The 57,671-nt window shown below is 49.6% G+C and carries 48 protein-coding genes and 1 pseudogene (2 of these 49 running past the window's edge); 21 read left to right on the top strand and 28 right to left on the bottom strand.

Annotated elements, in window-relative coordinates; all coding sequences use genetic code 11:
- Positions 1-601 (top strand): annotated as a pseudogene (locus tag J8Z28_RS20355) (IS91 family transposase); it begins 476 nt to the left of the window's first position.
- Positions 602-975: 374 nt separating this feature from the next.
- Entirely contained in the window at positions 976-1,407 is a 432-nt protein-coding gene (gene arr / locus J8Z28_RS20360) for an NAD(+)--rifampin ADP-ribosyltransferase (protein WP_077202317.1), read from the top strand.
- A 544-nt stretch (positions 1,408-1,951) separates the two neighbouring features.
- Here arr and J8Z28_RS20365 read toward each other — a convergent pair.
- From J8Z28_RS20365 to J8Z28_RS20500, 28 genes are all read right to left on the bottom strand, one after another.
- Complete coding sequence (locus tag J8Z28_RS20365; RefSeq protein ID WP_250660468.1) at positions 1,952-2,254, bottom strand: Gp49 family protein; 303 nt, start codon at positions 2,252-2,254, stop codon at positions 1,952-1,954.
- The gene (locus tag J8Z28_RS20370; RefSeq protein ID WP_250660469.1) at positions 2,247-3,113 is read right to left on the bottom strand and encodes an FAD-dependent thymidylate synthase; all 867 of its coding nucleotides are present in this window, start codon (positions 3,111-3,113) and stop codon (positions 2,247-2,249) included. The genes J8Z28_RS20365 and J8Z28_RS20370 overlap by 8 nt, the downstream gene beginning before the upstream one ends.
- 209 nt (positions 3,114-3,322) lie before the next feature.
- On the bottom strand, positions 3,323-3,733 hold the full coding sequence (locus tag J8Z28_RS20375; RefSeq protein WP_250660470.1) for a DUF3310 domain-containing protein: 411 nt from the start codon (positions 3,731-3,733) through the stop codon (positions 3,323-3,325).
- Positions 3,734-3,755: 22 nt separating this feature from the next.
- The gene (locus tag J8Z28_RS20380) at positions 3,756-4,367 is read right to left on the bottom strand and encodes a helix-turn-helix domain-containing protein (protein ID WP_250660471.1); all 612 of its coding nucleotides are present in this window, start codon (positions 4,365-4,367) and stop codon (positions 3,756-3,758) included.
- Between the two features lie 134 nt (positions 4,368-4,501).
- Positions 4,502-4,954 (bottom strand): hypothetical protein, encoded by a 453-nt coding sequence (locus J8Z28_RS20385; RefSeq protein WP_250660472.1) that lies wholly within the window; start codon positions 4,952-4,954, stop codon positions 4,502-4,504.
- The gene (locus J8Z28_RS20390; RefSeq protein WP_250660473.1) at positions 4,954-5,511 is read right to left on the bottom strand and encodes a 3'-5' exonuclease; all 558 of its coding nucleotides are present in this window, start codon (positions 5,509-5,511) and stop codon (positions 4,954-4,956) included. The genes J8Z28_RS20385 and J8Z28_RS20390 overlap by 1 nt, the downstream gene beginning before the upstream one ends.
- A 396-nt stretch (positions 5,512-5,907) precedes the next feature.
- Complete coding sequence (locus tag J8Z28_RS20395; RefSeq protein WP_250660474.1) at positions 5,908-6,615, bottom strand: hypothetical protein; 708 nt, start codon at positions 6,613-6,615, stop codon at positions 5,908-5,910.
- Between the two features lie 182 nt (positions 6,616-6,797).
- A complete protein-coding gene (locus tag J8Z28_RS20400; protein WP_250660475.1) occupies positions 6,798-7,220 on the bottom strand; it encodes a hypothetical protein in 423 nt (140 codons plus the stop codon).
- 1 nt (position 7,221) lies between these two features.
- Positions 7,222-7,614 carry a hypothetical protein gene (locus J8Z28_RS20405; protein ID WP_250660476.1) on the bottom strand — a complete coding sequence of 131 codons (393 nt, stop codon included), beginning with the start codon at positions 7,612-7,614 and terminating at the stop codon, positions 7,222-7,224.
- 40 nt (positions 7,615-7,654) lie between these two features.
- On the bottom strand, positions 7,655-9,034 hold the full coding sequence (locus J8Z28_RS20410; RefSeq protein ID WP_250660477.1) for an SNF2-related protein: 1,380 nt from the start codon (positions 9,032-9,034) through the stop codon (positions 7,655-7,657).
- Positions 9,021-10,049 (bottom strand): PD-(D/E)XK nuclease family protein, encoded by a 1,029-nt coding sequence (locus J8Z28_RS20415; RefSeq protein ID WP_250660478.1) that lies wholly within the window; start codon positions 10,047-10,049, stop codon positions 9,021-9,023. The genes J8Z28_RS20410 and J8Z28_RS20415 overlap by 14 nt, the downstream gene beginning before the upstream one ends.
- Positions 10,049-10,267 carry a hypothetical protein gene (locus tag J8Z28_RS20420; protein ID WP_250660479.1) on the bottom strand — a complete coding sequence of 73 codons (219 nt, stop codon included), beginning with the start codon at positions 10,265-10,267 and terminating at the stop codon, positions 10,049-10,051. The genes J8Z28_RS20415 and J8Z28_RS20420 overlap by 1 nt, the downstream gene beginning before the upstream one ends.
- Positions 10,264-12,921: a primase-helicase family protein gene (locus J8Z28_RS20425; protein ID WP_250660480.1), complete on the bottom strand. Its 2,658-nt coding sequence runs from the start codon at positions 12,919-12,921 to the stop codon at positions 10,264-10,266. Before J8Z28_RS20425 ends, J8Z28_RS20420 begins: the two co-directional genes overlap by 4 nt.
- A gap of 270 nt (positions 12,922-13,191) precedes the next feature.
- The gene (locus J8Z28_RS20430; RefSeq protein WP_250660481.1) at positions 13,192-14,085 is read right to left on the bottom strand and encodes a DUF932 domain-containing protein; all 894 of its coding nucleotides are present in this window, start codon (positions 14,083-14,085) and stop codon (positions 13,192-13,194) included.
- Between the two features lie 219 nt (positions 14,086-14,304).
- Positions 14,305-14,523, bottom strand: a complete 219-nt coding sequence (locus J8Z28_RS20435) for a hypothetical protein (RefSeq protein WP_250660482.1) — start codon at positions 14,521-14,523, stop codon at positions 14,305-14,307.
- 62 nt (positions 14,524-14,585) lie between these two features.
- Entirely contained in the window at positions 14,586-14,945 is a 360-nt protein-coding gene (locus J8Z28_RS20440) for a hypothetical protein (RefSeq protein WP_250660483.1), read from the bottom strand.
- A gap of 1 nt (position 14,946) precedes the next feature.
- Positions 14,947-15,672, bottom strand: a complete 726-nt coding sequence (locus J8Z28_RS20445; RefSeq protein ID WP_250660484.1) for a hypothetical protein — start codon at positions 15,670-15,672, stop codon at positions 14,947-14,949.
- A gap of 61 nt (positions 15,673-15,733) precedes the next feature.
- Positions 15,734-17,812, bottom strand: a complete 2,079-nt coding sequence (locus J8Z28_RS20450) for a DNA polymerase family A protein (RefSeq protein WP_250660485.1) — start codon at positions 17,810-17,812, stop codon at positions 15,734-15,736.
- Positions 17,809-18,453: an Nmad5 family putative nucleotide modification protein gene (locus tag J8Z28_RS20455; RefSeq protein ID WP_250660486.1), complete on the bottom strand. Its 645-nt coding sequence runs from the start codon at positions 18,451-18,453 to the stop codon at positions 17,809-17,811. Before J8Z28_RS20455 ends, J8Z28_RS20450 begins: the two co-directional genes overlap by 4 nt.
- A gap of 18 nt (positions 18,454-18,471) precedes the next feature.
- Positions 18,472-18,792 (bottom strand): hypothetical protein, encoded by a 321-nt coding sequence (locus tag J8Z28_RS20460; RefSeq protein WP_250660487.1) that lies wholly within the window; start codon positions 18,790-18,792, stop codon positions 18,472-18,474.
- Positions 18,789-19,409 carry a hypothetical protein gene (locus J8Z28_RS20465; RefSeq protein WP_250660488.1) on the bottom strand — a complete coding sequence of 207 codons (621 nt, stop codon included), beginning with the start codon at positions 19,407-19,409 and terminating at the stop codon, positions 18,789-18,791. Before J8Z28_RS20465 ends, J8Z28_RS20460 begins: the two co-directional genes overlap by 4 nt.
- Before the next feature lie 34 nt (positions 19,410-19,443).
- Positions 19,444-20,232, bottom strand: a complete 789-nt coding sequence (locus J8Z28_RS20470; protein ID WP_250660489.1) for a hypothetical protein — start codon at positions 20,230-20,232, stop codon at positions 19,444-19,446.
- A complete protein-coding gene (locus tag J8Z28_RS20475) occupies positions 20,229-20,516 on the bottom strand; it encodes a hypothetical protein (protein WP_250660490.1) in 288 nt (95 codons plus the stop codon). Before J8Z28_RS20475 ends, J8Z28_RS20470 begins: the two co-directional genes overlap by 4 nt.
- Positions 20,517-20,577: 61 nt before the next feature.
- A complete protein-coding gene (locus tag J8Z28_RS20480) occupies positions 20,578-21,129 on the bottom strand; it encodes a hypothetical protein (protein ID WP_250660491.1) in 552 nt (183 codons plus the stop codon).
- Positions 21,130-21,390: 261 nt separating this feature from the next.
- Positions 21,391-21,735 carry a hypothetical protein gene (locus J8Z28_RS20485; protein WP_250660492.1) on the bottom strand — a complete coding sequence of 115 codons (345 nt, stop codon included), beginning with the start codon at positions 21,733-21,735 and terminating at the stop codon, positions 21,391-21,393.
- Between the two features lie 718 nt (positions 21,736-22,453).
- A complete protein-coding gene (locus tag J8Z28_RS20490; protein ID WP_250660493.1) occupies positions 22,454-22,612 on the bottom strand; it encodes a hypothetical protein in 159 nt (52 codons plus the stop codon).
- 1,221 nt (positions 22,613-23,833) lie between these two features.
- Positions 23,834-24,253 (bottom strand): DnaJ-like cysteine-rich domain-containing protein, encoded by a 420-nt coding sequence (locus tag J8Z28_RS20495; RefSeq protein ID WP_250660494.1) that lies wholly within the window; start codon positions 24,251-24,253, stop codon positions 23,834-23,836.
- An 80-nt stretch (positions 24,254-24,333) separates the two neighbouring features.
- The gene (locus J8Z28_RS20500; protein ID WP_250660495.1) at positions 24,334-25,809 is read right to left on the bottom strand and encodes a hypothetical protein; all 1,476 of its coding nucleotides are present in this window, start codon (positions 25,807-25,809) and stop codon (positions 24,334-24,336) included.
- A 288-nt stretch (positions 25,810-26,097) separates the two neighbouring features.
- On the opposite strand from J8Z28_RS20500, the gene J8Z28_RS20505 reads away from it, so the two are divergent.
- The 19 genes from J8Z28_RS20505 to J8Z28_RS20595 all read left to right on the top strand — a co-directional run.
- On the top strand, positions 26,098-26,421 hold the full coding sequence (locus J8Z28_RS20505; RefSeq protein ID WP_250660496.1) for a hypothetical protein: 324 nt from the start codon (positions 26,098-26,100) through the stop codon (positions 26,419-26,421).
- Position 26,422: 1 nt separating this feature from the next.
- Positions 26,423-26,926 (top strand): hypothetical protein, encoded by a 504-nt coding sequence (locus tag J8Z28_RS20510; protein ID WP_250660497.1) that lies wholly within the window; start codon positions 26,423-26,425, stop codon positions 26,924-26,926.
- Positions 26,919-28,643 (top strand): phage terminase large subunit, encoded by a 1,725-nt coding sequence (gene terL / locus J8Z28_RS20515; protein WP_250660498.1) that lies wholly within the window; start codon positions 26,919-26,921, stop codon positions 28,641-28,643. The genes J8Z28_RS20510 and terL overlap by 8 nt, the downstream gene beginning before the upstream one ends.
- Positions 28,644-28,936: 293 nt before the next feature.
- Positions 28,937-31,075 (top strand): portal protein, encoded by a 2,139-nt coding sequence (locus J8Z28_RS20520; RefSeq protein WP_250660499.1) that lies wholly within the window; start codon positions 28,937-28,939, stop codon positions 31,073-31,075.
- A 2-nt stretch (positions 31,076-31,077) separates the two neighbouring features.
- The gene (locus J8Z28_RS20525) at positions 31,078-32,097 is read left to right on the top strand and encodes a hypothetical protein (protein WP_250660500.1); all 1,020 of its coding nucleotides are present in this window, start codon (positions 31,078-31,080) and stop codon (positions 32,095-32,097) included.
- A gap of 802 nt (positions 32,098-32,899) precedes the next feature.
- Entirely contained in the window at positions 32,900-34,039 is a 1,140-nt protein-coding gene (locus tag J8Z28_RS20530; RefSeq protein ID WP_250660501.1) for a N4-gp56 family major capsid protein, read from the top strand.
- Between the two features lie 54 nt (positions 34,040-34,093).
- The gene (locus tag J8Z28_RS20535; protein WP_250660502.1) at positions 34,094-34,438 is read left to right on the top strand and encodes a hypothetical protein; all 345 of its coding nucleotides are present in this window, start codon (positions 34,094-34,096) and stop codon (positions 34,436-34,438) included.
- A gap of 15 nt (positions 34,439-34,453) precedes the next feature.
- Positions 34,454-35,119: a phage adaptor protein gene (locus J8Z28_RS20540; protein ID WP_250660503.1), complete on the top strand. Its 666-nt coding sequence runs from the start codon at positions 34,454-34,456 to the stop codon at positions 35,117-35,119.
- Positions 35,119-35,733: a hypothetical protein gene (locus tag J8Z28_RS20545; protein ID WP_250660504.1), complete on the top strand. Its 615-nt coding sequence runs from the start codon at positions 35,119-35,121 to the stop codon at positions 35,731-35,733. The genes J8Z28_RS20540 and J8Z28_RS20545 overlap by 1 nt, the downstream gene beginning before the upstream one ends.
- The gene (locus J8Z28_RS20550) at positions 35,727-36,116 is read left to right on the top strand and encodes a hypothetical protein (protein WP_250660505.1); all 390 of its coding nucleotides are present in this window, start codon (positions 35,727-35,729) and stop codon (positions 36,114-36,116) included. The genes J8Z28_RS20545 and J8Z28_RS20550 overlap by 7 nt, the downstream gene beginning before the upstream one ends.
- Positions 36,116-36,715: a hypothetical protein gene (locus J8Z28_RS20555; RefSeq protein ID WP_250660506.1), complete on the top strand. Its 600-nt coding sequence runs from the start codon at positions 36,116-36,118 to the stop codon at positions 36,713-36,715. Before J8Z28_RS20550 ends, J8Z28_RS20555 begins: the two co-directional genes overlap by 1 nt.
- Position 36,716: 1 nt before the next feature.
- A complete protein-coding gene (locus tag J8Z28_RS20560) occupies positions 36,717-37,385 on the top strand; it encodes a hypothetical protein (protein ID WP_250660507.1) in 669 nt (222 codons plus the stop codon).
- 2 nt (positions 37,386-37,387) lie between these two features.
- The gene (locus J8Z28_RS20565) at positions 37,388-39,202 is read left to right on the top strand and encodes a hypothetical protein (protein WP_250660508.1); all 1,815 of its coding nucleotides are present in this window, start codon (positions 37,388-37,390) and stop codon (positions 39,200-39,202) included.
- A 71-nt stretch (positions 39,203-39,273) separates the two neighbouring features.
- Complete coding sequence (locus J8Z28_RS20570; RefSeq protein ID WP_250660509.1) at positions 39,274-46,062, top strand: hypothetical protein; 6,789 nt, start codon at positions 39,274-39,276, stop codon at positions 46,060-46,062.
- Positions 46,063-46,118: 56 nt separating this feature from the next.
- On the top strand, positions 46,119-46,496 hold the full coding sequence (locus tag J8Z28_RS20575) for a D-Ala-D-Ala carboxypeptidase family metallohydrolase (protein ID WP_250660510.1): 378 nt from the start codon (positions 46,119-46,121) through the stop codon (positions 46,494-46,496).
- Entirely contained in the window at positions 46,496-48,322 is a 1,827-nt protein-coding gene (locus J8Z28_RS20580; protein ID WP_250660511.1) for a hypothetical protein, read from the top strand. Before J8Z28_RS20575 ends, J8Z28_RS20580 begins: the two co-directional genes overlap by 1 nt.
- Complete coding sequence (locus tag J8Z28_RS20585; protein ID WP_250660512.1) at positions 48,322-50,256, top strand: phage tail tip fiber protein; 1,935 nt, start codon at positions 48,322-48,324, stop codon at positions 50,254-50,256. The genes J8Z28_RS20580 and J8Z28_RS20585 overlap by 1 nt, the downstream gene beginning before the upstream one ends.
- Before the next feature lie 12 nt (positions 50,257-50,268).
- Entirely contained in the window at positions 50,269-50,646 is a 378-nt protein-coding gene (locus J8Z28_RS20590) for a hypothetical protein (protein WP_250660513.1), read from the top strand.
- Positions 50,647-50,658: 12 nt separating this feature from the next.
- Positions 50,659-57,671, top strand: partial view of a tail fiber domain-containing protein gene (locus J8Z28_RS20595; RefSeq protein ID WP_250660514.1) — the 5' portion only. Its footprint extends 1,987 nt past the window's final position; 7,013 of the gene's 9,000 nt are visible here — the first part of the coding sequence; it begins with the start codon at positions 50,659-50,661; its stop codon lies beyond the right edge, outside the window.

Genomic DNA, 57,671 nt, shown 5'->3' on the forward strand with positions numbered 1-57,671 from the left:
AATCCCCGCAGGTAGCCTCAATCGACAATCGCAGTGGCAACCTATCACTAAAGGTTATCTCTATCCTGTTAAGGCTTTATCCACTGTGTTTCGAGGTAAAATGATAGCGGCACTCAAGGCACAATCCATAGCGCTACCGTCATTACCCGCCACTTGGTGCGTGTACAGCAAAGCCTGTGTCTACCCACATCAACTCTTGCACTATCTTGCACGTTATACCCGCAAAGGTGCCTTATCTGAATCACGATTAGTGAACTATAACGCCAGTCGTGTGCGCTTTCGTTACAAGGATTATCGTGACAACAATAAAACCAAATTCATGACCTTAAGTATGGATGAGTTCATTCGGCGCTATTTACAACATGTCCTGCCTAAAGGCTTTATGCGTATTCGCCATTATGGCTTTTTAGCCAATGCTTGTCGTAACAAGCGCATCCCCCTCATTCGAGCACAGTGCCGTGATTTAACCGATAAAATCGCCATGGATAACGTGGAAACCAAACTGCATTGGGTTTGCTCGCACTGCCATCAAGGGCAATTGATATTCGTCGCTATCGTGCTCCCCTTAACGCAACAGATAAGAGGATTGGATTCAAGTTAAACAATGATGACGTCAAACCATTTACGCAAATATTAGACTGAATGCCGCCTGATAGACTGGCGCTTGCGTGTGTAAAAAATACACTTGCAATTAACCAGAAAAGTAATGTAAATTAAGACCATTAATCGACTGAACGACAGTGACAATGGAATGCAATGATGAAGATAAATCGGATAACGTCATCAATCATCCTCAGGCTTAAAAAAGCAAATTCCATTAGCATAAATGATTCCAATACAGTGATTCACAAGTCGCCGTCCGTTCAACAAATGATTTATTTACACTCATGTGTAAATAAATACTAAAACGTTAGATTTCATGTTAGCTATAATTTCGCAATATTTAGTATAAAAACCATAACTAGGAAAAAAGATATGACTGAGAATGCCCAAAAAAATGCAAAACCTTTTTCTCAAACGTTTTTTCATGGAACCAAAGCAGATCTTAAATTGGGAGATCTTATAGAAACAGGGTTTAATTCAAATTTTGGACAAAATAATAAGGCTAAGTATATATTTTTGACAGCTACACTAGATGCTGCCATTTGGGGAGCAGAGCTTGCCCTAGGTAATGGTCGCGAAAGAATTTATTTGGTTGAGCCAACAGGTCCAATTGAAAATGATCCTGACCTAACGGATAGAAAGTTCCCAGGGAATCCAACTATGTCATATCGTTCAATCCATTCATTTAAAGTTGTAGGTGAAGTATCAAGCTGGCAGGGTCATTCAATAGAGCAAGTTAAAGCAATGAAAGATGGTTTAAATAAACTACATGAACAGGGCATTAACTCTTTAAATGAAATCTAACAAGTCGGTGCACATGACTGCTAACACGTCACTCGGTTTGCTCTGCCTTCGGCAGTTTAGCAAACTCTTCGTGCCTTAGTTTGCGCAGCATGTGACCTAGGCGTTAACAACGTCCGCAAATGGCACAGAGCCGTTGGTCGGCTCTAACTCATTTCTGTCCAAAAGTGAGTTTCAATCTTTGTTGTCACAATTTTTCTTTGGATAGGTACGTTGATTGGATCTAAGTTTTGATCTTTATTGTCATACATACCTTCTATTGACACGAAAGGCGGACTGGGAAGGCAAAAAAGTTTCAAACATTATTGTCTTCCGACAGTGGCAGGTCGTGGGAAGAGTAGAGCGATTTGGAGTGCTGAGGCTTATTCGGCCCATATAAAAAAGCCCCACTGGATAGCGGGGCTTTTTGTATCAACTATGATTTGTATAGAGTACGAGTAGTAATTAAGCCAAAAGGTGATCGGACAATGGCAAGAACATCACTTCTTGGCGCGCATAGTAGTGTTGCTGCTACAAGAAGTCAACAGTGAACATGTTGATTTTAAATCTATTTAACATAGCCACTGCCCATTGTTCTGTAGGCCTCGAGCTTGTATATCTCTTCGAAGCTATTGTCGAAAGATACTTTCTTGCCTATCTCTTCTCGCCAATTCTCAGGACTCATACAGGCTGATGGCGTACCTACAATGGTAAAGCCGTTGTCCATCAAAATCCCGCAGTACATGAATTTAGTGCCGCACAGTTCAACTGTTTCAAACTCTACTTTTTGTATCTTACTTAGTATGTGTTCCGAGCTAATGTAAGCGTCTTTACAGCCTAGCTCTCGCATCATTGCTTCTATCTCAGTCATTTACTACGTGCCCCTTAATAAGTTGGCGGTGTTGTATCCAGCCTTTAAAATTACCCGACCAGCGAACACCGTCGTTGTCTGTGTGTGTAACACCAATGCGCTTCGCTTTAGCGTTAGTAATCCGTTGGAACTTAGGAATCGGCGACGCTTGGTGCTCGAACGGCGACGCATGAACACGGCTACCCGACGTCAGTGATTCAAAGATTCGGTACGCTTTAGACATTGAAAGGTCAAGCGCTCGGTAGCTCACCTGCGCACAACATGAAACCGACAACGCTAGTTGGTCTTGCAATTCCAGCTCTTCGCGCATCGCGGCAGTGATGTACGGTAGATGCCATTCCTGATAACCCAAAGTAACAGGTCTACTGTTATTCATAGCCACGTCTAATTCAGCTGCAAGGCGATGAATCTCAGGTTGAGCATCAGTGTGATCCCGTAACCACAAGAAATTTGCCCATTCCGTCGATGTAACCAAAACCTTCATTGTTTGGAACGGTTCTAAGATACGATTGCAGACTTGCTTGTGTAGCCCGACTTTTTCCATCCCCCAATGTAACGTACATGCCGCTTTTGATGCAGCGTTCCAGAAACCGCGCGCTAATCGTCGTTTCATTCCCAGTAGTTGTCGGGTCGCTTGCATACCACGTCTGTTCTCGCCCCAATGTAAAGGCCGTGCAGGGTTGTCCCATACTTGCTGTCTCACTTTCTTTGCTGGTATCGCTCGGCTGCTTGCTGCGTTTCGTGAGAACACACGATGCGTCATAAGCTCCGCGTGGATGAAGCGCGGGTATTCCATTTCAACGGTCGTTATACGTACGCCGTCTGCGATTGAGTCTGCTATGATTGTTACGTTTATCATGATACTACTACTTACTTTATTAGTGTTACTGTTTAAGCCAAGCATTAAAATTCTCGACGTGCATCAGAAGACGACCGTCCTGTGCTCTACGCCAATGCTTCTCTTCAAATAATTGTCCGCGCTTTATCTTCGCTCTCAGTGCGGCAACGGAGTAGCCCGTCGCCTCAGCCATAGCGTTAAGCGTCACCCACTCAACTCTGAAGGTCATACTATGCCTTCAGTACAAACTTGGTTTCGGCGGTCGAAAACAGCTTATGCTTTTTGGCTTGCTCCGCTAGTAGAGTGTAATCACCAGTGGCAGCGGATAGAACAGCGACCAGTAACTCGAAATCATCGTTCTCGAATTGGTCACAAATAAGTGACAGCTTACGAATAAGCGTGTCTGCGTGATGAACACCGATTGTAACAGGGCGGTGAATCAACGCGTCGCGTATATAGTAGTTTCGTTTCTTTCGCTCAACGGTCGTGGCATCTTTAAGGCCATCGCGCCAAACGTATTTGAACACTGAGCCGAGCGCGAAGTCCAGTTCACGGATGAACTCGATAGCTTCGATCGTTCGGCTGTTGTAATGTGTTGCTTTTTCTGTGTTGTCTTGGTCGTTTTGTACTGCGTTCGACATTTGTATCCTGCGGCTTCCGCCACTATCTAAATTGTTTTCCCCCCTGACTAGGTAAGTAAACGCTAGATACTCGGTAGACGTGGTCTACACTGTCAACCAAGTAGCGCTTTCCGCCTTGCCAGAGCCTTTCTGTCAGCTCCCAGCCTTCCTCGGTTAATTCCAATTTGCCAAACACATTGCGCTCGCCTTCACCTTTAAAGTAGATGACGCTATCGCCGTTGGCTATCTTCCCTTTAGGGTTCACCAGTAGCATAGTTCCTCGTTCGAAAGGGTGGTCGTTGTAGTCTACTTCTACGAAGTAGCAACCACTTGCTTCGAGTATCGTGTTCACAAGAATTGACTTCTCAGTCGGCTTGCGTCCAGATAGGGTCGCCATTACTTTAATTGGTTTTGAAGGAACGGTGTCAGAGATAGCATTAGAAATGCCAAAATCATCTAACTCCATATCCGATAACGCAGCGAACTTTCTAAGAAAGTCTGTGTTCAACGGGATTGCACCGCGAATGTACTGACTAAATGCAGACTGATTCATGTCCATTGCTTGTGCAGCAGATGTTTGGCTCAGTTTGCTAGTCTGCTTAAGAGACTGCCAAGCTGCTTGTACTCGTTTGAGTACGTCTTCACCGTATTCCATACTCGTGCCTATGTTTATTGTAGTTGCTTATAATTAAATTATCAGGGTTACTGTTAAAAGTCAAAGCATTTGTGTTAACCCATGTTAATTTATGCACTATTATAAGCAGTGCAATCCGTGCCCCGCCCGTGTATCTACTCGGGGTTTGTTATTACACCTTGTGTTGTAACCTTTGAAATGTACTCAGCCATAGCGTCGTAGTTCATGGTTTCAGCACGTAGGGCAAAGTCGTCAGCGGTAATACCTTCTTCCCATTCTGTAGGGTCGGTCAGCACTACGCCGCAAACTTGTCGTTTATATTTGATTGACTCACAACCGACGATAACTACTGCTAGTTCGTTGGCTGCTAGGGCTTCTTTGAGCCAGAACAACTGCTGTTCAGACAGGTTCGGCTTAATCTTTGTTGTTCCACGCTTAGGTAACTGCTTGATGAACTTGTACTCCGCCCATAAAGGCTTAACACCGCTCTTTGAACGGTAGAAGGCGTCAGGGACACCCCCAGCAAAGTTGTCGTTTATCTTCCAGCTACGAAACAGCGCCGTTGGTAATCTCTTACCAACGTTCGATGTGTATTGAGATTCAATCATTACAGGGTTAGGCCAGTCTCGTCCAAGATGGCAAATAACGTTTTAGCCTGTGCTTCTGCGTCGCTTAACGCATGATGCGCGATTTCTGGTTTAACGCGCTCAACGTTCGGTGCTAAGGCTCTTAGGGTGCGGAAACACATGTCGCCTGAGTATAACCAAGGGATGGGCTTGTCAGCCATGTCGTACGCCGCGCGTAGAAGGGCATTGTCCATCATAGAACCATTACCCCAGACGCGGATTTGATCCATCATCGTGTCACCAGCCTGTTTGCTAATGAACCTCGACACGGCTGCCAATGCGGTTGTGATATGCGTGTGTGCGTAGTTTGCTTTAAACTCGTCACGCGCCTCCTGTGACTCCTGAAGCCACCACAGAACGGTATTGGCGTCAATATTCATCCCAAGTTTCTGACAACTCTCTAGGTTTACACGGGTATAGAACCCTTCGCCTATTTTGCGCGCGGCGAGGTTCATCGGTACGATACCGATAGACAGTATCGCAGCTTTTGGCTCTAGTCCCATTGTTTCGAGGTCAAGCATGAAGTCTTTATAAACCATGAGTTTTTTCCTTACTGAACGATCGTTCACCGTCATTGGGTGGCGAACTCTATCTGAATGATTTGTGAATGAAAAGGGTAAAATTACTAAATTATTGCTATTTAACGAACACTTAACAGTGCCTTAAGGGGCGGTTAGCGTTGATCGAACATTGTTCGAAAAGTTTACAACCATTTACATCTCACGCGTGCGATTTAATTTTCAACTTTAAATAGTTTATGTGCAATTTCGGCCTAAGTTTGTTGCCCGCTTGGAACAAATGCTCCAAAATTAGATAAAACTTTGAAACTCATACTTTTCGGGTACAGTCAAAAAATGTTCTCGCGGAAGGCACATTGCACACATAAAAAAAGCCGACCCAAGTGGGGGTCGGCGAAAGACTCATTTAAGCCTGAGTTAAGCTGCTTCAGCCGCAGGAGCTGCGAACAGACCGTCGTAGATTGCAACTGCTTGGTCATAAAGGTCGTCAGGTGCGTGAGCGACCAATGTAACGTCGTAGTTGAAATAGTTGCCTGAGTTGTTCGACTCAGATACTACGCCAAGCTGCCACACACAGCCAAAGCGAGGGTTGCCTTGTTTTTCTTCGTCGTTGATTCGGGTGTTCCAAACCTTAGACTTTTTGACTTTAACCCCCGGCATATCTAACATCGCCACGCCTTTCGGGCTACCTTCGTCGTCTAGTAGTAACACTAGGTGAGTTGGGTTTTCCTTGATTTCGTGGTCTTTTTCAGCAAGGCCTTGCTCAGCTAAAGCTTCTAGAGCTTCTTCTTTTGAGTCGTAAGTGCCTACCATGCCACCGCCAGTCTTGCGTGTGCGCCATACAACGAATTTCTTTGTAAAGCTAAGGTTGATTACGAACATCGACGTGTAGAGTTCTTCTGTCACGCTGTTCATGATCATGCCCGCTTGTGCGCCTTCAACTTGCTTCGGATGACCAGGTTGTACTTCGTCGTTAATCATTTGAAGTAGTTTCAAGCGAGGAATCGCTAAATCGTTAGTCGTTACGGCTTCAGAACCGCGACCAACGTATTCGTTACGTTCTTCGATTGTCGCTACGCCAGCAAATTGTTCTTCTTGTACTGCTACTTCTGTATTCTTAGACATGTTTATATCCTGTTTATTCGTTAATTAGTTAGTTTTCGTCATTCTCGATCCGCTAAGATCAATAAAGCCCCACGACTGACGAGGAAGCGGGGCCAATAAGTAAGCAACCACAACTGACACAAGGAGAGAACCAGTTGAGGTCGCTATATTAGTGTTACTGTTAATTTAAGTCAACAGTAATGCTAAGATTTTCTAACCGATAGTTTTCGGACTTTTACTGGGGCAACACCAGCCAGTGATTCACCAGTGCTCAAAAGCTCTCGGTACGGCGCACCGTTCACCTTGCGCTGAAGAAAGTAGAACGCATCGTTCTCTTTGATGTATTCATACAGTGCATCCCAGTCTTGAACTGATGGTTGCGTTTCTTCGCTCATTGAAACCATGCCAATGCCTGCGTAAGAGACTTTCTCGCCCACTTCAAGGGTAGCCTTAAGGAGATTCTCAAGTTCTGTTTTACGCTCTTTTAGCGACTTCAGCTCTGCTGATTCAATTAGGGCGATTTCACGTCGAACGTTCATAAGCTCCGTGACGATCTCTTTACGGTCATGTGTTGGTGCTTGCTCGACTGCTTCTGGTTCGATGTTTAATTGTAGTGCTGCTGACATATTATGCTACCTTCTTATCTTCTGTTTCTGTTTCTGTTACCGGTGTACGACACTGCGCTTCGTAGAACGCGTGCAGTCTGTCCATTGCTTCATCAAACGCTTGAATCTTGATGGTCGGCGTAGTAGCTAACTTGGCCTTAAGACGTTTACACTCGGCTGTTAGCTTCGTGATTTCCTCAAGGTTCAGGTCAGCCATAGCTGCCTTCAGGCCTTCTTCAGCTTTGCGTAGTGAATCGCGCGTTTCGTCGAAGTCGCTACCGAACTCTACAACCTGACGACGGGTGTTACGAACGTCTTTCACAATGTCCGTGAACAAGTCCATGTCGAAGTCTGCTGCTGTGATTGCAAATGCGTTTAATGGTGCTTTTGGTGCTTGGTTTGATTTATCAGTCATTACTGGTTCTCTCTATAGTGTTTTGTTTAGGTTGCTTGGTTTAGGCCGCTTGGAATAGGCCTGCTACTGTGTTCAGTAGGTCGATCATATTCATCTGCTTGTCGAGCATCTTGGCGTAGACTTCTTCTTCGACAGTGTTCTCGGCTGCAATATGAATAATCTCAGTTTTACGTTGCTGGCCTGTACGGACAATACGGTGGTTGAACTGCTCGTATAGGTCGGCGCGGTAGGTTGGACTTGCCCAGATAATGCGGTTAGCGCGTGTTAGGGTAAGGCCGTGTCCCGCTGACTGCGGGTGTGCGAAAATTACTTGAATGTTGCCTTGCTGGAACTGATAGACAATGCGGTTACGCTCAAGCGTCTTCGTAGAGCCATCAATTACAGCGTACTTAAGCTTGCGTTTCTCAGCTTCAGCTATCAGGCCGTCACGCTGATGCGTCCAGTTGAAGGCCACAAGGGCGTGGTCGGTTTCTTCTACTAAATCAAGTACCAGCTCGTATCGTTCTTTGTGAACGTTAACCACTGAACCGTCTTCGTTGTAGACACCGCCCGACAGTGTTTGTAATAGCTTCTGCATACGTGATCCAGCATGAACCGCGTTTAGCATTTCGCCAGACTCAAGGGCAAGCATTGACTCACGCTTCAGGAACTCATAGTCACGGCGTATCTTCGGCGGTAACTCGACGGTTACTTCACGGAATACGGTGTCTGGCAGTTCTTGCACGTCATCTAGCGACACTCGCGAGGTGATGTCACATAACATTGATGTCACGTGGTCAGCCGCGCCTGCTTTGTCCTTCCATTCCATAGCTCCCGGTGGTGCTCCGAGAATAGGCTTAGGGTCACAAACTTGCTGGCGGAAACCAAAGAAGTTTTTACCTAGGCGCTCGCCACGGTCAACAAGAAAAGCCAAGTGCCAAATATCTAAAATAGTATTAGGTGTCGGCGTACCTGTCATAAGTGTCATTCGTGGGATTACTGCGGAAACAGCGTTCAGAGACTTAGAACGGATCGACGTTCTATTACGGAATGCGTCACCTTCGTCGATAATCAAAACATCGAACTTGTCGGCATAACCTTCTTTGTCGATCATCTTTACGGTGTCGTGATTGGTGATAACCCATTGCGCATCGCTCTCAAAGGCCTTGCGCTTCTTAGCGGCAGTACCAGCAGCAACAGCGTATGTCGTTTCAGGCCAGCCGAAACGTAGGTCTTTAGCCCATGCAGGCGTGAGGATAGAAAGGGGAGCAAGAACCAACACACGGGCATCAGGCCAGTACGTTTTGACCGTGTGGACGCAGGCAAGCGTTTTGCCCGTACCACAACCGTCGAAGTTCAATACGCGTTCGTTAGCGCCCCAAAGAGCGGCAAAGCGCTCTTGGTGCGTGAATGGTTTAAAGGTTGGCTTAGACGGCTTCATCTAACCCCCTATAGTGGTCGAAACCACATGCGCCATTGCCATATGCGACGCCATCACGGTTAGTGTTACAGCCGTACTCGCAGAAACGACAGGTATGTGCGTTGGCTGATGGGATGAAGTCACGGGTCGTCGTAAGCTTCACAGCACGGTTATGATAGCGAAGTAATAGCATTGATAGCTGACGGCGGTTGAATGAGCGGATCATCTTCACGCCTTCGTCTAAGTACCAGAACTCAACTTTAAACACATCTAACTCAGGATAGCGGTGCATCGCGTGCAATGCGTAGCTTAGGCCTTGGTCAGCGTGCTTCATTTCGTTGCCGAACTTCTTACCGGTTTTGTAGTCGATAATCACACATGAGTTGTCATTCTCTTTGACAAAGCCATCTAGCTTAGCGCGTCCCCATAATTCAGGGTCGTCCCAGTCACACGGCGACCAGTCTTTACGAATACCCCAGTCGTCCTCAAGTGACACCTTACCCGCTCGGAAGTCTTCACGTAGTTGGGCGAAGTCGGCAGCGAAGGCGTCAAACTTAGTGCGACCGTCGGCTGGCAGTTCCGTAACGTTGCCACGTACCCAAGCTTCACAACCATCGTGAATCAGTGTACCGCGCTGTGCTGCTTCGCCTGACTCAACGTAGATTTTGTCTACCTTGCCAAGCTTCACTGCCCACTGGCAGTTCTCGAACTTCTTAAGGGTTGAGAATGACCATGCTTTAACGGCTGCGACAGGGAAGTCTACGACCATTGCGCCACGTTCATTGTCACGTGTTTCCTTAGCCTTCTTCAGTGAGTCAGCTAGGCTCTTAAGGTCTTTCGACTTACCGACGGGTGGGCCAGACGGCGGCGGCGTGCTCACGGCCTTCTGCTTGGTCGCTTTAGCCACTGCACCAAGACGGGCGGCAAAGCTTTCTTGCGTTGCTTCCTTCTTGGCTTGGCCTTCGATTGACGTGCCTTGGATAGTCTGCTGGCCTGTTTCTTTCGCTTTGGCCTTAAGCGTTTCAGCGAACCCCATTAGGCGGCTCGCTTTGCTTGACGACGAAGGAACGCGGCACAGTCGTCTAGGCCAGTGTAAAGCTCACCTTCATGAGCGATTACAGGCGCAGTACGTAGGTTGTGCGGGTTCTCTTCTTCAATGAATTTCTCTTCTAGCTCAACGCCAGCGAAATTTGCGTAGTCGCGGACGTCACCGCAGAATTTACAGGTCTTTGTTTTGAATAGTACAGGGGTCATAGTTCGTAACCTTCGTTTGAATATATTTCTGGTTCAGCCGATTGCTCTAGCTCTGCTTTAGCCTCAGCCATTGCACGCTCGAACTCTTCAGAGCTGTTTCTTTTGTTGATTGATGACGCGTTGGTCGGCAGTGCAGCGTTGGCCTCTCGGATTTCTTCTAGAATCTCAAGGTCGTTGTACTTCCAGACAACCTCTACACAGCGAGGGCGTGTAGGTAGGGCTTTAGGTGCGCCTACTGGTGTCGATTTGCGTTTACGTACGATGTCATGCGTACTGAGCATTCGTGATAGGGCGTTGTCTGATATTTCCTTGCCCGCCAGATAGCCGTACAGCATCTTTAGGTCGTCAGGTAATAGGTAACAAGGCTTGCCCGTGTTTACGTGCTCTAGGTTCGCAGTCAGGAACGTTTTGACGCGTGATAGTTGCGTGAAGTCCGCAGCTTCTAGGTTGGCGGCTGACTTATCTAAAATGCCGATGAAGGCACCAAAATCGCCAGTCGTTAAAGCGTCGAAGAAACTGTCAGCAGCACTCATACCCGCTTTCTGGGTGTCGATACGCGCTTGGTTCATGATGATCGAGCCTGATTGGTTCACATCAACTTTGAACGAGCGTAGGAACGTAGCGAACTTGAACAGCTCGGCCTTGATTAACTCGTTAGAGTGCTCTCGGAAAACCTTAAGATACGCTAATCGAGCCTCAAGCATACGTTGTTGTCTAGGTGCGATGTTGTAACGACGTTTGTCTTCTACAGGCATTGCATCTAGGTCGTTCGTCGCAAAGATGAAGTTCAAGCGTTGCACGACTTCGCGCTGTTGCTGTTGCATCTTACGAAGCATCATTGTCGGTTCAGTAATGCGCGTTTTAAGTAGCGATGCAGTCTTAGTCAGACTTTGCGCACCACGCATGTTGAACTCGTCCACCATTAGCAGCATTAAGTCTTCCATCCAGCCGTTGAACTGGTCGTCAGCGATACCTTGTAGGGTATTCTGTGCAACGTAGTCATGACCGAATAGAGGGCGAAGTACAGCTTTGAAGAACAGGCCTTTACCCGTACCCTCAGTACCGTGTACTAGCCATGCTGTTTGTGTCTTGTCCTTCTTCTGAATGATGAAGGCCAGCCAGTTAATGAAGTGCTCAAAACAGTCCATATCATCGCCGAGCATGTTCAGGATGATTTCACTGATAATTGGGCAGTCTAAGCTGAGCATCCAGCCATTACCGTAGCGCAACGTGTCTTGGTGTTCGTGAACTGTCTTATCACGCATAAACACAGTTGGCTTAAATCGGTTCACGTAGTCTTTGTCGCCAATGGTAAACAACGTTTTAGAGTTGTTAGGGTCGAGAACTACATGACGGGCAGGGACTGGGTCTGGTACAAGTTGACCGTAGTGCTTCATCCACTCTTCGGCTACCTGTCCATTACGTCGCTCGTTCATTTCAACGATTTCGTCGTGTTCCTTGTCGTATTCCATCGTGACATAAGCGTCAGTGGTTTGGTCAATGAACATGCTGCGTTGTACTTTACGTACGACACCGACTTCCTCGTCCTTCACTTCGTCATAGGCCGCACCGTACTTCTCAACGTGCTTGGCATAGGCCTCTGGGTCAGCGGCTTTGAACAAGAACGCAGGTTCGTCAGGCACGAAACAGCGGACAATCTCAGGGTTAGAACGGGCTACCCAGTACGCGTTATTACGGCTACCGCCAACGTTATAGCGAACAAACTCGTCGTCTTCGTATGCAAACTCCATACGGGCAGGCGGCGGGTTAGACATTACGTTCACCGCACGACCGTTCACATTAATTCGGTCATACTTCGGTTTGTGGCGAGTAATGCCAGCTTCCGCTTGTAAGTCCTTAATGCGTTGGTCACGTACTTGGTTAACGCGCTCCATCTTGTCGAGCACTTCTTCTAGCAGTGGTTCAAGGTCAAGCAATTCATGCTCTTTCTCAACCAACACAAAGCGGTCTTCATCGTTAACAAACGGGTTTGCTTTCTTAGGACCAAAACTAGGCGGTGCGATATACACAAGGCGTGACGGCTCAGCTAAACAAGGGTCAATAACACTTTTAAGACGTGTCTTGGTTTTTGTAAGCTTGAGTCGTTCGTAAATCTCAGACTGTGTATAGTTCAACGAGGTGAGCCAGTCTTTCAATGCACGGTGGCTAACTGGGTTTTCAAGCAAGAAGTGGATATGTACCGATACTTCGTCTCTGTGCAGGCCGAACGAGCTAGACGCCATTGCCACGTATGACACATTGGCTAGTTGTTTCGGCAGCATTTCAACTACTGATTCGGCTACGGCTTCAACGTCCGATTTGCGGTATCGGTCTTTGATCCCACCTTCTAACTTCAGGCCGTCGATGTCCAACACAAGGAACTGCGTCTTAGCGTCTTGGTCTGTCATACCACGGCGCGACTCAGCTTTTAGTGGGCGTACGAATTGGCCTTTGTAAAGTGCTCTACCTAAGTTAGCGTTCTCTACAAGTAGACTGCGGTAGCCTTTTAACCCGTCTTCTTCGACGTTCAACTCTGCTTCATGCGATGTTAGCTTTGCGGCAAGTGGGTACGAGCGCGAGCTACCATCAGCTAGACCGATTGTTTTACGTAAGGGGCCGATCTTACTTAGTGCAGAAACAAAGTGCAGTTTCATTGGATTTAAGCCTCCCTCGGGTATTTTTCGTAGTCTTCGGCACAATCTGCGTCACAGAACAACTGTTCAGGGTTGTCCAGCGGTTCATCGCAGTTGTGACAAGCTTCTTTGGGTGTTAAGCGCGGTGTGTTAAGCCGCGCGTTTTGTATGTGGACAGCAAGCATCATTTCCTGCTGTGCCACGGAGTTATCTATAATGTCGGGCATTTGTTGTTATGATTATTAGTGAATAAATTTAGTATTCTAACAGTATTACTAATAATTATGAAACCTAAGCTGCGGCTTTAATTAGCGGATTACCCAAGAATCGTGATACGCGAGCTTCACGTTCAAGTACGATAGCTGGGGCGTTTGGTATGCTGGCCTCTTTAATCTCGGCGTGTGTAGACCAGTAGGTCAGGGCATTGAAGAACGCCCACATGGTCTTGCCGAGTGTTTTACTTTCGTTCATCCAAATGTCGAACAGCTTGTTGTTCATGGCTAACGAACCGCGAGCGAACTCACTGATTAGGCCGATTGCCTTCTCGTCAGAACACGGCTCTTTTGACCACTTGCGCCACTGGTTGCCCATGGTCACGAAGTTCTCTACCGAAGCGGCTACACGCTGCTTAACTTCGTCAACTTTGAAGCCTGATGTGTGGCGGGCAACGTAGTTCGACACGTCAGTCCCGACGACCATACCGTTCGCACACACTAAGCGATAGCCGCCCATGTTGATGCGTAGGTTCGTCGAACCGTCGTAGCTGTTGATTACATTCAAGCGCAGATTGGTTACATCACGACGACCGCGACCAATGCTAATCTTGTGCTCAGGGAAGATGTACGAACGAATCGAACGACCACCTTCATACGCGATAGAATCGACAATCTCCATGCCGTTCGTATCGAGTACGTCTGATTCACGAATTGCAGCGTCTACACGCTCATACACTTCGCTATTCTTGATTAGGCTGTAACGTTGACCATGTACCGCCAACACGGTGTTCGTGTCTTTACGTACAACGGCCTGTAGGCCTCGGTCTGGCATACCAGTTAGCTCTGACAGCGGTTGGCATCCTACAGGGAAGAACAGGCCTGCTGCGGCGTGTTGCTTAGCTGCTTCGTCACGGGCTTTGATTAAGTTCAAGGCCGATGGCTGTGTAGGGAAATTCAATACTGCGCTCATGTCTTTAAATCCTTGTGTTGTGGTCTTTCCGCACTTTCGGCGGTGATAGTTCTTGCTTGCGTTGAAGGTAGTACGACTCAGAATCGGAAGGTGAACTAATCCTGGTATGTGTCGTAGTGCCCTGGTATTGAACGAACCGACTTTCGATTACTATCGCCAGCTCGTCGTTAATGTGTTCAAGGGTTAGCATCCCTCGCTTTTTGTCGAATTGGTGCGTTATCATGCTGCCTTCATTTCTTCTTGTTTGCGTGCGTGTAACTTGGCCTTATCCATCATTCGAATACACTCTTTCTCGTGCGCTTGGATAACCTTATGCTTGATACCGGTCTTCTTGCTGTACGTCATTTCGATGTAAACGAATACACCGGTATTCGCTTCTTTCATTACTGAATAAACTTTCTTGCCGCCGTTTACGACTAGTTGATCAACTGTTCTCATGTTTTACTCCACAGAAAAAAGGGGTGGCGTTTCCGCACACCCCCCAAGGAACTATTGTGAATTTACTCGCCTAAGTCACACTTAGGACAATCTAGCTCGGTTACTGCCATCTGAGAGCCGTCAGGCATCTTCGACATTGTCTGGCGGTAACTCGGTCGTAGGAACTCCTTGCAGCGAAGACAACGACGATTGTTGGTCTCTTCACGGTCTCCTGCGCCCGCTACAGGCATTTCGTTGGCGTATTGGATGAAAGGGTGGAACTCTGACTCAATGCGGTTAGAAACGTGTTTCTGCGCTTTCTTGAGGTTAGGGAATACCATTACTTCGTTATTGTCGTCCTTCAGTACCTTGATTTCTTCGTCAGGTACTACAAGCAATACAACGACTGGTTTTGTTTGTGCGAAATTGTTTGGCTTTGCCATGTTATGCGGCCTCTAGTTCTTTAGTGAATTTAATTTTCACCCCACGGCGCTTAGCGTCCGTCAGGATATAATCTTTTGCGATTTGAGCGTCAGACTCGGTCGGCGCTGAGTTCTGTGCTGCTGCCCATGCGACCTTACCGTTCTGTAGTAACGTGCCTTGACGTGTGATGCCACGGTCTCGGTGATGGAACTCAAGAACTGGTGTGTCAGGCATACCGCCGTACTCATTGTTCTTAGCTACATACATGCGCGGGATAGCTCGGAGGCTGTTGCCCGTCACAGGGTCAACGTAGAACGGCGCTTGTCCTTCTTCTTTGGCCTTGCGTGCAATCTCAGTAGCCTTGCGCATTGAGTCTTTGCGCTTCTCTTCAAGGTCTTTGATTGTCGCCTTAAGGTCAGCAATCGTTGCTTTCTGGGTCTTGTTAACTTTGAACAAGCGTTTAGGGTCAAGCTGCTGTAGGTGCTTCAGCTCTGCTTTCAAGCGCGTGATTTCCGCCTTGTCGATGCCTTTGTGCTCGACGGCCTTATCAATCACCATGCTTTGTTTATCTAGTAGTCGGTTCTTCTCATTGATGACGTTCTGCATGTCGTCCACCTGTGCGCGTAGACGTTCGATTTCGTCAACGGCCTCGTTAAATTGGTCAACGGTTTTGTTATGGTCATCAGCTACTTTTACGATTTCTTCAAGGATTGCTGTAGCGTTGTCTGCGATGTTTTGAACTGACATATTTAATTCTCTTCAATGGGGAAATAGGGCGGGTACAAGGACGCCGCCCTCTGGTTTACTCTTATTTTGAATACTCTTTCGCGTAGCCACCGTCGTTAGCCAGCGGTAAGCCCACTGCCCAGCTAGGGGCTACTGCCATGTGTCGCTCCATTACGGCGTACGCACGGTCAAGGTCTCGCTCAGTTAGAGCGGCTAGAATTTCATCGTGTACGCTGCCCATAACCCAGCCTAGGCCAGTGTCTTCAAGCTCTGCGTTCACGTTCACAAGCTGTTCGGCAAGAATGTCGCGAGCTGTTGCCTGCGCGATGTTCTCGATTAGTAGGCCGTGCCATAGGTATTTAGGAACTGGTTTACCCCAGCGGTCGTACTTGTCCGAGTCGAACACGACTTTCATTGTCACGCCTGACTGAGTCTCTTCGCCTTTGTAACGGGCGTTGCTGTACTGAAGTACACGGCCTGAAGGTAGAACAATCTGGTCTTTGCGTGCCAAGTACGAGTCATTAGGGCCGAATCGTAGCTCGCCACCGTTAACCAGCACTGGCATTACAGTGTTCGCTAGGTAGTGCCACATAGCCTTAACTGCATAGTGCTTGGTGTCGTACGAGTTCTTTACGCCGCGACAGAACGCATCGTCTTTGAACATCGGCTCCATGCCCAGTGGACCACTTGCAAGGTATTGTTGGAAGCCGAACCAGCCCATAGCGAAGCCAAGGCCTAAGCCCGCAGCCTTACCCATTTGGCGCTCGTTCTTGTCCTGTGACTTCGTGATTTTACGGTCGAAGATGCCGCCCGCTACGTCACAGTAGTAGTCATACTTGTCTGGGTGGTCGTCTGGTAGGTCATCGGTGGCCTTCATTTGATCTAATACGTCAGTTTGACCACAGAACCACATATTCACACGTAGCTCGATGTTCGATAAGTCACACACACCAATCTGATAACCATCAGGCGCTAACATTGACAGGCGGTGCTTGCCGCCACGGGTGTTGTTCTGCTGGTTAAGCTTCTGCCCACCCGACCAACGGCCTGTCTGTCCCGCACCATAGTAGTTAAGGAAAAACGGCATACATGCGTCATCAAAACCAACTCTGCGGAAGGTCTCTGAAACGCTAAGCATACGCTCGGCACGACTCGACGCGATGGTTGACTTCACACGTTCACGGGCTTTGTAGAGCGCTGCGTGCTGTGGGTTGTCAATCTGCAAACGAATGTACTCAGGGTCGCCTTTGCCCAGTGCCGGTGACAGTAGGCCTGTGGTCTTCGAAATCTTCTTAGGCACAGTTAGGCCGAACTCACGTAGTAGCTGTTCGTACTGCTGGTTAGAACCGAACGTCTTAGGTGTAACGTCCTTGATGTCATGCTCTAAGCAATACTCAATAGCCGCAACAACCGCTTTGCCGTCTTTCTCTCGCTCTTCGACCAACACTTCATGCAGTAGCTCGTTTTTGATGTCGAACTGCGGCTCAATCGCACCACGTAGCGTGATGTTCATAGCGTTTAACTCGATGCTTTCGCCAAGGCCAATACGCGGTACGTAAGCCAAGAACAAGCGACGCATTAAGTTAACGTCCTGACGACAATACTTAGCCAGCGATGCGTGCTGCTCGTCGGTGATGTACTCGTACTTGATACCGTCAACGTCCGCCAAGTCATTACCTTTACGCAGCGCAGGGTCATCAGGCCACTCGTCTTTAGCACAAGCGTCGAGGCGTGCTGGTTTATGCGCAGCTAGATACTTACGCATGAGCATTGTGTCGAAGTAGAAGTCAAACTCAACGCCATGCACCCAGTTGCAGATTGCACCATCAAACGTTGTATTGTGGGCAACAAGGCCAACACGTAGGCCGTCTGCTCTTGCACGTTTGATCATGTCCATCTGTTCACGGTAGAAATCTTTGCCGTGCCCGTACAGAATGGTCTCGTCAAGGTCGATTGCTAAACCTAGGCCTGTCTCATGGAAACGCTCGCCTAAGATGTACTCAGGGTAGGTTAGAGACTTCAGGCTGTACGACTTAGAACCTTGGTTGGCCTTCGACTTGTAGAACGATTCCCAGTCAAGGAAAACGATAATGTCTAGGTTAAAAGCCTTTTTGATCACGTCCAGCGTTAGGCGGTCGTTGCGGGTGAAAGTGCTGCTCATGCAGCACCTTCCTGTTCTTCTGTTGACTCTTCCGCAGCTTCTTCCGATACTGCAGTTTCTTCGGCAGGCTCTTCACCCGACAAGATGCTGTCCAGTGACTTACCTTCGACTGGTGCTTCACAGTATTCGTCTGGGATGATGTCAGCCAGTTCTGGGGCTTCTTCAACCACTGTACGAAGTGTTTTGTGGCCTTCAAGGAAAGCGATAATCTTCTCTTGAATCTCAGCCGCCTGCTTCTGCACATAGGCGCTCTTGGGGAATACACCCATGATGCGCTCTTCCATCATCGGCAAGTCTTCGAACAGTGCTTCGTTAACGTTGCCCACCTGATAGCGGTAAGGGATAGGCTTCACACCGCCGAACTCAAGGTTCATGATTGATGCACGGTCAGCGCTTACAACTGTTAGGTGTGGGGCAGTAGGCAGTGTGCCTTCTATGATAGTCGATACGTCTTGACCGTCAGCACAAAGGTTGCCAAGGCCGTACATGTCGAACAGTGATTGGTAAACCTCTTTGCCCAGCTCAGCTAGTTCGCGGTTCAGGCTGTCAATACGACCACCGATTTTCGAATGTACTACAGCTTGTGCAATCTTCTGGCGGTTGTACGCATTAAGGCGTAGGCCTAGCTTCAATTTTTTCATGATTTATACCTGTGTTGGTTATGGTTTAACTATGATGTCGCCCGACATAGTCTCTGCGTTGCCAGTAATGGCCTTAGCTTCAACGTCGCCTGACATCGTTTTGACTCGTTCGACTGTGCCGTTGATTGACACGTCGCCTGATGTGGTCGAGACTGAGTGGACAGCGCCTTCAATCTCGATTTTGATTTCTGGTCCGGCCTGCACTGTCTGCGCTTTGCCATCCACGTAAACGCGACCATTAGCAATCACCACGTCACCGCCTTTGAATGACTGACCGTTGATGGTCACTGTGCTGCCACTAATGCCGCTGATAGTAGTGCTACTGTTAATTGTGGTCATGCCGCTTCCTCTGAAGGTTGGTCTTTAGGCGTTGGGTTAATCGCTTTGATTAGCTCCGACAGGTCTTTGATGCGTGCCGCAGCGTCAATGCGCTCAAGCATAGGCTTGCTTGTGTCGTCAAGAATGCTTCGCTGCGCTTCGACAGCTGGTTCTAGTGACTGGCTAATCTTGCGCAAGGCTCTGCTGTGGTCTCCGAATAGCTGCTGCTTCAGTGCTTCCGCCAGTTCGTAATCTTCCGATAACACTTTCTGCATTTCTTCAGTATGACCGCGCTTCGCAAGCTCTTCAGCCACCATCTTCTCGACGCATAGCGGGTCCACGTCCGTACCTTCTTCAAGCTCTTGCTCAGCGGCGGCGATTAGTAGGCTCGCTAGGTCTAGCATGGTGTTCGCATACATGATGTGGCGTATTGCAGGGACAAACTCACCTGAGTTGTATTCGTCGTTCAGCCATGCTGCAACGAAGGCCGCAACGTCGTCGCTGTCAACGCTCGCTAATACGTCTTTGATGTCGCTAGAGGTTGATACAAAGTCAGCCACCACAGCTTCTAGGTCTACATGAAATTCCATGTCTTGAATGTCTGCGCGTTCAACCAGTACGTTGTTATGACTTGCCATTTACCATGCTCCTGTGTATTTCTTGATTGCTTGCTTATTCATTGATGCCACCGCTCAGTTGTAGAAGAGTAGGGGTTTCGCCCAGCATGTCGCCTACTAGCTGGCCTGCGGTCTCAAGTGCCAAGCGACCTTCTTCTGACTGGCTAAGCTCTTGGACTAATAGCTGTGCTTCCATCTGTTCAGCAACTTGGTCGATGCCGTTCAGCTTCTCTTTAAGTGAATCAAGCTTGTTGCTCAGCTCGCGCCACTTCTCTTCCGCTTCCTTGAAGGCATCGCTCAGCTTGTAAAGCTCTTCGGTTGCATGGAAATCAAGGTCGAATCGCAGATAGTTTTCATGGTAGTCAGTTGTTTCATAGTCACGAATACGCAACTCAACAGTCAGGTTCAACGTGCCGTCTTCCTCGAACTGCTTTTGATACTCAGGCCACATGTTCTTGAAGTTGCTAGTGCCTAACATGCAAGACTCAGCAAGGCCTGTCTCCACACAACGAACCATGTCTGTGTTCTTGTCGAAGTATTTCTCAGCGGAATCGCGCTCAATACATGAGAACTTGTTGAAGAAGTTACGTATGCGCGTCAGCTCGCCATCTCTGGCTACGTAGTCCATTGCGTGCTTTTCGACTAGCGTTCTGGTCGCCATCTTCACCAAGTCGCGTGCCACTGATAGTTTGGTGTCAGCCTCTCGCTCTTCTTTCGTTAGGTCGTCGATGCGCTTCTTGAGCTCAGATTTCATTAGCTGTTTGCTAATCTTTACTGAGTTCTGAATCTTTGTTTCTACCGCTGCTGCTTGGGTGACTGGTAGGTATTGGGTGTTGTCTGTCATGCTGCTTGTACTCTTGATTTGGCTACGAACAACGACTGTGGGCGCTGTCCGTTCTTTATGTCTTTGTGCAGTTGCATGTAGTTCCACATGCGACCGCCGTCATTGAAGCTGTGTGAACGCATACCGATGTAGTGCTCGATGTTCGCTACACGTAGGTTTGCTTGGTCGATACGGTCGTGTGACTTCACGGCTTCACGTCGGTTCTGGCGTAGGGCGCTTTCTAGTGCCGAAACGCGCTGTGTTAGTTCATTAATTATTCTTGCTTGTTCTTTGCTGCCGAACATTGGGTATTCCTTTTTATTGCTTAAGGCGGACATTCCGCCTTGGAATACCCGCAATAGAGTTCTAGTCATTCGCCTGTTGCGCTTCAGCTTTCTTAGCCGCACGGCGCTTACAGCCTTCACACTCACCACAGCCTTCGCCACCCATTGCGTCAGCGATAGCGTCAAGCAGTTCGACAATCTCTTCTGGTACGTCGTCCGATGGTTCGCTGCTTACTGCAGGTTCTTCGTCGGCCTGCTCAGGCTTCTCGTCACGTTTCGCGTAGTATTCGTCGTGCGTTTCCGTCGCCGTTTCTAGGGCGATAGGTTGCGCAGCGAAGTGCTCAAGTTGCTCTTTGAACATCACAGTCATGTACTCGATGGTTTGCTCAATCATCTGTTGTGGGTTCTCGCGGTCGAACTTGATGTTCGCTGCCAGTTCCTCTACAAACATTGAGTTAATAGCTGCACCCATTAGCTGATGGCGGTATCTAGCGCCTGTGCCTTCGGCGAACAGCTTGCCTATGATTAGCGGGTGCAAGTCCTTGCTTATCGCGTGGAGTGGGTTGCTCATGAAGTTCTTGATTAGCGTTGTTACTTCAGTAGCTGTCATTGCGTTAGTGCGAATAGTTTCCATCGGGGATTCTCTCTGTAAGTTGTGATAGTTGTTTGTTGTTCGTTACTTGCTGGCGTAGCTTATAGCTGCTGCCAACAGTATTACTACTATACCTAGGCAGCCGAAAGTCGTGCGTGCTAGGCGTTTCTCCGCTCGTTGGCGGTATGACATGCTGTTAAACTTAACAGCTCTTGTTCTTGCTTTGGGCATTGTTCTCCCTCCATCAAAGGCCGCGAATGGTAATGCCACTGTTAATCTATGTCAACAGTAACGCTAATATATCTAAGCGGCAGCCAGCTCGGTTGTGAACGTTGGCGGTGCTTTCATTCGCGCTTCAGGTGATAAGAAGTTGGGCAGTGGCTCAAGGCCTGCCTTCGTGAACTCCACAAGCACCGTGCGGCCTACAAGGACACCGAGGTCATTTAGCTCTTGGATGCCGAGCGCTGAGAGTAGCATGTCGAACTTTCTGTCCCACAGGGCGCGAGACTTCTCACTGGTAGCTGCAGTAAGATGAAAGTTTCGGAAGTAGTAGACACCAACACGACGCCCGTCAAACGACTCCAACACTCTCATGTTAATAGCTGGGTCGCCTGCGCCATTCAGTGTTGCGCCTTCGATTTCAAACAAATACACTCCTTGGTCGAAGTATGGCTGAACATATCTCCGCCGCCGCGAGTAGGGTACTGTTACACTCATTCTGTGCTCCTAATTGTCTGTTTTGGTCGGTTCGCCTCATATCGGGCGTCTATCGTGTGAATTTGCATGTCGTTGTGCAATCATTAACCACCTGTCTATAATCTGTGCAAAGTGGTTAATGATTAAACAATGTGTCCAAGTTGTCCAAGTTGGTGTCCAAGTTTCAAAAATAAGTTGGACACTTTCACTGGTACGACCTGTTAGTGGTCACTTACCCCGCACCCGTTTTATGACAGTTTGTTGGAATTATACGAGAGCCGATAGTTGCTCGACATTCGTACAGTGTCCATGTTGTCCAAGTTGTCCAACTTCTACAGCCTAGCGTTGAGAGAAAAGTTTTTAATATGTGTTAAGTATTAAATAATGAATAATAGTTATTACACAGTGTAGGGTAGAAAAAAGTTGGACAAGTTGGACAAATCGCTCTAGGCGTTGCGTCCTCTGGGCTGTGGCTGTCCAAGGGGGTTGGACAACGGGTGGACAGTCGGTGTCATAACTTGGACACTTTGCCTGTCTTGCGTCCACCGCCCCGAAAACGCCCTGTACCCGTTATCCGATACGCGTCGAATGTTGGTCGAAAGCCGTAAAAGTAGCACTATCCGTGTGCAAGTTGTTGTTCCTTAACGACTTTCTCCCCGTTGTTTTGCAATTAACTGTAAATGAAGGTCGGGCAGCGGTCTAGTAGGCGTTTCACTTCTCGCCCGTACATCGCCGCTTGTTGGGCATGGTACTCGGCTCGTCCTCTTAGCCCTGCGTCCATCGCCGCCTGCCATTGCTGACGTTGGTCGCCCATCGCGCGTCGTGCCATCTTGATTCGTTCAATTGTGTTGGTCGTGTTCATCGCCATGCGAATGTCTCCCGTTCTATGCTGCTTGTTGTTTGTCGTGTAGCTGGATAGCTTCGTGTATCAGGTCGTGCAACTGTCCAATCTGTATCGTCAGGTTGAACCATTGTTGGTAGGGCTTAGCCGCTGCTCGTCGGTCGCCTGCCGCTTGAAGGGCGTGCGCCTTATCTAAGCATTGACCGCAGTGGTCTAGCCATTGGCCTATCATGCCGAGCGCTGTAACTCGCCCGCTAAGTGTGAAGAGGTCAAGCGTTGGCTCAGCAGCCAGCAGTCGGCGGTGTAGTGCGTTAATCGGTTGCATGTGTCTATCCTGTGTTGAAGGTCGGCCTATGAAGGTCGGCCAGTCTGTGTTGAGCGCCGCGAGCTGTTCACTTCTCACTGGTCGATGCGCGGTGGTGTCGCGTCCTGCAGTATGCAGTGAGCAGCAGGCGGTGAGTGTTGTTCGTCGTGCGTCGCGCGGTGAGTGGTGCGCGTTGGTCAGTGGTCAGTGGTCGTCGAGTGTTGACCGTCAACCGTTGCTCGTTGCTCGGCGCGCGGCCTCCGTAGTACGGCCTCTGTTGGAATGACTCTTAAATTCTGTCATAAAAGGCCCCCGTAAAAGTAAATTCGTAACCGTTATCCCGCTCTCGGCTTGTGTGCAGTCAGTGGGGTGATCGCTTGGACTTTTGTGTCAGTCGTGGAATCTACCTTGACGCAGGACGCCGGACATGTGGAACGAGGAACGAGTGTAAGAGCGTAGCGGGCTGTACGAAGCGTACTAAGCGTTGAGGTTAAGTGGAACGTCTGTAAGCAAAATCTAAGCTCCCCACTTACAATCACAACGCCCACTCTCCAAACCGCATGAACCACATTGCTGACCACATTGCTCTATCAAACTCTACAAACAACATACTAGATAGAATCTGATTAACGACTGACAACTGACATTCGCCATTCATTGATTATTCTTTATTTTTCGTTGATCCTCACATCCTCACTTCTCACTTCTCACTTCTCACTTCTCACACTCACATACCCGCTCTTTCTTCACCTTTTCACTCTTCACTGACTGGCGAGACAGAACAACATACCTGTGCGCCATCGCCCTGACTGTGCCCTAAAAGCAGATGTTTTAGCCGTTGGTCAGTGTCCCTTTCGGTGTTTGACCAGGCTATTAAGATTTATAGGAATGACGAGGGCTACAGGCTAGTGAATGTAGTCAGTGTGGCTTGCGTCCATCGGTAGGCCAGCGTTACGACGTGCTGTGTACGCTTTGCTGCGTGCTTCGTCGATTGGCGTGATGTAGCCTTTGCCCGCACACTTGGCGCATGGAATGTCCTTGTTGTGCTTGTGGATGCGATATAGGCCTGTGCCGTCACATGCTCTACACGCTTTGCCGTTGCTAGATGCCTTGATTAGCTCCACAGCCTTAATCTCAGGGCTTTTCTCAGGCATAGGTATGCTCTGGCCTATCCACTCGTAATACTCAGCGCTGTAGGCTCTAATGCGTATCTTCTCAGCAACAGGCGTGTCAACCTCGGCTAGTGATGCCTCGTAGTGTGCTGCGCTCTCGAATAGGTCGTTAGTGTCGAATAAATCGTCGATCGATAATGTGTTGATTGACATGTGTTTTTCTCTCTCTTATAGTGCGTGGCGAAGACAGGGTGTTCCCGCACCCTGTCTTTATTTTCTTTATCTAATGTTATTTAGAATAAGAATTTTTTTGTTATGGCCTCTAGCTCGAAAGGGCTAGTAGGCTTCTTATTGCGCATCGCTGCGCTCTTAACTATCTTGTCCAGCTTAAGCTCTCTAGCAGCTAGCTCGTCGTGTCTGAACTTGATAGCTCGTACCTTTCCGATTTCGGTTGCTGCTTTCTTCAACTCTTCGTGTTCTCCTCTTGTGAAGTGGATGCCCCATAGCTCAAGGCCTGCTGACTCGCCATCTTCAATTACGAAAGACTCGATAGTCGTTGGATTCCCAAGCAGCTTCAGTGCATCCTTTTGGAACTTAGCCATAGAACGTGGACTGACACGTTCGCCCATGTAGCCAGCTTTCTTAATCATTTGATCGACTAGGAACTGAACAGGGTCGAAGGCTACGTAAGATGAATAGACGCGATGCGGTACTTCAAGCTCGACAAGTGATAGCCATTTCTCAAACTCCTTTGCGTAGCGGTTCAGGAAGTTTGACACCTTGTACGCGTCACGCAGCTCCGTCTGAAGCTCTGTTATCTCGTCGTCACGTACTGAGTTAGACATTGCAGCGATTGTTAGTTCTTCGCTCGTGTTGTCCATCTTGTGTATCTGGTCGTAGATATACTCTTTACGTGATTCTAAGCGCTCGACTTTGATTTCGAAGTCAATGGCCTTGCGTAGTACCTTGGTTGCAGCACCTAGCTTCTTCTCTGATAGCTCGCCGATTGTCTCAACGACTAGCGGATATGCAGGGTCAGCTTTCGCTTGGTCTAGGGTCTTCTGCATTGCGTCCCAAGCGCCGTATGCTGCGGCCTCGAACCATTCATCCTCTTCGCGGTATAGACGTTCTTCTATCCATTCCTCTTTAGTGATGTTGTAGATTTCGTACTGTGGCTCGCTGTCCATTGCTTGCGTCACGTTTACCTTCTGTGTCCGCAGCTCAGCCTGTGACATGTCAGCAATCAACGACTGTTCTTCTAGCCATAGTGAAGCCATGTCGTCCATGTAATCCTCTGACTCGTCGAACGTGTACTCTTCATGCTCTTCAGCATCCAACTCGTTGTCTACTGTGTAGCTGCGTGCCTGTCTGCGTTGGAACGGGTGGAAGTCAACTTCATAGCTAGATAAGCCACCAAGTATGTCTGCGTGCGGCTTGTACTCTTCGTATAGCGCCTCTATCCAGTCAGCGACTGCTGTCACCTTTTCGGTTAGCATCCTGATTTTCGCCTCGTCCTTGTCCATGATAGCGCCAGACATTGAAGCACTGATAAGCCCCTCAACCTTAAGCACTCGCTTGCCCAGCTCTCTACGTAGCGCAGCCGACACAGAGCCGACGACTCGATTGGTCGTGTGACCATGAACAGTGCTAAGCTCGTCTATTGCGCTAACCACTGTCTTTGAGAACGTTGCTGCTGATAGGCCTAGCATTGCCTCGCCGTCGATAACTAAGTCAGTTGATGAAGCGTGTGTGATTAATACGTTTTTCATAGTATTTACTCTCTTTAATGTTTAGGGACTCCTAAGTAGGTTCAATCCCATTTCTATTGAATAGTCCGAATCAGAATCAATCCGAACCGACCGCGCCTTCACAGAGAAGACACATACATAACAACAACCAACCACAAACACAGAAAAACCACGGGCAACGCTCAACTAAAAACGAACAAGGGGGCGGGGGTCTTCTATCGACGAATCTCAATTATTTTTCTGCAAATTTTTTGCGACGATCGCCATTAGTGTTACTATTAGATAACATCAACAGTAAGGCTAATAATAATGAATAAGAAAGACCTCGCTGGGAAACTTAAGGCGCTGGCTACTCAACTAGTAGAAGTGGCAGAAGACCTAATGTACGAAGCGAATACTGAGATTAAGAGTGAGCCTAGACCAATTACGCTCATTATCCCTTTAGGCATGTTCGCTGGCACAGCCATCGACACCATAGGCCTTAAAACGACGCCTAAGATCGTCTACGTGGGCGAAAAGCGAATGGGGGGCATTACCTATACTTCTGTCCGTTTGACCGTCACAGAGGCTCTTGAGTACGACGAAGAGCAATGGACACACGTGGGCAGCAACACTTTCGTTTGGAAGGACTAAAATGAGCGACCTGTCACTACAAACTTTAAGTGGCAGCTACGCATCACTCGGTATCGCAAAACTCACAGCTCAAGAAGAAACTTACGTTCAACGTCGCACGCAGGGGATTAACCCTTCTGCTGCGGCTAGAGCTGCGGGCTACCGACACCCAGCGCGTGCTGTCGCGGAATTATCCGAACGCGAAGACATCAAACTTGCTATCTCATACATGCGCGAAATGCAGCGACAAGTTGCAGTTCAGGCTGGTGCTATTGAGTTCACCAAAGACGACGCAACGGCGCTCTACCTTGAAGCGCACGCCAAGTCTGCTACAGCGATGGAAGAGATACGTGCCGTTGACTCACTAGTTAAGCTGCATGGCCTAGCAACGCCTGAGAAGGTCGAAGTCACTGTCACCAACCGTTCTCAAATGGAATCAATGGACGACGAGCAGCTAATGAAGCTGGCAGGCCAAGAGATACACCTATCGCCTGATGATTACGTGGAGGTGTCCGAGGATGGTTAAAGTAGAACATTGCCATGAATGTTTGAAGTCCATCCCACACTACGAAATGTACGACAAGCGGCACTGCATACCATGTGCTAAGTCGCTTGGTACGTTCGTTCGGCCTACAAACAAAGACCAGATAGACCGTGTGCAGATGGAAATGCAGCGCGTTAACCATGAGGAAATCGAGGCATTTAACGCAGAGCTTGAGGCCAAGAAAGAGCTTGCAGAACGTGAGCTTGTGCGCCGACGACTACTGCCGTTCATCAAGCGACACAATGACGCTTATATGCCGGGTTGGGTTCATGCCGACATTTGTATGCGGCTGGAAAAGTTTGCACGGGACATCGAGAATGGCCTTTCGCCACGTTTGATGATCACCATGCCGCCACGTCACGGCAAGAGTGAAATCGGTTCAAAGACTTTCCCAAGTTGGTACTTAGGCCGTAACCCGACGCATGAGGTTATCACCTGTTCTTACTCGGGCGACTTAGCAGAGGACTTCAGCCGTAAGTGCCGTGACTTGCTCGACACCGACAAGTTCAAGGCTGCGTTCAAGACTCGACTATCACCAGACACGAAGAGCGTTAAAAAGTGGATGACGACTGAAGGTGGCGGCTTTACTGCGGCGGGTGTAGGTGGTCCAATCACAGGTCGTGGTGCTCACTTAGGTATCATTGATGACCCCGTGAAGAACCGTGAAGAAGCGGAGTCGGAAGTTACACGCCAGAAAGTGAAAGACTGGTACTCGTCAGCGTTCTATACACGTCTTGCCCCCGGTGGTGGTGTCCTTATCATTCAGACTCGCTGGCACGATGACGACTTAGCGGGCTGGTTGCTTAACGTATTTGCTGAAGCGAAGAAGGAAGCAGCAGAGAAGGGCGAACCAATCTCTGAAGACGTTGACCAATGGGACTTGGTGGAATACCCAGCCATTGCGACGCAAGACGAGAAGTACCGTAAAAAGGGTGAAGCGCTGCATGAAGACCGCTACCCACTGCCTGCGCTTCGTCGTATCAAGCGTGCGATGATCCCGCGAGACTGGGAAGCACTATACCAACAGCGCCCAGTATCAGAAGACGGTGACTTCTTCACTAAAGATATGTTCCGCTACTATCACCCGTCGGAGTGTCCACCGTTGAACGAAATGCGCTTGTATGCGTCCGCTGACTTGGCTATCTCAACCAAGCAGACCGCTGACTACAGTGTGTTCGCCGTTGTGGGTATCGACAGGAAACAGAACATTTGGCTCATTGACCTGAAGCGGGGACGCTGGAACTCGCTGGGACTAATCGACCAGATGTTCGAGATACAAGAGCGGTACAACCCTGAGCTGTTCGGCATCGAGACAGGCCAGATTGAGCTGACGCTTGAGCCATTCATCCAGAAGGCCGAGCAAGAGCGCGGTATCTCTCTGCGATACGAGAAGCTTAGGACACGCGGCGCGGACAAAGGCACACGCGCTAGACCTATTCAGGGTCGTATGGAGCAGGGCAAAGTTTACTTTCCGACAGTTGAGTCAACCCCTTGGATGTCTGCGCTACAGAATGAGCTACTTAAGTTCCCTCTGGGCGCTAACGATGACCAAGTGGACGCCTTAGCTTGGATTGGTCAGATGATTATGTTGTTCGGTATTCGCAACGAGAAGAAGGCCAAACCTAAGAAGTCGTTTAAGGACAAGTTGGGCAAGTATGGCGGCGGCAGGAAAGCGCGCAAATCGGGCATGTCTGCATAGCTTCGCGTTGTTAATTATTAGTGCTACTGTTATTATATCCCAACAGTAAAACAATAATAATAAAACAGGGTGAACCTTGGACGTTAAGACTTTCCAGATAGTCGTTTCTTTTGGGGGTTTAGTAGTCGGTGTCGTAGGCCTATGGCACACGGTCGTTATTAAGCCTCTAAAAGACCAGACAAAGCTGAACAACGAGAGTATTCGCAAGCTTGAGATTGATAGCGCGAAACTTGATTCGACGCTTGATGCGCTAACGAAGGCCATTGATCGCCTAACTGATAGGCTAGACAAAAATGACTAAGAAGACATCGCCACGCAAAAAGCTTGAAGGCAAGATATTAGCTCGCGATAACTTTGCTCGTTTCGAGGAAGCTAACAGCTCCAAGCACAAAGACTTCATTAAACGCGCGATACGCAACAACAAGTATTACGCAGGGGAACAGTGGAAGAAAGAGGACAAGGCACGCCTAGACAGCGAGGGCCGACCAGCTCTTACACTGAACATGATTCTATCTACCGTGAACGCCATCATTGGCGAACAGCTTGAGCGTAAGGTCGAAGTGACTTACCGCCCACGCGACTACGGTGACGAACAGACAGCCTTCGCCCTAAACACGATCACTAAGACGATTCTCGACGCGTGTAACTTCGACGACGTAGAAGAAGACGTGTTTGCTGATGGCCTTATCACTGGTCGTGGCTACTTCGACGTACGTATGTCGTTCGAACGTAACCTACAAGGTGAGGTTGTAGTAACACACGAAGACCCAGTCGATATTATCCCAGACAGTGAGGCCAAGAGCGCTGACCCAGCCACATGGAATGAGGTATTCATTTCACGCTGGTTGACGCCTGACGAAATCGGTGCGACTTATGGTTGGGACAAGGCCGAAGAACTAGAAGGCTTAGTCGATAGCGGTATGGTTGGCTCGGTCGAGAACTTCGAGTATTTCGAGCAGACATTCGGCGGTGAGCGTAGACCACAGCAGGACGAGGCCGACAGCCGTGAGCTTCGCCGCATCCGTGTTATCGAACGCCAACACTATCGAGTTGATGACCAGTATTTCTTTGCTGACCTGACGACTGGTGCACTTCGCCCAGTACCGTATGGCTCGAAGAAAGAAGAAGCAGAAGCCTTCGCAGAAAAGTACGGCCTAGAAGTAATTAAGCGCAAAGGTCGCCGAGTTCGCATGACTGTAACGGCGGACGACGTAGTGCTTGATGATGATTGGTCAATCTATCGCTCGTTCACTATTGTACCGTTCTTCCCGTACTTCCGTCGCGGTAATCCGTTCGGCCCAGTTGATAACCTTATCGACCCGCAGAACCTTCTTAACAAGACCAGCTCACAAGAGTTGCACATCGTTAATACGACGGCTAACTCAGGTTGGGTGATCCAAGAAGACTCGCTCGTTGACATGGACGCTGAAGACTTAGAAGAGCGCGGCGCTGAGACAGGCCTAGTGCTTCAGTATAAGCGTGGCTACGAAAAGCCAGACAAGATTCAGCCAAACCAAATCCCTACCGGTATTGACCGAATCTCACAGAAGGCCGCTTCGACTATCCGTGAAATCTCGGCAGTTAACTCGTCAATGCTTGGCACATCGCGAGCTGACCAGTCAGGCCGTGCACAAGAAGCAGCAATCAGCCGTGGTCAAATCCAAGTGTCAGTTGTAGTTGGTAACTTGAAGCGTGCGCGTAGAAGCGTAGGCCGTAAGATACTTGAGCTAGTGCAGGACTTCTACACAGAGACTCGCTACTTCAACAACACGGGTTCAAGCATCATGCAGGGCGAGGAACGAACTGAACAGATCGGCATCAATATGCCACAGGACGACGGTAATATCCTGAATGATGTAACAGTGGGTGATTACGCAGTGGAAGTTGGCTTCAAAGCAGCGGGCGGCACTATGGCTGACCAAGAGCTCGAAGAAGCATTACGCTTACGTGAAATGGGTGTCGCAATCCCTGACCATGTTGTCGTACAGCACTCTAACCTTAACAAGCGTGGCGAAATCGCTGAGTTCCTTAAGAACAGCCAAGGCTTCGGTGAACCTACCGAGGAACAAGCAGCGCTTGAAGAACTACAAGTCGAGCACCAGATTAACATGCTTCGTAAAGAGCTTGAGAAGATGGACGCGGACATCGGCGTGGCACTGGCTACGGCTAAAGAGAAGATGGCGAAGGCCAACTCGCTGGAAGGCTTCAACGAGGCTCAGATGGAACTTAAGCGCCTAGAGCAAGAACGTGAGACCAAACAGCAAGAGCTGTCACTACGCATCGCACTGGCGGCTAGAGGCCATCAGAACCAAAACAGCATGAACGATAAACGTATTTCTAGCCAAATCGCTATGAAATCTATGGATTTAGCGTATAATGCCGAAAATAAAAATAACAGTAACACTGATAAAAACAATAAAAAGGGTGACTAATAATGGCTGCAAACCAAGACATCAACGGACTAAACGCAAGTACAGTTGTACTGGACGATGACTACACACCTCCTACGCCAGAAGAGCGTGGCGACTTCATCGTGGATGACGAGCCTGAACAGGAAGAGCCTGAACAGGAAGAACTAGACGAAGAAGAAGGTGAGTTGGATGCCGAGCAAGACGATCTGGAAGAAGAAGACGAGTCTACGGAAGAAGCGGGCGAAGATGCTGACGAGGCTGATTCTGAAGAAGAAAGCGAAGACGAAGAGCTTGAGCAGCCCAAAGGTAAGTCAAACGCTAAAGTCCCACTGTCTCGACTAAACAAGGAAATCTTGAAACGTCGTGCGCTTGAGGACGAGCTGAAACAGCTCAGAAGCGCTAAAGAGCAAGCGCCGCAGGATGATAACCCTAAACCTGAGAAACAGGCACAGGCGTTCACACGCGAAGATTTTGAGGGTATGCAGGAAGCAATGCTTGACGGCGAAACGGACAAAGCGTTCGAAATCTTCGGCAAGATGATGGCCTCTCAAAGCCAGTTAGTTCGTGAAGCAACGGAAGCTGAAGTATCAGGCCGTGTTCGCTCTGAGATTGACCGTGACCGTGCCGTAAGCGAATTACAGAGCACAGCAGCACAGCTTAGCGAAAGTTACCCAGAGCTAGACAGCAGCAACGAAGATGCCGACCAAGGCCTAATCGAAGAAGTTGTCGAAATGCGTGACCTGTACGTTGACCGTGGCATGTCGATGGCTGAAGCGCTTAAGAAGTCAGTTAAGCTTGTTGCATTGGACAATGGCCTAGTTGACCGCAAGGCCGAGAAGCCTAAGCCTGACATGGCTAAGCCTCGCCAGAAGCCAATCAACGCTAAGCGCAAGCTAGAAGCAGCTAACAAAGAGCGTGGCAAGCTAGGCGGTTCAGGTGAGAACAACAGACCTCGAATTGATATTTCTAAGTTAGGCGACGACGAGTTCGGCAAGCTTAGCAAAGAAGCGTTAGCTCATGCACGTGGCGATTACGTAGAATGATCTCGTTCGCTGTCCTATTCGGCCTAATGTGGGTTCTAGCCGTGTGCCCACTCACAGGCCGCAGACTGGCTGGGGCGGGTATGACTTACCCTACCTACGTCGTCATCGGTGCATGGGTTCACTCAGCAATCGCTACGGCGCTGGGTGTAGCGGTTGCTATAGTAGCCGCAGTCCTGTTCCTGATGCTCTAAACGTAAAAAAGCCGACCTAATGGTCGGCTTTTGCTTTATTTATTCCTTTTTCTTAGCCCCCTTCATTATCTGCAAGATAATTGCAGTAGTACAGATGGCTAAAACTGAGGCAAAGCCCCAGAACCCGTCATCAATGCTTATTGATGACAATATTGTCAAAAGAATATTACTCATAATTTCTACCAGTATTCCTTGGGAAATTATAGTTGTAAAGACAAAGGTATTCTTTATGTAATTATTACTATTACTAGTTTAATTGCATTGTACGCGTTTCCCTCGCGTTTATGTTTTTCCTCTACAAACCACTATACGCCTAAAAAATATTATTACCATCGTCAATGACAGTATTTGACCCATCGCTATGAACTGGAGCAAAACCGCTAAATACTTTTATTAGCCACACTGTTTACTTTAAATATTAGCTTTGCTAATATTTAGCCATATCGCCAAGGTGATGCCTTGTTAAACAATCCTGCCTCACAGCTCAGTTATGCCGTGCATTTTATCGCTAGACCCTCGTTACGGGACGACACAAACACTCGGATTTACAAGTCCGCTGTAGTCGTTCCAGAAGAAGTACGACGCAGGGACTAACGAAGGAAATGCTTAAAATGGCAAAGACTAATTTCTCAGCGTTAGACGACGACGCTAAAAAAGTATGGTCACGTGATACGTGGCACCAAGCACGCGAAAAGATGTTCGTTTCGAAGTTCATGGGTACAGGCCAGAACGCGATGATTCAACGCATCACGGAGCTGACTAAGTCAGAGCGTGGTACAGAAGCAATCGTGACCTTAGTACCAGATATGCACGGCGACGGTATCGTTGGTGACAACGAACTGACGGGCAACGAAGCGACGCTAACTGCTCACCAAGACAAAGTAGAAGTTGACCAACTTCGAAACGCTGTTAAGAACACAGGTAAGATGAACGACCAGAAGACGGTTGTTAACTTCCGTGAGCAAGCCCGTGACCAACTAGCTTACTGGTTATCTGACCGTATGGACCAAATGACGTTCCTACAGTTAGCAGGCCTAGATTTCGCACAAACCAATGACGGTCGCGTTCGCCCTGGTCAGGGTAAAAATGATGACAACCTATCTGACCTTGCGTTCAACACTGCGGGTGGCTTAGCGCCTACTTCAGAGCGCCACTTAATGTGTCTTAAAGGCGGTAAAGTTGTTGATGCAGATACAACTGCAATTACGGCTGACGACAAGTTAGGTTATGACCACATCGTTCGCCTACAAGCGATCGCTAAAACTCGCTATATCCGTGGTATTCGCGGTAATGGCGGCTCAGAAGTGTATCACTTGTTCTTACACCCAATGGCATTAGCTTCACTGAAGTTAGACCCTGACTTCAAAGAAAACGCGCGTCATGCAGGCGTTCGTGGTGAAAGCAACACGTTATTCGCTGGCGGTGAGTCATACATCGTTGACGGCCTACACATTCACGAGTTCCGCCACGTTCCTACAACGCTAGGTGCTGAGGCTGGTTCTAAGTGGGGCGCAGACGGCACGGTTGAAGGCTGCATGGGCTTACTGTGCGGTGCTCAGGCTCTAGGTTTCATCGACTTAGATTCTCCTTCATGGGACGAGCGAGACCACTTCGACTACGGCAACAACTACGGCATCGCGTACGGCAAGATCTTCGGTATGAAGAAAATGCAGTTCAAAGATGCTAAGAAAACTGCCGACCGTAACGTCAAGCAAGACTACGGTGTACTGCGAATCGACTTCGCAATCTAACTTGAACGGGGGTGACGTACGCACCCCCAGTTATCACCTTAAGAGAAAATAACAATGCAATTAAAAAACTTCTCACGCAACGTAATCCGTGTAACAGCACCAATCGGTGGTCATGTTATCCGCGTTAAATCAGGCGAAGTACGCACAGTACCAGAGCACTTAGAAGAAGCAGCTATCCGTGCTGGCCTTGTACCGCTTGAAGACGTTATGAGCCAAGCAGAACGCGAAGCTGAACTTGCGGCTGAAGCTGAACGCCAAGCTAAAGCAGAACGCGAAGCTGAACTTGCGGCTGAAGCGGAAAAAGCAGCGATTCTTGAAGAAGAAGCCGAAAAAGCTAAGCGTAGTGCAGCAGCCAAGAAAGCAGCAGCAACACGCGCAGCAAAGAAAGAACAAGCTTAATAAGGGGATAGCGTCTTGCTTACCGTAGGAACAATACTAACAAACCGCGTGCGCGTTCTATTGCGCGACATCGACGAAGGTGGTGTGCAGTGGCGCGACCCAGAGCTTATTCAATGGTTCAACGAAGCGTGCGCAGAGATTGCCCGTGTTCGCCCTGAGTCATGCAGCAGCACTGAATCATTCGCACTAGCAGCAGGCTCTAAGCAGTCTGTAGTGTCAACAGGCGCATCGCGTGTACTAGAGGTTATCTGCAACCTTGTTGATGGTGAAGAAGGCCGTGCTGTTCGTCGCGTAGAGCGCTCTACGTTAGACAACGAAGACCCTGACTGGATGGCTGGCACTAAGACAAAGACTGTGTTCCGATACAGTGCAAGTCTTACTGATCCACGCTCGTTCTTCGTTTACCCGCCTTCTGACGGCACTGGTAGCCTGTTAATGGTCATTGGCACAACACCTGACGAGGTTGTTGAGCTGACTGACGCGTTCCCGCTACCTTCAATGTATGCGGCCTGTGTTGCGAACTACGTCTTATTCCGTGCGTTCGCCAAGTTCACAGAGTCAGAAGCGATGCAAACGAGAGCATCTGGTTACTATAACCTGTTCACGTCGCAAATCAGTGATACGCAGTCAAGCATGGAGCAAGACAACGCAGTAACACGCGATAGAAACGGGGCTAAGTAATGGTACTGGTGCAAGACTGGGTAGACAGTATTCGCCCTGATGTACCAGAGCCTTTAGACTCATTGGTTGCGCGACAGGTACGTTACGCAATCCAAGAGTTCTTCAGGCTGTCTGAGGCATGGCGACACACGGAACGGTTGCCAGTGAAAGACATAAACGTACTACTTCAGGACATGCCAGCAGAAACGTATGTAGCATCGACTCGCTACGCTTATTTTGAACCAGAAGGCCGTGACGGTCGCAGAAAGCTCGTAAGCACTCTGCCGCACCGTATCGAGTCAACGAACCAGATCTCAGAGTTCTCGCACAGTGGTAACACCATTTTGCTAGACGCAGCAGAGAAGGGCACGCTTGAGGTATCGGTTGTCGTGCAGCCCAACCGTAATATTGACAGTGTGCCTGACTCACTAGGCGATAAGTGGTTCGATGTTATTCGACGTGGCGCAGTAGCTCGTTTGCTGTCTATGCCCGAACAGCCTTGGACTAATGGACGTGCGGCTGCGTTCTACGAAAACCACTTCCGCGAGGGTATCGAACTCGCTAAACGTGAGACACGTAGAGACCGTAGCAGACCTAAGCGCGCAGTCCAGTTTAACAAGGGGTTCTCATGGTAACAGACCCTTTCCAGATAAAGGACTTACCTGAAGTGTACCCAATAGTAGAGCCGTTCATTGAACGGCTTTACCGTTCCTTTGGTGGCTACTCGCCGCAAGAGACCTACGAACTATTAGAAATGCGTGCAGCCACATTGCATCTAGTAGGTGATGAAGGGTTCTTCATTGCTCAATGGATGCCGGGTGTTTGCCACGTTCTGGCGGCTCATTCCTTCAATGGTCGTGCTTCAGACCTGAGTGAGATTATTAGTTCAACTGTTAGCTATGCTAAGAAGTACCACTGTAGTAAAATCACTTTCACTAGCCCAAGAGAAGGCTGGAAAAAGGTGGCGATCAGAAATGGTTTCCACGTTGAAACAATAACTTATGCGAAGGATATTTGATGGCTTCACCTGATAAACCAAAAACGCCGCTAAGTGAGAAGCTACAGGTTAATCTAGCGACCGAAATGTTCGAAAAAGGCTCGACCATTAAAGACGGTGTGCGTGACGACTTCCTAGCTTCACACAGACGCGACGAGCGAGGTCAGGCAATGTCCCGTGTCGGGGCAGAGTCGGCTAAAGCATCACTCAACAGGCTCAAAAAGGCGCGTAGAAGTGGCAGCACAAAGACCGTTAGCTCGTCGGTTGATGTGACCAGTGCGGGGATTTCAGCGACAGGCAAAGGCGGGCGTTCATACAACACTGAGGGCGATATTGTACGTCGTGACACTTCAAGCACTGAGCGCGTTGCCCGCAGCATGGCTCGCATCGACAATGACGAGTCTATGTCTGAATTTGTCGAAGATAACAAGAAGAAACAGGCAGTGATGGACTTAGGCATGTCAGCAGTCACAGCGGCAATGTACGCGAAAGATGAAGCGGACAGACGAGAGGCGGCACAAGAACGACGTATCGCTGACCAAACGAGAGCAGAAACGCGTGTTGATCCGTACAGCAGCATGTCGGCTATGAATTACGACTCAACAGGAATGGGGGCATAGAATGGCAACAAGACCAGCCGTTGAGGACGGCAGAAACAAAACAAAGGACGGGACAGGGCAAGTAAATAGCTCTAATGGCAACAACCCGTTGGCGGCAGCGGCAGACAACTATACGAATACGTACGAGTACAAGTTGAATAAGATGTATCAGTCACAGATTCTTGACTATAACAAAAACACTGTGCCTATCATTGACCAACTAGTTGACGAAACTACCAGCACACAGATTGTTGATAGCTCTCGTCGTTTGTCTGAGCAACTTCAGGGCAAGACTGAGGAAATGACACAACGACAGCTCGGCTACAGCATGGGCGGCACGCTGGCCTCTCGTCAGGCATCACTGACTAACAACCAGCGACACTCGGTAACTAAGGCTCGAAACGCTGTGATGACACAGGCTCATGATGACCAGCGAAACAGACAGCAAGCGGCTCGAACAGAGCTAATGTCTATCTCAGAGCAGTTACAGCAATCAGGTCAGGCATCTATGTCTCAGGCATACATGGCTAAGAACCAACGTGAACAGGCCTACAAGTCAGCTAAGACAGGATTCATGTCTCAGGCTGGTGCGGTTGTAGGTGGTGTTATCGGTGGTATTTACGGTGGTCCTGCGGGTGCTTCTGCGGGTGCGGCAATTGGTAGCGCTGCTGGCGGCGCTGCGGGGAGTTAATTATGGCAGGATATGGTATGCGCGACGGTTCAGCGATCGTTCGCGCTATTGGCGACTATGCCAATTACAGACAACGTCAAGAGCAAATCGAATATGCTCGCGACCAACAAGACTATGAGAACCGCATCAACGAGCGTCGTCTAGCGATGGACGAGCACAGACAAAATGCTCGACTCTCAATGCAGATGGACGAAGCGGAATACCGTAACTCAGAACGCCAGCGAATTGCAGACGAGCGAGCGGCAGGCTTAAAAGCACGCGAAAACTATCGTGATGTAATGATGGCGGAGCTTAACGCCAGCGAACAAAAGGCCTTCGCAGCAATTGGTGGAGGCGCGTCAGGCCAAGGCCAAGGCGTTGAAGTTATCGACGATGGCGATGACATTATCCTCGGCGTGAAGAAAGGCGAAGGCCGTGTCGATCCGTTCACTAAGAACCCACACGACCAGAACTCGCCACCGTTCCGCATCCCTAAAGCGAGTGTCGGTGAGGCTAGACAGCACGCAGCCCGTAGCGCTGAGATAGCAGAGGCCAACGGCGCAACACCTGAAGAAACGGCGGCTTATATCCGCGCAGGCTTCACAGTGGGCGATGATGGCAAAGCACGACCAGCGAGCGAGAGTGAGTTCATGGCTAACCTTAAGGAACAAGGCCTGATCAAAGCTATTAGCGGCGAGAATGTCGTTCCAGCAAAGAAGGCTGAACCTAAGCCGCAAGCCCAGACTGAAGATGAAGGCTTCGGTGGTCTTGGTGAAATCTACGATAACACCCAGAAAGCGCGTAAGGTCGTCGGTGATCTGTTTTCGCAGGCTGTTAAATGGGAAGCTAACAACGTCAAGAAAGGTGCTACTTGGTTATGGCTTGGCGACAAAGGACTTGCTGCCCTGAACAAGAAGGACGAGCTTAAGGTTAAACCGACGACTAAGGTTTCAACACCTGAAGGCATTGAAGACCTGAAAGCAACCAGAACGCGTCTAGAGCAGGAAGGTGGCGCATTGCCTAAGCCTTCGCAGAAAACACGCGAGATTGCCGCTCAGCCGTCAGCTGAGGCACAAACGCAGATGATTTACGGCTCGTTTAAGCGAGACAGAGAGCGTGCCGCAGCCGTTGGTGAATTGTACGTCACAGGCCAAATCAGTGAGCAGCAGATGACAAACTTCATGGAAACGGGTGACATGAGCACTAGCAGCTACGACATGCTGAAGCATCGAGTGCAAATGGCTGGTGTGGCGAACCGAAGCAAGGCCGCCTTACTGAAGGAGCAGCAAGCGTTTCTGAAGTCGCAGAAGGACTATATTGAAGCAGTTAGCAAGGCTAAGAAAGACGAAGTGAAGCTTGTGGCTGACGTGACCAAATACCTTCAAGGTGAGGCGGCTAACATAGCTGACCAGTTCGCGGCGGAGTTCGGCATGAAAGGCCAAGAAGCGGCGGGTCTACGAGGTCGAGCTAAGGCACTTGCGACCGGTGTTGTTGGGTCTGGCAAGTTTGGGCTCAATAACATGGGAAGGCAGGAGTTCGGTGCGATGTTCAATGAGGGTCTTCGCGCGTTCTTCAAGCACAACGGACGTGATGGCGACCTAAGCGCTGAGACTGTGTTACCGTATATGACTTCGGCGCTGGGCAAGTATAAACCAGCAGCGGCACAGACCATCTTACGTGCAAGCTCTAACGCTGAAATCCCTATCGCTCAAGTTCGTAAGAACTACTCAGACAGGCTAAACCAGTTCATGACTGAGGTTGAGAAGAATGGCGGCACTTGGAGTGATGCGCAACAAGAGCTGTTCGACTCGGACTTTACGGCTGGCTACATTAAATAGTAATACTGTTAATGTATATAATCAGTAACAATGATAAAATCCCTAGCTCTTACGACTAGGGATTTTTATTTATGAACGACAATGAATTGCTCTCGGCACTACTGTCAGCAGGCGGTAATGAAGAAGAGGGGCAACCAGACAAACGCTCAGTAGAGCTACGCGACGGCGATAGCGGGGATATTGGCGAGGCAAAAGATGCCCGTGCCGATGGGTTCAATACTGACGAAAAGTACCATGATGGCAGAGTGGACGCGCACCCTAACGCCCAAGACGCTCAAAACTTAGTTCAAGGTGTTATGGACGATGGTGGCTACGTTGAGCCTACAGGCCAAAGCGGGCACTACGGTCGTAACATCTCAAAGTTTCGCGACAAACACGGACGCGATATTGCGCATGATATGGTGGCTTCGGGCGCAGCTATGCCTACAAGTGATCCAGAATCAATGCAAGCGCACATGACGGGTATCAGCCGTCGAGCGTTAGGCTATGGCGGTTCTACGAATGAAGAAATGAACGCTGTAGGCGACAAGATTCGCGCCAGTGCCGATGACTTCACACCTTGGGAAAACGGTGATTTCCAGTTCGATGTCAAAGACCGTCGCACCCTGTTTGAACGTGCGTTCGACCGTGGAACAGACGAGACAAAGGCGGCATTGGGTGGCGCACTCAACTACATCGGTGAAGCACTTGGCAACGAAGAATGGCAGAAGGAAGGCGAGCTAATCGCGTTCAATCATGGTATTTCAGCTAGAGCCAACAAGCGTCGGTTCGAGTCATACGAGAAGGTTGAGGGCTTCGAACAGGCTTTAGACTTTGTTGTCGAAACGTTAGGTGAAGCCGCCCCTGGTCTAATCGTAGATGCGATCGCAACGGCGGGTACTGTAGCGGCTGGTGCTGCGACTGGTGGTTCTGGTGCAGTGGTTGGTGCTTCAGCTATGGCTGCTATGCGTGCTACAGCAGGCCGTGCGTTACTCAAGGGCGCGAAAGCTGGCCTATACGCTGGTCCCGCATTGTCTGGTTTCGCTCAATCTGCGGGTTCAATGGAAAACAGGCTAGACGAGAGCGGCAACGAAGACCACTCGGACGCAACACTCGGCGCTGGCCTTGTAGGTGCAGCGGCAAACGCTTTACCGTTCCTTGCTGTCCTAGGCCGTTCAATGAAAGCGTCAGGCGTATCAGATGCAGCCCTTAAACCTGTCATGGACACATTCGCCAAGCCGTCAGTAATGAAGCGCTTAAAGGACGTTGGTATCACGACACAGGTCGGTGCATTGGCTGAAGGTTCTACCGAGGTTGCACAGACAGTCATCAATGAGATTATCGCGACAGAAATGGGCGGTGATGATTGGAGTCTTGAAACGAAAGACGCTGTCGAGTCGGGCATCCGAGCTGTTATCGGCGGTGGCGTAATTGGTGGCGCAGCTTCAGCAACCGGTAACACTATCGGCTTCATGCGTGAATACAACAAAGCAGCACAGGACGCAGATGCGGAAGGCCAGAAGATTGACGCTGAAGGCTGGAAAGCAGACGAGGAAGTCGAAGAAGAGCAGCTGTTCCGCGCTAACGGTGATGAATATGAGCCTGTGCAACTGGGCGAAGGCATAGACAAGAGCATTGACCGTGCAGCCCGTGCAACGTTCAGCAAGAAGTCTAAAGCAGGTACACCTAAGACGTTCAAAGAAACTGATAGCATGGAAGTAGCAGGCCAAGGCCAGTTTGACGCCATGACAGCTAAAGACGTGCCGAACCTACCAAGCGCTCGATACAACGAACTCAAGGCCAAGCTTGAGCCTAACGGCAAGCCAGTGGACATTGGCACTGTGGGTAAACTGATAGACCAAGGCGAGCTGACTAACGAAGAACTTGCCAGCTATGCCGCAGATTCGCACTACGGTCGCAAAACCCCAGTGAGCGGCGGCTACGATTCAGCGAAAGGCGAGGAAGCACTACGCTTTACATTCAATCGTGTCATTGACCTGTCACGCGAAGGCCGTATCAAGATGACTGATGCACAGCGAGATAAGCTACAGGCCGCAGAGGATGAAGGCACTGACACAGCGATCCGTAATGCGCTAGCTTCTGTTAGCCCACGCCTGACAGACATTGTCTATCGCCATGCTAACTCGTTCGACGGTCGTGCGATGTTCCGTGACTATGCGAAGATTAAAAGCGACAGGTTTAAGACCCAAGAACGCATGAAGCGAGAAGCTGACCCTAAGCCGCAGCCAGAAAAGGTTAAGCAAGAACCGACAGTTCCTGAAGGTGATGCGCCAGTGCAAAAGCCTAAGCCTGTCCGCGACGATGCGCCTAATTGGATGAAGGAAGGCCGAGAGCCAACCAAAGAAGAGCTCGCGGAAGGTATGGCAAGTCTTCAGAAAGCGGATAAAGCACTAGGCCTGACGGTCAAGACCATCATTGCTAAAGAGGGTAAGAAAAGCCCTAAAGCGAAAGCTGTGTTCCAAGCAGCCGTCGCCAAAGACCGCAAAGCGCTTGCGCCAATCGCCAAGCAGTATGAGTTCGAAGGTGTTGGCAACTTTGAGGCGGACAGACGCGCGTTGGTCGCCAAGATTAGCAACACGCAGCACACACCGGACGGCAAGCCAAACATTGAAGACAAAGAAGGCGTCAAGTCACTGGCTAAGCAGGTGTTAGGTGAGAAGCCTAAGAAGTCTAAGCGCCCAACAACGATGGACGGCAAGCTCGATTACATCAAGAGCCAGCTCGGTACACGCAACGGTTCTGATGGTCAGGTAGGCCAGCTAATCAAAGGCCGTGAGGACTACGAGAAGGCTAAGACCCGAAAAGACCTGTTTAACCCAGCCGACCTGTCAGCAGCGCACAAGCAGGCAATTGCCAACAAAGCCATGTACGAGAAGCAAGGCAACAAGGCCGTTGTCAAAGCGATTGAAGACCTAGAAGATAAAATCTACCACTATGAGCTACTGAAGTCGTACCCTAAAGCTGTAGACCAGTTGTTTAATGAGGTCGAGAACGAGGCTATTTCACGCGAGAGAGGCTTCAAAGATGATTTACGACATGAGGGCGCAGAAGTTGACGAAAACGGCTCAGAGCGCAGCATAGGCGATACGCAGAGCACTACTGATGCACCACCGTCTAACCGTGAGATTGCGGCTAACTACACTAAACGAACGGAGCAGCTAGAACATGCGTTCCACTCGCTTCGACGTATCAAAGGCATTGATGGTAAAAAGCTTGCTGACTTCGCACGTGAGCTGGTCAAGCCGAACGAAGTAGAGCTGTCAACAGGCATCAAACTTAAGCGTGGCAGAGCGACCAATAGCAAGGCTGAGAAGCTTAAAGGACAAGAGTATGGCCTAGGCCTAACAGGTGGTATTGCGGGTGCTGATGCGCCGAAGAAGGCCTTTACGCAAGGCACTGAAGAGAAGCAAGACGGTGTGCGCCACTTGAACGCTCGTACTGTTAAGCGTATTCGTGACCTGTTCGACGAAGGTGATCACGATAAGATTCAAGAGTACCTAACGTCTATCAATGTCCTGAAGCCTGACTTTGTAGGCGATTTCGGCGTAGAGCTTAGCCCTGAAGACCGCTTGCACCGCATCGTTAAGTCTTCGTTCGGTAACATGAAACGAGTACGTGAAGTTACGCCAAAGAACCGCAGCACAAAAGGCCTAGTAGTCCGTGATAATGACTCAGGTAAGCGCTACATGGTGGACATGGATGCAGTGACGCGTTGGGCATTGCGTGAGAACGATACAGACTTCGACGGTCAAAATGCCGGTGACGAGTTTATCGCAGAGCTTGGTTCGTCTGTGTTGTCTGGTATCTCGGCACTGCAATCACTTAAGCTAGATGATGGTGTGTCGCCAGCTTACAGCTTCGATGTAAACACCATCGGCGATGATGTCGTTGTGTACCGCATGGCAGGCGACAAGCGTGCTTCAGTGACACTTGGCTCAGTTCGCAGCAGTATCTACCAGAAAGGCCGCAAACGTAAGGCCAGCAAGTCGAAGGGCGACCCTAAGCTGACTGATGTAGCTGACGGTGATTTAGGTAATGTTTACCGTGATGACTTAACGTTGTCAGAGTACAAAGACTATGTAGAAGAAGCGCTGCAAAACGGTAAGTTAACCGAGGAACAGGCTGACGGCCTACTGGCTGAAGCCGAGTTTTCAGCGTTCGACCGTGAGTTTGAACAAGCAGCGAAGGACGGTGGCGAGCTTACTATCCGAGAGACCCGTGTAGAAGACGAGTTTGCAAACCGAGAAGACTTCGGCCTAGGTAGTCGTGATGCACTCCATAAGGTGAATAAAGAGAAAGCGGCGCAGAAGAAGCGTGTCTCAGCGGCATTTGACAAAGACGTGGCAGCAGCGGAACGTGCCCTCGAAGAACTCAAGGCACACGACCCAAGCAGAGCCGCAACGAAGAAAGCCACGTTCGTCAATGAGGCAAAGGCTAGACTTAGTGATGCTAAAAAAGCCATGAGCAAGGCGCTTGTAGGGCAAATCAGACAGGGCGACATCGCAGGCCTATCGAAGAACGAAGCAAATGCTAAGCTGGTCAAGCTACATAAGCTTAGAACTGCGGGTAAAGGCAGCAAGAAGGTAAGCCCCGAAGAGCGCGAAACGATGACGCAGCTTAAGCAGCGAGAGGTAGTCATTGACGGCTACGGCGAGCTTGAGTTGAGAGCTATTGTTGAGAACGGAGGCGAGAAGGGCTTTACTACAACTGAAATGCGTAACGCGATGGGCGACCTAGACAACGCACCACACGACCTACTTATGGCTGTAGCCCGCGCAGATAAGAAACGCAGTAATGTGCTTTTCGACTCTAAGCCTGACGTGTACCAAGAGCTGAAGGCCTCTAAACACCAGCTTGAAAGAGCTAAGAAAATCGAAGCTAATGTCGGCGAAGACTCAGCGCGAATCAAAGCGGCGAAAGAAGCCCATGCTGCAAAGATTGAGGCCGCAGAGCGTGACCTAGAAGCGCTAAAGAAAGCGCAGAAAGGCATACTCAAACAGGCCGAAGGTACGGACATGAGCAAAGGCCGTAAGATTCAGCTCGAACGTAAGGTGGTCAAAGTCATGAAGCGCCGCCGTGGTGCTGTACGCGAGCCGTTCTACCGTCTACTTGAAATGACCAAGACACGACTTAAGCGAATCCACCCAGAGGCCGCTGCCCGTTCGGATGATTACACAGCGATTCGTCGTAACGATACTGAGTATTTTGCGTCACGTATCGGCAAGGATATTGGTGATTCAGCCTTCATCCAGCAAGGCTATGAAGACAGTATCAATGGCGTGAAGAGCGACGCAAGCAAGAAGTACGAAGCGTTCTTGGCTAACTTGTCGCAGCATGTACGTAAATCTGATCCAAACTTTGAACCTGTAATCGCTAAGGTGCATTTAGACTTGCACAAAGTTGAGCGCAACCGTGAAGGTTTCCTGTCTATCCTACGTGAAGGCAAGGTGAAGAACCCAGAGCAGATGCTTGAGTCTATCCTAGAAGGCAACGGCTACCCAGAGTTCGCTATCAGGCCAGAGCTTACTAGTCCACCACGCGGCGGACGCAGAGTGCTCGACAGCATGTACGAACAGTTGAAGGCTGGCGGCTTCGCAGATACAGACGCGCCACGTCATTTGATCCGACTTGTAAATGCGTCAATGAGCTGGGCTGCATGGAACGCAACGCATGGCGGCAAGGTCAACGGTAAGTGGGACAGCAATGCCGAGTTCAAACGAATGGAAAGCGAAGTTCACCCGACGAACAGACAGTCGTACACGAAGCTATACCAAGGCGTTACAGGCCGCTTGGGTATCAACATGTCACCTAGGATGCGTACTTTCAACTCGGCAATGTTAGCCCTTCAGTCTGCGACAGTGCTGATGTTCTCAGGCATTGCGAGTATTCCAGAGGTCGCCGCTGTCTACGCCCGTATGCGCGGTGAGACAGACGGTATGCTGGGCGATGCGCGTGCGATCATGTCAATGTCAGGCCGAAGAGAAATGGTCAGAGTTGCCCGCGACTTCGACATAATCACTGACGATGTTATCGAGCACTCATTGCAAGAAATGTATAACATGAATGATATGACGATGGGGCGTGTATCGCAGAAGATTCAGGCGACCATGTTCAAGTACAACGGTCAGAACTACGTGACCAAGATGACGCGAGCTTTAGCAACTAAAGCGGCGGAGCGCTACCTTGTTCGTGCTGTAGAAGATGGTGACAATGTGAAGCTGGCAGAACTAGGCGTTGAAGCGCACCACGTTCTACAGTTCAATAATAACCGTGACTTAGACAGCATTGCAGGCCGTAAGTACCGCGACGCAGTACACAAGTTCGTTAACGAAGCAGTGACGAACCCACGTTCTACGCAGCTACCGTTGATCGCGAATGATCCAAGGTTCTTACTTGTGACTACGCTTAAAAAGTTCTTCTACGGTTTCTACGACAATGTGCATAAAGGGCTGGTCAAGGACTTCAACACCAAGCGTGCTAATGGCGAGAACCCGTTGAAGACTATCGCCATCACTGCGGCTGTAGCTCTACCAATGGCGCTAATGGCTGAAGTCATCCGTGAGCATATCAAGTACCCACTAGGCCGTCCCGAATGGCAGGGCGAACGAGATATTGCCGACTGGGTTGGTAGTACGCTGATGGCTACGGGTGGAGCGGGGCCAGTTGCGATAGCTGAGTCTATATACCGTGGCACGTCGTATGGCAATCACCCACTGGTTGCAGCAGCAGGACCTATTGCTCAACTGGCGGTGGACGTCGCAATGCTTGAGGCGAACCCTAGTCGATTCGTACCAGTTGCCAACCAACATCCGTTCTTCCGTGAGCTGGTAGACGACAACGTCAAAAATTTGATTAAATAAAACAGTGTTACTGTTATAATGCCCTATAAGTAATAACAATAAGAATAGGGCATTACATGACAGAACCTAGCACTAAGGATTTTAAGGCGGTCGAACTTCGTTGCAAATGCGCCGAATGTGACCGCCAAGTTCCAAATGAGTGTGACCCGTATGCGCTGCGTATGCTGCAAACCTTACGTACGCGTGTCGGTGTCCCTCTGATCCTAAACAGCGCCTACCGCTGTGCAAACCATCCAGACGAAGCAAAAAAGGAAAGACCAGGGACGCACCATAAGGGTGTGGCTTTTGATATTCGTGTTCCATATGGCAGATTGCGCATGCGTATCATCGAAGAAGCTCTAAAGCTTGGCGCTAAAGGCTTCGGCTTCGGTAAGACGTTCTTGCACATTGACTTCCGTATGCAGAACGAAGCTACGAGCTGGGACTACAACTAATGAATATCCAGTTCACAGGCTTCCTAGGCACAGCCCCAAAGTACGACGATGAACAAGTACCAGATGGCTACGCTGTACTGTCACACAACACTAAGTCAGAACGTGGCATCCTTGAGCCTTGGTCACTTCCGTCATCGCTTGGCGCAACAGGCCGTGCTGATACGCAGTCAATGTTCAAGTACAACAATAAGTGGTTTAGCTGGGCTGAACCGACTTACGCTGTCCGTGCTCCATTGAAGAACGACGCCTATGACTACGTTGTTATCGCAGGCCACGGCAAAGACCCACAGGTCGCGTACAACCTGAACGCGGAGTCTGGGGCTGGTCCATATCCTTCGGTAGCTTACCCTCTGAATGTCCCTAAGCCACCTGACTTCGTATCAATCGAAACAGCAGTTGCGGAATATTGGCACCAAGAACCTACGCCGCAGTATGACGGCTCGGAGAAGGTTGAACCTATCGACGGTCAGAGCGCGGCTACTGAAGACCTAAACGGTGACGGCATAATCGGCATCATGCCTTATATTGAACCTGAAGACGTTGAATACGATGTAACAGAAGTTGCTTACGCGTACTGCTACGTGGATGCGTGGGGCAGGTTGAGCCAGCTATCTAACCCGACAGACCTAGTCGAGATTAAGGAATACCAGTACACAAACACTACGGCTGTGACGCTCACGTTCCCAGAGCTCGCAGAGGGTGTAATGGCGACCGACCCACTTCGCAATACCGACGGCAAGATTCGTATATTCCGTACCAATACAGCAGCCAGTGGTACAGGTGAATACCAGTTCGTGGCTGAAATTGGCATTAACGAAAAAACGTACGTTGATACGACATACAGTGGCGACTTGCTTGATTCACCACTCAATGAAGACTGGACAGGCGCACCAGACACAAACACTGAGTTGTACCCAAGCGGTTCGATGAAGAAAGTTGCAATAATGGGCGCGGATATTCTGGTAGGCCACAACAAGCGCTTACTGTGTTTTGCCGAACCTGAAGCCTTTTACGCTTGGCCTGTTAAGTATTACAAAGTGTTCCAAGAAGACATTGTGACCATCCAACCAGCGGGAGCGAACCTAGTTGTCCTAACGACAGGCGTGCCGTATGTGGTTCAAGGTGTTCACCCAGACTCGATGGACACAACACGCTTATCTGATCCAGTTCCTTGCTCAAGTGAGCATGGTGTCACTGAGGTAGCGGGCGCTGTGTATTTCACAAGTGATACAGGCCTACACCGCATTGATGACTATTCGATCTCAAATGTAAGCGAAGGTTTCCTATCGAATAAACAATGGCGTGACTTAGAACCGTCAACGTTGAAGCTGTCCAACTACGACAACAAGGTGTTTGTGCATAGTCCAGCGACTCGCAAGACATTGGTGTTTGACGCGTTAGACAGAAACGCAGGGGTTCGCACACTAGATTTAAACGCGTCTTGCTTCGTGCAGCTTGAGTCAACTAATGACTTGGCGTACGTCGATGTAGACACACAAGAGCTAATGCAGTTCGACTCGTCGGATGATGCGTGGCTTCAGGCCAATTGGCAATCGAAGACATACCTGTTCAATGACCCTGTAGCGTTCAACATCGCAAAGGTACGCGCTAACCGCTACCCAGTGAGCGTGACGGTGGCCTATGACCATGCGCTGTCAGGCGAAGAGAAGACATACACCAAGCTAGTCGATAGCCCTATGTTCTTCTATCTGCCGTTCAATGCCCGTGCTCACAGATGGCGAGTGAAGGTTGACTCTATCAGCCAAGCAGCACCGCTTGAAGTTCGTGACGTGCAGTTAGCTCAATCACCAGAGGAATTTATCTAATGGCAAAAACAGCGTTGCCACCAGTACCGAAAGACGTACCGCGTTCGGTCTCGCATTTCTTAACGGCTTTGCGTGAGACTGTTCAGGTGCAGTCGGGCATGGGGCGCGGCAACCACTTAGACAGGGCTGTTACATTCCGTGACCTAAAGGTCGGTACTGGCACAACGGACTTGCGCAGGCTCGCTGTAAATTCGTCGGCTGAAGGTGACAAAGGCGGTTTTGGTGATCCAATTCCGCCACAGCCTACAGGCCTAGACGTGTACGCGATGTTCACTGCGGTAGGTCTCAAATGGGATAGGCCAGCGGGCGACTGGTACGCATTGACTGAGGTGTTCCGTGTGGACATCACTGAGACACCAGATGCGACCCCGACATTCGCTGAAGCGTTGTTCGTCGGCTCGTCAACTAGCGGGTTCTACTCAGATTCGGTCAATGGTTCGAGTACCTATGTATATTGGATCAGACACTTAAACCGTGACTATCAAGCGGGTGCGCCGAGCAATGCGAACGGTGTGCGCGTGACGACTAAAGACAATCCAGAGCAAGTGCTTGAGGACTACAGCGAGCAAGTGTTCAACGGCGAAAACTACGATTGGCTACAGTCAGAGCTTGGCGCTATTGACGCGTTGAACCGTGCGCTTCAGGGCAACGGCTTCGGCGACACTAGCCTATCTAAGCTACTCAGCGAAAACAGCTCGGTTAGTGACCTTCTTGCAGACCAAGCCATGAGTGACGCTATCTCGAAGCACACGCAAGGCGAGACAATCCAAAAGCAGTTTGCGAAGAACTACGCACGGCTGGCAGGCGGAATACATGCAGCGGTCAATGCTGATGAAGCCTACGTCATGCGTATTCAGAACCTTGAGGCTCGATGGGAAAACGACCTAGGCGACGTTATCAACTCTAAAATCGAAGAGTTTGAGACTGTCCTTACGAACCAAGAGGGCGCACTTGCTCAAGCGATTAGAGACTTCCGTGTGGATTACAACGGACAGTCGGCGAGTTTACAGCAGTTAGCCTCGGCCTCTGCTTCCGCTAGTTCAGGTTATCAAGCTCAATGGGGCGTGAAGACCAACGTGCAAGACCTACAGGGCGGTGTTGGCTTCTTCAATGACGGTACTGAAACAAGCTTTGTTGTCGATGCACAGACGTTCGCTGTCACTGGCGGCAATGACACGGTAGCCCCGTTCATCATTAAAGACGGCAAGACGGTCATTGATGCAGCGGTGATCAACACAGCAGAAATCTTCAGCCTAGTGGCACAGAACGTTACCGCAGAGAAAATCAAGGCGGGCACTAGCTTCAAATCACCAGCCATCGAGGGCGGTAGCATCAAGGGTTCTACGCTGGAGATTGGTACGAACTTCTTGGTCAACAACCAAGGTGTACTAACGGCTAAAAATGCGTTCTTCAGTGGTCAGGTAAACGCAAATGCAGGCCGACTACAGAACGTTGTTATCGACGAGTCGTGCGAGGTCAAAGGTACATTGAAGGCTACGAACGTCGAGGGCGACATTGTTGACCGTGCGGTTGTCGTCGTTAACGAAGAGTACACAGTAGGCGCACTCGAAACTTACACGCTTATCTCGGGGACAATCGAAGCGGGAATCCTTGGCGAAACCAATGATCGTAACCTTGTCGTCAGTGGCATAGCGCTCGACCACCAAGGGGGCGGTGGTTCATCAAGTAACTTCATTGTGACTCTGTACCTAGATGGCGAGGTGAAGCAAGTCTTCAGGTCGAAGAACGTGGGCGAAGAAGGCTCGGTGACAGTGCAGCTCGGCTGTGTGATCCCCAAGGGCAAAGCATCACATTCGTTCTCTGTCCAGCTAAGGCCAGATGTGAACGACAACATTCTAGTTCAACAATCAGCAATCGTTGCTGACATATTCAAATCAGGCAGCACGTTAACAAACGTGAGAGGCCTATACTAACAAGGTGTAAAAATGAGTAAATGGTATAGAACAGGTAAGGTCACATTGACCAAGGGCAGCGACGTTGTAACAGGTGTCGGCACGTACTGGGCATCGGCTGTCAACAAGCCTGTACCGGGTGACATGTTCGCACTGACTAACCGAATTTATGAGGTTGTCGAAGTAGTGAGCGACACCGAAATTAAAATAGACGAAGCGTATGACTTAGCTACTAAAGTTAACGCGAAATATGGTATTATGCGCAGCGTGTCTGCAACCACAAATACTCGCCTAGCAGCACAGGTGAGTGACACATTAGAGAAACTAGGTAATCGCGTTACTGTCTCGACTACTGCCCCAAGTGCAGGCCAAGGTCGTGATGGTGACATTTGGATTGTCGCAGATTCCTAATGGTAAAACCGCATGTCGGCTATAAAAATTAACGGGACTTGGCAACGAGTCTCGGCTATCAAAGTAAAGAAAGGCGGCGCATGGGTAGACCATAGCGCCGTTTACGCTAAGTTAGAAGGTGCATGGCACTTAATCGACTTAGGCGCAGTCCCACTTGGACCAGCTTATCACGTATGGAAAGCATACGCTGATGACGCGCAGGGAACAGGCATTAGCCTTGACCCAACCAACAAAGAATACATTGGCTTCAGCACAGGCCAACGCACCGAACAGCCTGACTTGTCAGACCCTTCAATCTTCGATTGGTCACTAATCAAAGGTCAAGACGGACAGGACGTAGACGAGACAGTTCTTAACGACATTCTCGACAAGCAGACAGGTTTTGAGAAAGACCTAACTGATGCAGAGTCACGCCTAAAAGCCGCTGATGCAGCGCTCGCCAACGCTAACAAAAATCTATCGCTATCACTGGATGACGTAGACTCACGTCTTGCCAGCCTAAAAACGAACGTAAACCTTGATGTAACCCGTATTGACGAGGCTATCACTCAGGCGAACGGTCGCATCGACACAGTAAACACTGATGTCACAGCATCAATCAGCGCTGTAGATAAACGAGCAACAGACGGCCTAAGCGCTGCGAACGCGTCGATTGACTCAGTTGCTTTAGACTTGGGCGGTGTAAAAGATGATGTTACAGGCCTAGTCACGCTAACGAATGGTCAAGGCTCAAAGATTGCTAACCTTGAGACAGAGAGCGACGAACAGGCGCAGCGCGTGTCTATCCTTGAGACTAGCGACGGCAAAAACAGATCACGCATAGCTTCACTTGAAACAACTACTGGCGCGCACGCTAGTCGTCTATCAAGCTTAGGTGTTTGGAACGGTGAGAACTATTCAGTAATCACGAGCCTTGAACAAGCAGACGCAGACAATGCGCAAAGTATTCGTACGTTAGAAGCACGCGGCGATGAGTCAGAAAGCCGTATCACAACACTTGAAGAAACGGACGCTACGCACGCCACACGCCTTTCTAATGTAGAGACCAAGGCAACCAATGCCCAAAACCGAGTAAGCACGTTAGAATCGACTTCAGCGAAACATGCTTCGCGCCTAACGAACGTAGAAAGCAAGGCCAACAACACAGCAAGCAAGGTTACAACGCTCGAAAAGACTACGGGCACTCACGCTAGTCGTCTTACGAATGTAGAAAGCAAAGCCACCACAGCAGTATCTAAGGCTGATGCAGCACAAGCTGACGCAGACAAGGCCAACACTGATGTATCAACAGTCACGAACCGAGTAACAGGCCTAGAAGAAACTAGCGGCGCTCATGCTTCAAGACTAACGAACGTTGAGACAAAGGCCACTACCGCAGTAAACAAAGCGAACGCAGCCCAAAAGGATGCAGATGCAGCACAAGCTGATGCAGACAAGGCAAATGCAGATGTTTCGACGGTTTCTAACCGGGTGTCAACGCTTGAGAGCACAAGTTCAACACACGCTAACCGTCTAACGAATGTAGAGACACTAGCCAATAGCGCCAACTCTAAGGCGAACAGCAACTCAAACCGTGTTAGCACGCTGGAAAGCACAACGACAGACCAAGCACAGCGTATAACTCAGGTCGAGTCAGTTAACCTTGAGCAGCTTGCGACAGCCAATATCATCGCTGAGTGGTCTGGTTCTACGAGCATTACTAGCAGTATGAAGGAGCTAACGCTCGAATCAGACTACGCAGGGAAGGCAGCGCTTCGCTTACGCCTGAATGATGCAGAGGGCGGTATAGCGTTCAAGCTCAATGGTGTTGAACTACCTAGGCCGAGGGGCGCAGACAGAGCGACACTGTGGTTTGACTACCTCGTTGACATCAAGAAAGGTTCTAACAGCATTGTGTTCTGGCAAGCTAGTCCAGATGGCGGCACGCTAAGTGGTGTTCAGATCCGAGGCGGTGATGTAGGCTCAGCGGTTAAGTCCCTAGAGACAGCCAGCAAAAACCATGCAGGCAGACTAACCACTGTAGAAACCACAGCGCAGAAAGGTGTTGATGATGCATCGCGAGCACAGGGCGACGCGAACACAGCTAATGCCCGTGTTACTACTGTATCGAACCGTGTGACAACGCTCGAAGAAACCAGCGACACTCATGCTTCACGCTTAACGAATGTAGAAACGAAAGCGACTACCGCAGTAAGCAAAGCGAACGCAGCCCAAAAGGACGCAGATGCAGCACAGGCCGATGTGAACTCAGTGACAAACCGAGTTAGCACGCTTGAGTCAACAAGCACGACGCACGCATCTAGGTTGACGAACGTTGAAACGAAAGCTACTTCAGCAGTCAACAAAGCTAATGCAGCGCAGAGCGATGCAGACGCAGCGCAGGCAGACGCGGACACAGCGAACAGCAAGGTCAACTCAGTCACGAACCGTGTTAACACATTGGAATCAACCAGCGCATCACACGCTAGTCGCCTGACCAATGTAGAAACGAAAGCTACCTCAGTGGACAACAAAGTCAATGCTGTTACATCGCGTGTGACAACGCTTGAAGAGAGCGACGCCGACAAAGCATCACGCCTGTCTAGCATCGAGTTCCGCGAGAAGGTTAACGGCAATGATGACGTAAGTCAGTTCGCGTCAATGGCGGCAATGTCACCTCGTTACGCGCTTGGCTACAATGGCAACATTTCCTACGGTGCGTTCGAGGACGATACGACAATCTACTTCGACGGTGTACCACACATCACAGGCCTGTCGAAAGGCGACACAGGTACGATCAATCCGCCTCTAGGCACTTGTGTTGAGTCTAACAAGCCGCTTGCACTAGTAAGTGTTAATGGTTTCCCACTGCCTTCAACGTATTTCGCAAGCCGAGACATTCTGATTGCATCACGTTCTGGTTCTACAGACGGTGAGCGTAGACAGCGTGGTAACTTAATCTCACTCTACGGTGACGCCGAAGTTAAGTTCTCATACCGTGACGGCACGGCAGCAATCGAAACAAAGTCAGGTTCAGATACCATCCAACTTAAAGCGGGTGAGCTAACGGCAATCCAGTTTGAGCGTGGTACTAACGGCGAATACATTTTCGCATCGGCTACTCGTCCAATCATGGGTACTGGTTGTAATGGCGCGGACGCTGACCATTCTGTTTTCATGCCTCTATCACGTGAGCATTTAACTGGTTCGCAAGGTGTTCGAATCATCAAGCAAAACTCGACACCGGTACACAACAACGGGTCGGGCTATTACTACAGTGAAGACCTGTTCGCTGTCTTCGATTTCGGTGACGGTGACGGCTCAGCGAGTGAGACAGGCATCGCTCGAAGCATGGCTGGCGACACGTACTTACTCCCGCATGATGTGCATGACTTGGCAATCACAAGCCCAGAGCCTAACAAGGTTAAAGCGTACAAATTAGACGGTTCGCTCTACAAAGAGTACGAGTTCACAGGCGCTCAAGGCGGTAGACAGGCCGAAGGCACACACAGCGGTAACAGCAGTTCTCCAGTTCTAGTAGCAGGCGGTTTGTTCCTTGTTGGTGAAAAGCCTTTCTCTGTTCGTACGAACATCACTACCGATGAATACGAAGCAGTTGGCTATAACTCAAATCTACGCCCGTCGTTCGAAGCACAGCAAGTTAGCAATACGTCGGCGAATAAAGTAGAAGTTCTTGAAACAGCAAGCGCTAAACATGCGAGCCGTTTGACAAATGTAGAAAGCAAGTCGAACAGCAACACGAATCGCGTTACAACACTTGAAAGCACTAGCAGCAACCACGCAAGCCGCTTAACCAGTGTAGAAAGTAAATCTACGAGCAACACTAACCGCGTCAGCTCTCTTGAAACGACTAGTAACAGCCATGCGAGTAGAATTACGAGCGTAGAATCGCGTTCTAATAGCAACTCAAACCGTGTCGGCACACTTGAAAGCACTAGTAGCTCTCACGCAAGCCGCTTAAGCTCGGTTGAAACTCTTGCTGCTTCAGCCAACGGTAAGGCGAACTCTAACTCGAACCGTGTCTCTTCACTTGAGACCACAACGGGTGATCATGCTTCACGCCTAGAAGAAGTCGAGACAGTTAACCTTGAACAACTGGCTGGCGCTAAGATTCAAAAGTCTTATGTCGGCAACTGGGCATGGACGTCGAACTCAACATTAGCGACAGGCCGTAAGTTCAATCTGCCTTGTGAGTACACAGGCAAAGCAGCCCTTCGCCTTAAACTACGTGATCCTGAAGGTGGTATGCGTTTTGGCATCAACGGTGTTGATTCAGGTAAAAGACCTGTAGTGTCGAAGGACAACGCTATTGAGTGGTTCGAGTACCTTGTAGACGTAAACGAGGGCGACAATGAGCTGTCAATTTGGTGTACTACTACTGACGGCGGTGCAGTCCATGAGATTGAATTACGCGGTGGTGATGTAGGTTCATCGGTTAGCGCCTTAGAGCAAACGGCGGACGGTCACGCTTCACGTTTAAGCAGCGTAGAAACGAAGGCTACTACAGCAGTTAACAAGGCGGACAATGCGCAGGCCGATGCGAACACAGCCAACGCGCGAACAACTACTGTTTCAAACCGTGTATCAACGCTTGAAGAGACTAGCACTTCGCACGCTTCACGTTTAAGCAGCGTAGAAACGAAGGCTACGAACGCTACGAACAAAGCGAATAGCAACACGAACAGAGTGCGCACGCTAGAAAGCACAACGTCTAGCCACGCGTCGCGCCTTAGTTCCGTAGAAAGTAAATCGAACAGCAATACATCGAGAGTGAGCACGCTCGAAACAACCAGCGCAGACCAAGCAAAACGACTAGACCGTGTATCGTTAAGCAGCCCGAACCTTGTAGTCCGTGGCGTGTTTGACGCGAGCCTAGACAGAGGCGGTTGGTCAGCGAGTAAGGTAGTTAGCATTGCAGACGAAGGCCTGCCTGTATTGTCGGGTAGAACACATGTGCTTAAAGTAACAACGCGTGACACCTACGATCACCATGCAGAGTTCCCTGTAGTGGTCGGCGACAAGATTTACATTTCAGCTTGGGTATATACGTTCCACAGTGAAGAAAACCTCAACTTTGGTTTCCGTGGTAGAACCGACAATGTGGATCAGCTGTACTGGCCTTCTGAAGTTCGCGTCAACACACACGAAGACAAGTGGATTTTCGTTGAAGGTGTATTCGAGCATGTTCGTGAAAACATCAATGGCCTAGTCCCATTCATCCAGTTAGCGGGTTCTGGCGTAATGGCACCAGCCTATGTGTCGGATATTGTCTACAGCCGCAGTGCAAATGCTAAGGCGCTTGCTGAAGTAGTGGACGTAGCTAAAGCATATACGGACACCGAGACAGGCGTACTCAAGGCTGAACGTGTAATCAAAGCCGAAGCCAATGGTCGCGTGTCGGGTGTCCACCTACTTGCTGACGGCAGCGGTGCAGAGGCAGGTGGTAAGATGTACTTCCAAGCGGACGAGATTGCTATTGTTCCGCCTAATTGGAATCCAAGCACAGAGCAGGACAAAAAACAGTTCCCGTTCTACTTCTCTGAAGACCGCAAGTTCATGTACCTAGATGAAGCGGTGATCAAAGCATTATCGGCAGAGACAATCGACAGTGGTAACTTAGCCGTTGATGGTATTTCATTGCTTAGCCCAGACCTAACAATGCCAGCGGGTACGATCCAAGACTACATGATTGACCCAGCGTTCAAAGATGGCCTTGTTCGTGTCAACCCAGATGCAGAGATTCTAGGTGGTACTGAGTCGGTCTCGGCTAAAGGTGTCTGGAACAATAAACGCTTTGACCTACCTACGCTTAAATCGGGCGGTAGCGCTCAAGTGCTGACAATCTCTTTCCTCGGCCCGAATGAGAAAGGCCTTAAAGACATTCAGTTCGACGTTACACTGTATCTGAATGGTGTCCCGTTCAACTTCTCAAGTGGCAAGTCAACGCTCCGACTGGCTTCGTCTATAAGCGGCGTAGAAGTAGACGGTGGTGATTTCACTTACACAAGGTACAGCACGTCATTCAAATTCGAAGACCGAATCATCTTGCCAGCCCCGACTTCAGGCGAGAACTACACGTACCACATGGTAATTACGAACCCTGATTTCGCATCAGGCCATGATAACTATGCGTCACGCCTTTCGGTGTCGATGTCGGCTAGTGAACCAACTAAGTCGAGCGGTGGATTCATCACTGACGTACGTTGGGCGGACGTTAAGGAACAGCCATCGCTTGTCGGCCTAAGCACTGCGGGCAGTAGCTCTTACCCATGTTTCAGCTTCGTTAATAACCCAGCTTCGCAAAGCAGTTGGATTCGCACTACGTCGTCAGGCCTATTACCGTACGCTAACAATCACGGCTCGCTCGGCACGTCAAGTTGGAAGTTCAAACAAGTCCACGGTGTCACTATCTATGAAAACGGCACTGCGCTATCGAGCAAGTACCTAGGCAAATCGTCTAAGGCCGTCAACTCTGCTAACTCTGACAAGCTAGGCGGGCTAACTTCAGGCCAATTCATTCGAAGCGATGCGAACGATACATTAAACGGTCATCTTCACATCGTCGGTTCTGGGACAATTGGTGGAAACCACGCTAACGTAAATAAGGGCTATCTTCGTATCTCAGATGGCGGCGCTAACGTTTTGGCGTTCGATGGTAACGAGATCGCGTGCAACAGTAAGCTTGTGGTCACAGCACCTGACATTTCGTTCAACGGCGGCAAGGTTTGGCACGAAGGTAACGACGGTCCGGGTTCAGGTCTGAACGCAGATATGGTTGACGGAAAACACGCATCAGAAGGCAATTCAGCTAACACTGTACCAGTGCGTAACGGTAACGGTGACATTTTCGCACGCCTGTTTCGTTCGCAGTACCAGAACCAGCAGACAATCAGCGGTGGTATTGCGTATCGAGTTAGCCCAACAGATAACTATATCCGATTCTGCAATGACATGAGCGCAGTTCGTAAGTTCGTCAGCGTGTATAGCAAGTCAGAGAGTGACGGTCGATACCACTTAAAGACCAA

The sequence above is a fragment of the Pseudoalteromonas sp. SCSIO 43088 genome, from assembly GCF_023650795.1.
GTDB lineage: Bacteria > Pseudomonadota > Gammaproteobacteria > Enterobacterales > Alteromonadaceae > Pseudoalteromonas > Pseudoalteromonas shioyasakiensis.

Coding starts and splice junctions, on each gene's coding strand:
- J8Z28_RS20510 (WP_250660497.1), top strand. CDS start 26,423: ATGAGCGACCTGTCACTACAAACTTTAAGTGGCAGCTACGCATCACTC.
- J8Z28_RS20500 (WP_250660495.1), bottom strand. CDS start 25,809: ATGAAAAACGTATTAATCACACACGCTTCATCAACTGACTTAGTTATC.
- J8Z28_RS20410 (WP_250660477.1), bottom strand. CDS start 9,034: ATGAAGCCGTCTAAGCCAACCTTTAAACCATTCACGCACCAAGAGCGC.
- J8Z28_RS20495 (WP_250660494.1), bottom strand. CDS start 24,253: ATGTCAATCAACACATTATCGATCGACGATTTATTCGACACTAACGAC.
- terL (WP_250660498.1), top strand. CDS start 26,919: ATGGTTAAAGTAGAACATTGCCATGAATGTTTGAAGTCCATCCCACAC.
- J8Z28_RS20425 (WP_250660480.1), bottom strand. CDS start 12,921: ATGAAACTGCACTTTGTTTCTGCACTAAGTAAGATCGGCCCCTTACGT.
- J8Z28_RS20520 (WP_250660499.1), top strand. CDS start 28,937: ATGACTAAGAAGACATCGCCACGCAAAAAGCTTGAAGGCAAGATATTA.
- J8Z28_RS20550 (WP_250660505.1), top strand. CDS start 35,727: ATGGTAACAGACCCTTTCCAGATAAAGGACTTACCTGAAGTGTACCCA.
- J8Z28_RS20405 (WP_250660476.1), bottom strand. CDS start 7,614: ATGACTGATAAATCAAACCAAGCACCAAAAGCACCATTAAACGCATTT.
- J8Z28_RS20455 (WP_250660486.1), bottom strand. CDS start 18,453: ATGAAAAAATTGAAGCTAGGCCTACGCCTTAATGCGTACAACCGCCAG.
- J8Z28_RS20545 (WP_250660504.1), top strand. CDS start 35,119: ATGGTACTGGTGCAAGACTGGGTAGACAGTATTCGCCCTGATGTACCA.
- J8Z28_RS20435 (WP_250660482.1), bottom strand. CDS start 14,523: ATGAGAACAGTTGATCAACTAGTCGTAAACGGCGGCAAGAAAGTTTAT.
- J8Z28_RS20560 (WP_250660507.1), top strand. CDS start 36,717: ATGGCAACAAGACCAGCCGTTGAGGACGGCAGAAACAAAACAAAGGAC.
- J8Z28_RS20465 (WP_250660488.1), bottom strand. CDS start 19,409: ATGGCAAGTCATAACAACGTACTGGTTGAACGCGCAGACATTCAAGAC.
- J8Z28_RS20470 (WP_250660489.1), bottom strand. CDS start 20,232: ATGACAGACAACACCCAATACCTACCAGTCACCCAAGCAGCAGCGGTA.
- J8Z28_RS20400 (WP_250660475.1), bottom strand. CDS start 7,220: ATGTCAGCAGCACTACAATTAAACATCGAACCAGAAGCAGTCGAGCAA.
- J8Z28_RS20445 (WP_250660484.1), bottom strand. CDS start 15,672: ATGTCAGTTCAAAACATCGCAGACAACGCTACAGCAATCCTTGAAGAA.
- J8Z28_RS20475 (WP_250660490.1), bottom strand. CDS start 20,516: ATGTTCGGCAGCAAAGAACAAGCAAGAATAATTAATGAACTAACACAG.
- J8Z28_RS20430 (WP_250660481.1), bottom strand. CDS start 14,085: ATGAGCGCAGTATTGAATTTCCCTACACAGCCATCGGCCTTGAACTTA.
- arr (WP_077202317.1), top strand. CDS start 976: ATGACTGAGAATGCCCAAAAAAATGCAAAACCTTTTTCTCAAACGTTT.
- J8Z28_RS20385 (WP_250660472.1), bottom strand. CDS start 4,954: ATGATTGAATCTCAATACACATCGAACGTTGGTAAGAGATTACCAACG.
- J8Z28_RS20590 (WP_250660513.1), top strand. CDS start 50,269: ATGAGTAAATGGTATAGAACAGGTAAGGTCACATTGACCAAGGGCAGC.
- J8Z28_RS20460 (WP_250660487.1), bottom strand. CDS start 18,792: ATGACCACAATTAACAGTAGCACTACTATCAGCGGCATTAGTGGCAGC.
- J8Z28_RS20505 (WP_250660496.1), top strand. CDS start 26,098: ATGAATAAGAAAGACCTCGCTGGGAAACTTAAGGCGCTGGCTACTCAA.
- J8Z28_RS20415 (WP_250660478.1), bottom strand. CDS start 10,049: ATGGGGTTCGCTGAAACGCTTAAGGCCAAAGCGAAAGAAACAGGCCAG.
- J8Z28_RS20390 (WP_250660473.1), bottom strand. CDS start 5,511: ATGGTTTATAAAGACTTCATGCTTGACCTCGAAACAATGGGACTAGAG.
- J8Z28_RS20580 (WP_250660511.1), top strand. CDS start 46,496: ATGAATATCCAGTTCACAGGCTTCCTAGGCACAGCCCCAAAGTACGAC.
- J8Z28_RS20365 (WP_250660468.1), bottom strand. CDS start 2,254: ATGACTGAGATAGAAGCAATGATGCGAGAGCTAGGCTGTAAAGACGCT.
- J8Z28_RS20375 (WP_250660470.1), bottom strand. CDS start 3,733: ATGTCGAACGCAGTACAAAACGACCAAGACAACACAGAAAAAGCAACA.
- J8Z28_RS20530 (WP_250660501.1), top strand. CDS start 32,900: ATGGCAAAGACTAATTTCTCAGCGTTAGACGACGACGCTAAAAAAGTA.
- J8Z28_RS20380 (WP_250660471.1), bottom strand. CDS start 4,367: ATGGAATACGGTGAAGACGTACTCAAACGAGTACAAGCAGCTTGGCAG.
- J8Z28_RS20395 (WP_250660474.1), bottom strand. CDS start 6,615: ATGTCTAAGAATACAGAAGTAGCAGTACAAGAAGAACAATTTGCTGGC.
- J8Z28_RS20575 (WP_250660510.1), top strand. CDS start 46,119: ATGACAGAACCTAGCACTAAGGATTTTAAGGCGGTCGAACTTCGTTGC.
- J8Z28_RS20585 (WP_250660512.1), top strand. CDS start 48,322: ATGGCAAAAACAGCGTTGCCACCAGTACCGAAAGACGTACCGCGTTCG.
- J8Z28_RS20370 (WP_250660469.1), bottom strand. CDS start 3,113: ATGATAAACGTAACAATCATAGCAGACTCAATCGCAGACGGCGTACGT.
- J8Z28_RS20420 (WP_250660479.1), bottom strand. CDS start 10,267: ATGACCCCTGTACTATTCAAAACAAAGACCTGTAAATTCTGCGGTGAC.
- J8Z28_RS20525 (WP_250660500.1), top strand. CDS start 31,078: ATGGCTGCAAACCAAGACATCAACGGACTAAACGCAAGTACAGTTGTA.
- J8Z28_RS20480 (WP_250660491.1), bottom strand. CDS start 21,129: ATGGAAACTATTCGCACTAACGCAATGACAGCTACTGAAGTAACAACG.
- J8Z28_RS20440 (WP_250660483.1), bottom strand. CDS start 14,945: ATGGCAAAGCCAAACAATTTCGCACAAACAAAACCAGTCGTTGTATTG.
- J8Z28_RS20490 (WP_250660493.1), bottom strand. CDS start 22,612: ATGGCACGACGCGCGATGGGCGACCAACGTCAGCAATGGCAGGCGGCG.
- J8Z28_RS20555 (WP_250660506.1), top strand. CDS start 36,116: ATGGCTTCACCTGATAAACCAAAAACGCCGCTAAGTGAGAAGCTACAG.
- J8Z28_RS20535 (WP_250660502.1), top strand. CDS start 34,094: ATGCAATTAAAAAACTTCTCACGCAACGTAATCCGTGTAACAGCACCA.
- J8Z28_RS20565 (WP_250660508.1), top strand. CDS start 37,388: ATGGCAGGATATGGTATGCGCGACGGTTCAGCGATCGTTCGCGCTATT.
- J8Z28_RS20570 (WP_250660509.1), top strand. CDS start 39,274: ATGAACGACAATGAATTGCTCTCGGCACTACTGTCAGCAGGCGGTAAT.
- J8Z28_RS20450 (WP_250660485.1), bottom strand. CDS start 17,812: ATGAGCAGCACTTTCACCCGCAACGACCGCCTAACGCTGGACGTGATC.